Below are 57,671 nucleotides of genomic sequence, written 5' to 3' on the forward strand. Positions count from 1 at the left end.
GGCGCAGCTTACAAAAAGCTGCGCCTTTTTTGGAGTCCGAATCAGACCTCGAATTCGTAAAAACGGTCCGGCTGCAAGGTGGTAAAGATCACCTGCACCAATGTATAACCCAATTCAAAAGCGGTATCCCGCAGAATTGCTGCAACCTCTTCCCGTACCTCGTCCGCCCGGTCAAACCAGGATACTTCAATGATGGGGAATCCGGCAGTTTGCTGGCCACCCGCATAGAAGGTGGTGGGAACAAGCTCGAAAATCAGCCAGTCTTCCGGGCAGCCGATGGCGATGGAAAGCTTCTGGCTCAAAACAGGGGTAACGGTCTTCATCTGCTGGTCGGTAAAACCTTTCACGGTGATCTGCGGCATAATAGATTGCTCCTTTACTCGTTTTTTCCTATTTTATCATACCGAAGCCGACTCCGTACAGCGCTGGTTTTCTTTTGCTCGGAAAAAACGTCGGGTTTCCCGGAACACCTGCGGCGAAAGCCAGAGCACTGCCAGCAGATTCGGGGGCACCATCAGCCCATTGAAGGTGTCGCTGATCTGCCAAACGAGGTCCAAACGGGCTACGCAACCGATCACAATACAGGTCAGATACAGCAGCTTATAGGGCACAAGTGCCTTCGGACCGAACAGATATTCCACCGCTCGCTCGCCGTAGTAGCTCCAGCCCAGCAGGGTAGAGAAGGCAAATAGCATCAGGCTGACTGCGATCAGCGCCCCACCGCCCGAACCGAAAACCGAGCGAAAGGCATCGGCAGTGAGTGCGGCCCCGTTGGGCAGAGAGGAAAAAGCCTCTGTTCCAAGGGCGGTGGAGTAGCGGACGGGATCGTATACGCCGGAGCAAAGGATAGCCAATGCGGTGAGGGTGCACATGAGCAGTGTATCCACTGCCACCTCAAAAATGCCCCACATTCCCTGAATAACCGGCGGATTCCCGGCGGCAGAATTGGCCATAACCGATGAGCCCAGCCCAGCCTCATTGCTGCTCACTCCGCGGGCAACACCCACGCGCAGAGCCTGCTTCATGCCATAGCCGGCCAGTCCGCCCAGTCCGGCTTGAAGGTTGAAGGCCTGCTGCAGAATGCTGTGCAGCACTTCCGGTACGCTTTGCCAGTTTGCCAAAATCACGCACACGGCTGCCGACGTATACCCAATGGCCATGAAAGGGACCAGCCGTTCGGTGATTCGCCCCATGCGCTGGATGCCGCCCAGCATGGCAAAGCCCACTGCCCCTGCCACGGCCAGACCGGTAAGCAGCGGGGGAACGCCAAAGGCATCCTGCAGGCCGGTGGCAATGGAATTTGCCTGGGCCATATCGCCCATTCCCAGAGACCCTAAAATGCAGAAAAACGAGAACAGAAGTGCCAGCCACCGGCAGCCAAGACCCTGTTCAATATAAAACATTGCTCCTCCAATTGGCTCCCCCTTGGAATTTCTGCCCCGGTACAGGCCGGCCAGCAGGTTTTCCGCGTAGCCGGTCATGGTACCGAAAAAAGCAGAAATCCACATCCAGAATACCGCACCGGGTCCGCCAGCCGCGATGGCTGTGGCTACACCGGCAATGTTGCCGGTACCCAGCGTGGCAGCCAATGCAGTGCAGGCAGATTGAAACCCGGTAATGCTGCTTTTCCGCTTACAGAGCGGACCACTCTTGCTGCGGAACGTGGAACCAAGAGTGCTGAACCACCACAGCCGGATATGGCGCAGCTGAAAAAAGCCGGTTCCGAAACTGAACATGAGCCCGGAAACAGCCAGCAGGGTCAGGGTAGCCGGGCCCCAGGCAAACCGGTTCAGCAGGGTGTTGCACCAACGCAGCCAATCGGAAAAATATCCTGTGAGAAGATTCCCCATACAGCGCTCCTTTTTGCAGATTTTGCCACAATATATGCGCGACTTTGGGCAAAGAAGAACCCAAAACCGGCAAAAAGGCGGCGGGTGGATTGTAGCGGCGGCATTTTGGTGGTATAATAGATAAAATTGTGTTTAAGGATGGTGCAGTTGTGGCACGATATGACGCAGTATTGTTTGACGTGGATGGAACTTTGATCCATTCCAGTCCGGGAATTCTGGCAACAATGGAATACACCTTCCGGCAGATGGGCATCGACCCGGCCGGTGTTGATTTGACCCGCTATCTCGGCCCGCCTCTGCGGCGCAGTTTCGGGGAGCATTTCTCCGATGAGGCCATGGTGGAAAAAATGGTGGATATCTACCGCACCCGCTATGCAGAGGACGGCTGCCACCGCTGCCAGGTATTCGATGGGGTACGCCCGATGCTGGAACAGCTGAGAAGAGCCGGCATCCGGCTGTACACCGCCACATCCAAGCCCACGGTGGTGGTCACGCCGATCCTGGAAGAACAGGGTCTGGCCCAATATTTCGATTTTATCGGCGGTGCCAGCGAGGATAAAAGCGTGGATACCAAAACCGCAGTGATGCGCCTGGTGCTTGCCCGGCCGGAGCTGCAGGGCGCCCGGGTGCTGATGGTGGGTGACCGAAGCGACGATATGAAGGGCGCTGCAGACTGTGGCGTTCCCGCGGCAGCAGTGATGTACGGCTACGGCAGCGAACAGGAGCTTGCTCCCTTTGCGCCGGTACTGATGGCGAAGGATTGCCAGCAGCTGGCCGATTACATATTAAATGATTGATCAAAAGACCTTGTGACCAAAAAGGAGGCAGACCCATGGCTAAGAAAAGAAGAAATTCTTCTAATCTCAGCTTAACCCCCAAGCAGAAGCAGGCAGCTCTTGTGCTGGCCATTTGCGCACTGGTGCTGATTGTGACCATTGTGGCGGTGGTGATCATCGTGAACACCTCCCACAAATCGAAGGACTCTTCCAGTGGTTCTACCAGCTCTTCTCAGGCTGTGCTGGATTCCGGCTTTGATGCCACCGCCTACGGCGATACCGTTTTGGCTGAGACCGATGACGCAGGCCAGTCCTACATCGACGAAACCATCTTTGTGGGCGATTCCAACACCTACCGTTACTACCAGAACGGCCTTTTGTCGCTGGATCAGGTGATGGCTGTGGAGGGCCTGGGTATCCAGCAGCTCACTACCGACAAGTCCATCTACTTCAAGAACGATAGCACCGCCTATTCCATTCCCGAGGCGCTGGCAAAAATGAAGCCCCGCCGCATCATCGTGATGATGGGAACCAACAATGCAGACGGCAGCATGAGCGCTGACAGCTTTGCCAGCAGCTACGAATCGGCGTTGAACGAGATTGTCACAGCTTATCCCTACTGCGACGTGATCGTGGCCGCGGTTCCGCCCATCTCTCAGGACCACAGCAGTTACCCCAACATGAGCCAGGAGACTATCAATGAGTTCAATCTGGCTCTGGTGAAGATGTGCCAGAAGAACGGCTATAAGTTCTTGAACATCTCCGAGCTGCTGATGGATGAGAGCGGCTACGGTCAGGACCGGTACTATCAGCAGGGCGATATTCATCTGAAGAAGGATGCTCTCAACGGCATTTTGGACTACGCCCGCACTCATGCCTGGACCGATACTGAAGATCGCCGCCCCGATACGGATAACATTCCCACCCGGGTGCGCAATGGCGGTACCTCCGGTTCCAGCCAGGCAACCGCAACCCCCGATCCGAATGAGACCTTTACCGCCCAGTACAACGTGGACAAAAACGTTGGCGGCACCCTCACCAGCGGGGATATTTCCGGCAAGACCACTCTGAAATTTGAAGATCTGACCAAGAACGACAGTGTTACCGTGAAGGCGGTTGCTGCTGACGGTTACGAGTTTGTAAAGTGGAGCGACGGCAATACCAGCCCCACCCGAACCGACAAGAACTTCAAGCAGAATGTGAATGTAACCGCTATGTTCAGTGCCAAGCTGAGCATCTCCTTCCAGGAAGGCAGCTCTGCTACCATCAAGGAAGGTGAAAGCTACACCCTGCACATCAATGCGGTTGGCGGCGATGTGACCGATGACAACGTGCAGTGGACCGTGAACGGTGAGAAGGTCAAGACCGGTTACAGCTACGGCCAGAGCAGCTGGGCGGCCGGCACCTATGACATTACCGCTTCCATCAATGTGAACGGCAAGCTTTCTTCCGCAAGCTTCAAGCTGGTGGTAGAGGCTGCGCCCACTCCGACGCCTACTGCAGCCCCCACCCCGGCACCTACTGCTGCGCCCACTCCGGCACCGACTGCTTCTCCGGCACCGACCGCTTCTCCGGCGCCGACCGCTTCTCCGGCGCCGACTGCTTCTCCGGCACCTATTGATCCGCCCGCCCCCACTGATCCGCCGGCATCTACAGAATCGCCGGAGGGCTCTTCCGAAGCTACGGCACCTAACGAGGGGTAACCCGACTTCCATTCCGGCATCACAGTTGCCGGTTAATATGATCAAAGGACCCGCTCTGCCCGGCAGGGCGGGTCCTTTCTATGAAAAACAAAACGAAAGGACGCTCTGTTATGAAACTGACTGTATTGGGCTGCGGCCGCTGGGGCACCTTCCTGGCCTGCTATCACAGCGCACGCAATGAGGTGATGCTTTGGGGCCGCCCCGGCTCCCGGGCAATGGCACAGCTGAAGGCCGAGCGCAAAAACTCCTATATTGAACTGCCGGAACAGCTGCAGCTTACCGAAGATCTGGCTGGTGCACTGGAATTTGCTGAGGCAGTGATTATCTCCATCAGCGCTCAGCAGCTGCGGGATCTGGTCAAGAAGATTCAGGCGCTGCCGGTAGCCGGTAAAACCTTTATCCTTTGCATGAAGGGCATCGAGGTGGAAAGCGGCAAACGTCTGACTCAGGTGTTCCGGGAAGAGGTGACGCAGCCGGTTCGTCTGGCTGTGTGGGTTGGCCCTGGCCATGTGCAGGACTTCTCCGCCGGTATTCCCAACTGCATGGTGGTGGATTCGGATGAGCCGGAAACCACCGACTATGTGGTGGAAAATCTGAGCAGCGATCTGATCCGCCTGTACAAGGGTCGGGATCTGATTGGCACCGAGGTGGGCGCTGCGGCCAAAAACGTGATTGGCATCGCAGCCGGTATGCTGGATGGCATTGGTTACTCCAGCCTGAAAGGCGCTCTTATGGCCCGCGGCGCACGGGAGATTGCCCGCCTGATCCGCGCCATGGGCGGCAACGAGCTGTCCGCCTATGGCCTGTGCCATCTGGGCGACTACGAGGCCACCTTGTTTTCCGCCCACAGCCACAACCGCCAGTTTGGCGAAAGCTTTGTGAAGGGCGAGCATTTTGATCATCTGGCTGAAGGTGCGCCTACCGTAAAGGCCTTGGTGAAACTGGGGGAGGAGTATGGCGTAGACCTGCCCATCTGCAAGACCATCTACAGCATGCTGTATGAGGGCTGCAGCGCCAAAGAAGCGCTGCCTCGTTTGTTCCAGCGTACCGTAAAAGGCGAGTTCGACTACTGAGTTCCGTGCTCTGCACAGTCCCCGTATTTGCCGCATACAATGGCAAAAAAGGGGAGGTGCTTTATAGCATGGCCAGTTGTTTTGACATCAGCATCATCGACGCCTGGAATACCGGTGACGAAAACGTGACCAACGGCAGTGTGGACAATTACGATTTTGACTGGGGAAGCGGCAATTCGCCGGAAGAGAATCCCCCTTGCGGCTGCCGCAGGACCTGTTGTACCTGTCAAACGGAGAAACAACCGCCGGTAAACGAGTGCACGTGTGAGGCAGAGGAAGAGGCTGCCGAAGACGAAGAGGACTATCCGGTGGTTCAGCTGTAACAGAATGGTTCCAAAAGGGCAGAGCTTGGCTCTGCCCTTTTGGTGTGTATTGCTTGACGAAGCGGTTAGAATAAGGGATAATAAAAGGAACGATACATCGGCAGCCCGCCAAACCCCAGGCAGGGCAGCTGGCCGAATTTTATAAAGGGAGAAAAACGACCCATGGCACATTATTATTGTTTGTTATTGGATATGGACGGCACACTGCTGGATTTTGAGGCAGCGGAGCATAAGGCAATCCAGGAGACGCTGGAACACTTTGAGCTGCCCAGTGATCATGAGACGGAGATGCTCTATGTGGAGATCAACAAGGAGCTCTGGGCGGCTCTGGAAAAGGGCCAGATCAAGCGGGACAAGCTGGTGGTGGAGCGGTTTGCACGCCTTTTGAAGAAGCTGGAGCGAAAAGGTTCGGCCGCCGAGATGAGCGCTTATTATCTGGACCGGCTAGGCAGCCATCCGGATCTGATTCCCGGCGCTCTGGAGGCTGTGCGCGAGCTCTCTGAGGTGGCGACTCTGGCCATTGCCTCCAATGGCGTGGCAAAAGTACAGGCCAGCCGCCTGCGGGATTCCGGCCTGGAGCCCTATATAGATGAGGTATTCGTCTCCGAAAAGATGGGCGTGGAAAAGCCGAATCGCCGCTTCTTCGAACAGGCCATCCGCACCTTGGGCATTGAACATCGGGACCGGGTCCTGGTGGTGGGTGATAGCCTGAGCGCGGACATCAAGGGAGGCCAGAACGCCGGGCTTGCCACCTGCTGGTGCAATTTCCACCAGCAGCCCGAACCGGAGGAGGGCAATAAGCCCACCCATATCATTCACAATTGGCAGGAGCTGTATTCCATTGTGATGGAGGAGGATGAGCTGCAAAATGTCGGACTTAAAAACCGAAAGCATCAGTTTTAAATCCAGCAACGGCAAGGACACCATCGCCGGATACTTTTACACCATGCCGGATGTTACGCCCAAGGCAATCCTGCAGATCAGCCACGGTATGTGCGAACACATTGAGCGCTACCGGGAATTTGCAGAGTTTATGGCCCGGCATGGCTTTGTGGTATGCGGCAACGACCACCTGGGTCACGGAAAGACCAGCGGGAAAGAGGGCATCGACGGATATTTTGGCGAGAAGGATGGGCGCTTTTATGTGCTGCGGGACCTGCATACCATGAATCTGCTGGCCCGTAAGAAATATCCGGACCTGCCTTTGATTCTTTTAGGCCACAGCATGGGCAGCTTTTTTGCCCGCTGGTTTGCTGCCGAATACCCGGATGGAATGGACGCACTGATCATCAGCGGAACCGGCGGCCCCAACCCGCTTGTAAATGTAGGAATCCGGCTCAGCAGCTGGATTTCTTCTGTGAAGGGTTCTTCCTTTACATCAAAACTGGTGAACAAACTGGCCTTTGGAACCTATCTGAAAAAGGTGCCGAATCCCCGCACCCCCTATGACTGGATCAGCCGGGACGAACAGATTGTGGACCGCTACAGCGCGGACCCCAAATGCACCTTCATCTTCACTGTAAGTGCTTTTCATGAGCTGTTTTCTACCCTCAAGCAGGTGATCAGCCTGCAATGGGCGCAGAAAATCCGCCGGGATCTGCCCATCTGGCTTTTCTCCGGTGATATGGACCCGGTGGGCGATTACGGCAAAGGCGTGAAAAAAGTGGCGGAAATGCTGCGTCAGTCTGGTGTAAAGGATGTTCGCCTTACACTGTATCCGGGCGGCCGTCACGAGATGCTAAACGAAACGAATCGTCAGCAGGTCTATCAGGATCTGCTGGCCTGGGCGGAAAAGAGCCTGGAGCGTAAGGAATAAAGAAGAGTAATAAGGAATCATATGCTCATATCATTACAGAATTTAGGAAAAAGCTTTGGCGACACTGTGGTCCTGCATGATATCAACGCCACGGTGGAAAAGGGTGAGCGCATTGGTATCGTGGGTGAAAATGGTGCCGGCAAAACCACCCTGCTCAAGGTACTCTGTGGTGAGTACCAGCCCGATGAGGGTGAATACCAGATCAGCCGCGGGGTAACCCTGGGCTATCTGGAACAGAACAGCAAGTTGGACCCTACCCTGGATGTGTATGGTGAGATGCGCAGTGCCTTTGCGCCGGTGCTCAGCGCCATGGAACAGATGCAGGTGCTGGAGAACAAGCTGGAAAAGAATCCCGGTGACGAGCAGCTGCTGGCAAAGCATGCGGAGCTTTCGGCAGTAATCGACGCAGCGGATGGTTACCACATGGACATCCAGATCAAGAAGGTACTCAGCGGCATGGCTTTCGGGCCGGAAACCTATACCAAGGGAGTGGCGGTGCTTTCCGGCGGCGAGCACACCCGGCTGCGCCTGGCCAAACTATTGCTGCAGCGGCCGGATCTTCTGATCCTGGACGAGCCCACCAACCATTTGGATTTCGCCACAATGGAATGGCTGGAAGAATACCTAAAGAGCTATTCCGGTGCGGTGTTGGTCGTCAGCCATGACCGTTATTTCCTGGACTCGGTCTGCACCCGGATCTGGGAGGTGGAGGATCACCAGCTCACCAGCTACAAGGGGAACTATTCCGCTTACCTGCCCCAAAAGGAGGCAGCGGTGGCACTGCAGCAAAAGCAGCACGACGCGGATGTGGCCAAAGCCCAGAAACTGGAGGATTATATCGCCCGAAATATTGTGCGTGCCTCCACCACTAAAATGGCCCAGAGCCGCCGCAAGCAGCTGGAGAAAATGGAGATCACCGAAAAGCCTCACAGCGGGCCCCAGCAGCTGAACTTCAAGTTTGAGTTTGATGTCACACCTTATAAAGAACTGCTTACCATCAAGAACCTGAGTGTGAAAATCGGCGAACGGGTGTTGCTGCATCCCTTTGATCTGCAGGTGCTGCGTGGGGAGCGGCTGGTAATCGCCGGTCCCAACGGCGCGGGTAAATCTACCCTGATGCAGGTGCTGGACGGCAAACGCAAGCCCTCCGGCGGCATGGTGCGGCTGGGTGCGGGCGCAAAGGCAAGTATCTTCGAGCAGCAGCAGATGCGCCGGGGCGGCCGTGTGATCGATGCTATTTGGGACAAATGGCCCCGCTTCACCGAGCTGGAGGTGCGTAATCATCTGGCCCGCTTTGGGTTCCGGGGCGAAGAGGTGTTCAAAAGCTGCAGCGCTCTGTCCGGCGGTGAGCTGGCCCGGCTGCGCTTTGCGGAGATTGTTCTGGAGCGGCCCAATCTGCTGTTCCTGGACGAGCCCACCAACCATCTGGACATCTACACCCGCGAAAGCCTGACCCAGGCGCTGATGGCTTATGAGGGCACATTGCTGCTCATCACCCATGACCGCTATCTGATGAACAGCCTGGAATGCCCCATCCTGTATGTGGAGGACGGAAACGCGACCCTTTACCCCAGCTATGAGCGGATGATGCACCGGGAAGACCCGGCCGCAGCTGCTCCCAAGGAGGAAAAGGAGAAGGCGTCCGCGGGCAAAGCTGCCTATGGTAAGGAACAGCGCCGGCGCAAGGCGGAGCTTCGTACCCGCATCAAGGCGGTGGAGGACGAGATCGAAGCTCTGGGCGCCCACATTGTGGAGCTGGAAAACGAGATCGCCAGCCCGGAAGTGCTGCGGGACCATGTACTGTTGCGAGATAAATGCGACGAGCTGGAAGACAGCCGCTTCCATCAGCAGGAACTGTTCGACGAATGGGAAAAACTTCTGGAGGAACAGGAGCAGTACGAACAGGCGGAGTAACCCTTCTGTTTGCAGAACACTTATAACAAAAAATGCTCACGGCGGATACGCCGTGAGCATTTTTTATTGCATCTTTTAATGAAAAGTGGGCTCAGTCTGCCTGCTCCTGTCCGTGAATTTCCCGACCGGGAGGGAAGATCAGTCGGATACAAGTTCCCTTACCGGGGGCGCTTTCCAGTTCGATGCGGGCATTGTGGTAAGCCGCGCTGTGCTTTACAATGGAAAGTCCCAAACCGGTGCCGCCAATGGCCTTGGAATGGCTCTTATCCACGCGGTAGAACCGTTCAAATACGCGCTCGTGGTCTTCGGTGGGAATACCGATACCGTCATCCTTTACGGTAAGTGTTGGGCCGTCCGGGGTGTGCTTTACGCTGACCCACACATGGCCGCCGGGCTTATTGTATTTGATGGCGTTGTCACACAGGTTGAACAGCATCTCATCCAGCACCGGCAGCACACCCTCGATTACCACTGGTTCACCCTCCACCTGCAGCGTAACCTGCTGTTTGGCAGCAGGATTTTCCAGCTGGATACGGGTGTTCTGCGCCAACTCCAGCAGGTCCACCGGAGCGGCGGTGTAGGGGATGGAGTTTTCGTCCAGCTGGGACAGCTTGATGATATCGCCTACCAGATGGATCAGCCGCTGAGATTCATCATAGATTTTCCCGGCGAAATGAGGTACGTCGTTTGGATCAATCAGGCCGCTTTTCATGATTTCCGCAATACCGGAAATGGAGGTCAGGGGTGTTTTCAGCTCGTGGGAAACGTTGGCGCTGAACTCCCGGCGAAGCGTCTCGCGTTCCTGCTTTTCGGTCACATCCAGCAGTACAATTACCGTACCGGTAAGCTGGTCCTGCTGGTAGACCGGGTTGGCAAACAGCTGACACATCCGGCCGAACAGAGGAATCAGTGTTTCAGTGTGCTGACCCTCCAGAGCATCCCGAATGGCGCTGTTCAGCTCTTCAATAGGGCTATGGGTCATATCCCGGCCCATCAGAGGTGCTTCTGCATGAAGCAGCTGCCCAGCGCTGGTGTTATGGGAAAGCACCGTACCGGTGCGGTCCAGCACCAGAAACCCCTCTTTCATATTTTCAGTAATGGAGGCGAAGCGCTCCTGCTGTTCGCCCAGCTCCATCAGCTGTGCCTTGATCTGCCGGTTCTGATGGTTCAACCGCCGCAGAAGAGGAGTGAGTTCCTCGTAGTCCTCCGGTACCTGAGGGTGCTCCAGATCAATTTCGTTCAACGGGCGGGTCAGCCGGTGAGATACCTTGTAGGAGATCACTGCCGAAAGCACCGCGCCGAAGGTCAGAATCAAAAGGATGGGCTGGATCAGCAGCAGGAAAATGCCCATGCTGGAATAATGGGTACAGGCAATGCGCAGCACATCACCGCTGGGCAGCAACAGTGCCCGATAGAGTGTCTTTTCCTGCAGAGTGGTGGAATAACGCACGCTTTCGCCGCTGCCGGTCACAAGCGCCTGCTTTACCTCTTCCCGGTCTGCGTGATTTTCCAGCGTGGAAGCGTCCAGGGAACTGTCATACAAAACCGTACCGTCGGCGTCGATCAAGGTGATCCGACTGCTTCCCGGGTCGATGGTGGAAAGGAAATCTTCCCCATATTGGGATACCCCGCGGGAAAGATATCCCAGTTCAGTGGTAAGCTCAGTGGCCAACTGCTGCTCAAAATAGGGCATCAGAATGGCGATCAGGATGATCATGCCCACCAGAAGGGTGGAGAGGGTAACAGTAAGGATGGCGCTGAAAAGCCGTTTTGTCATACGCCATTCTCCCGAATCCGATATCCGGTCCCGCGCACGGTCTCAATATAGCTGCCGCATTCGCCCAGCTTCTGGCGCAGAGTCCGGATATGTACGTCCACTGTGCGGCTTTCCGCCTCGAAGGTGTAGCCCCAGATCTGATTGAGCAGCTTTTCCCGGGTGAATACAATGCCGGGCTGCTGCATCAGAACGCTGAGCAGTTCAAACTCCTTGTGAGTCAGCGAGATTTCTTCTTTGTTCACAAGCACCTGATGGCGGGCAGGGAAGAGCTGAATTTCACCCACTTGATACTCGTCCGGAGCGGTCTGAGGCTTGGCACGGCGCAGCAGAGCGTTCACCCGGGCCACCAGCTCCATCATGCCGAAAGGCTTCGGAATATAGTCGTCGGCACCGCTGTCCAGGCCGGTCACCCGGTCGTACTCACTGCCCTTGGCCGTGAGCATAATCACCGGCAGTTGGCTTGTGGTGGAGTTGGCTCGCAGACGCTTCAGAATATGAATGCCGTCCTCTTCCGGCAGCATGATATCCAGCAACAGCAGATCCGGCATCTGTTTTTCCATCTCGGCCCAGAACAGCGAGGGCAGGTCAAAGCCTTTCGCTTCGTAGCCGGAACGATTCAGGGTATAGGTAACCAGCTCTCGGATGCTGTTGTCGTCTTCCAGAATATAAATCATAGGTTTCAAGGCCTCCTCAAAATCGTTGCTCATTTTAAGTATAAAACATCTGAAAGCGCTTTTCACTAGTTCAATGTAAAAACTACGTAAAAACGGAGGGGCGTTTTGCCCCTCCGCTCATAAGATGATACAGCTTTGTCAGTTGGTAATGTTCAGGCAGCTCAGGAAGGTGCTTTCCTTGAAGGACTGGAAGTTGAACAGCAGCAGCACCTCATCGTAGCCTTCCTGCTGGGCAAAGTCCGCCACACTCAGGCCAAAACCGCGGGGGTCAATGACGCCGATGCGGGCATAATTTGCGGTCAGATAGGGAATGAAGCTGTTGGCATAGCTGTCCTTCACCACCAGAATGCTGCCTTCACCGTCGCCTTCAATGGTGGAGTAGCCGTTGTTGCCATACAGGAACATGGCATACTTATCGCCTGTCTCCAGCTTGGACTTATCATACATGGTGGCGGTGAAATTTTCGGTCAGCTCAAAGGTAGGAGAAACATTCCATACGGTCATGGCATTGGGCAGGTCCAGATACGCGATGGTATCCGGCTTGCTCTTCCAGTACAGCGCCTTGGAATAGGTGGTGCCATAGAAGCCGGGCACGGTGGTGTAGTCGTTCTCGCTTACCTCCATGGGGGTCAGACCACGCATCTGGCAGAACTGCTGATAGGCAAGATAGGCGCCGTAGCTGGTCCAGTGATGGTCGGTGTCGTAATACAGCTGCACATCGTCCTTGGCCGCGGTAAAAGGCTCCCGCAGATCAAGACTGTTGGCCTCACCCACGGTGGAGAAGATTGTATCCAAGCGGGCGTTTTCGTCCAGCATGGGGGTGTTGGCAGGCAGCTCCTCAGCGTTGATTACACTGGAGGAAGGAGCCAGCAGGAACGTGACCTGACCGGGGAATTTTTCGATGAACTGCTGCACCAGCGTGGTGTTCTTCTGTAACAGCTTTTCCTCGGTGGGAGTCAGGGCGAACATCTTGGTGAACAGCGCATCATTTTTGCCGATCATCGCGCCGCCGATCTCTTCCTTCCGGAACAGCAGGCTTTCGCACAGGCTCTGAGCCTTCAGCCAGCTGTCGCGCCCGATCACCTGATCCTTGGTGTACTCGCCGTATTTGGCGGTCCACTCGTTTTTTACCAGACTGGAGAAGCTGAACTTCGGAAACTGAGCCAGATCCCGACGCTCCAGATCGGATTCAGCGCGCTTGGGCCAGAGCCCGTCAGCAATCATAAAGCAGAAAATAAACAGGAAAAACAGCACCAGAAGGGGATACTGCTTCAGCTCTTTCAATTTTTCTTTCATGCGATCCCCTCCCTTAGAAACGGAAATACAGGAACGGGCTGTTGGTGGATGCCACAATGTAGGCGATGCACATCAGCAGCAGGGCGAACACCACGATGATCTTGAGCACCGTGTGCTTTTTCAGCCAGTCGTAGATACGCAGGGGCACCGGAGTGCAGCAGATAATCGCCACCACCAGCAGTACACCGTAGTTGCGCAGGAAGTACAGGCAGGAAACGCCGCCGGAGGGAATGAACAGCTTCTGCATCAACAGAGCCAGACCCACGCCGTCCTCGTTGCCCACAAACAGCGCCCAGCCCACGGCTACCAGCAGCAGGGTGTAGATGTGAGGCCAGATACGGGCGGTCTGTAGCTTTTTGAGCAGGAAGATTTTCTCAATGGCAAGCAGAATGAAGTAGTAGATGCCCCAGAAGATGAAGTTCCAGTCGGCACCATGCCAGATGCCGGTCAGGGTCCAGACCACGAACATGTTGAAGATCTGGCGCTTCAGGCCCCGGCGGTTGCCGCCCAGGGGAATGTACACATATTCCCGGAACCAGCCGGACAGCGTCATATGCCAGCGCCGCCAGAAATCAGTGATGCTGCGGGCGATGTAGGGCATATTAAAGTTCATGGGGAAATCAAAGCCCAGCATCTTACCCATGCCGATGCCCATCAGCGAATAACCGGAAAAGTCAAAATACAGCTGCAGGGAATAGGCCAGCAGACCCAGCCAGACCAGCGGCGTGCTGGCGTTTGCCAGCCCAACACCAGCAGAGGTGAGAATATGCTGGTCGTTGTAGGTGCCGATAATGTCGTACCACAGCTTGCTTACGGTGTCCGCAATCAGGACCTTTTTTGCCAGGCCGAATACAAACAGGCAGATGCCTTCTTCAATCTGCTTGAGGCGGTAGCGGTCCTTGTACACGTGAAGCTGCGCAGCCACATCCCGGTATTTCACGATGGGACCGGCAATCAGCTGGGGGAACATAACCACATATGCGCCGAAATCGATGATGTTGTGCTCAGTCTTCACATCCCGACGGTATACGTCAATGGAGTAGCTCATGGTCTGGAAGGTATAGAAGCTGATGCCTAGGGGCAGCACGGTGGCTGCTTCCACCATGCCGATGGAAAGTCCCGTGATTGCATTGATGGTGCTGATGATGAAGTTGGTGTATTTGAAAAACACCAACATGGACAGGCTGCCCACAATGGAAATGATCAAAAAGACCCGGCGCATTTTGTCCGAATGATCGAACCGTTCAATGGCAAGGCCGGAGAAATAGTTGATGAGAATCAGCACGACCATCACCGGGAAGAACCGCACCTCACCCCAGGAATAGAACACCAGGCTGCAGATAAACAGAGCCAGGTTTTTCAGCTTGTAGGGGGCAATGTAATACAGTGCCAGTGTGATCGGCAAAAAGCGGAACAAAAACAGAATGGTACTGAACAGCAAGCTTGCGACACTCCTTTACAAAAAAGGCCGGTACCGCCGTCTGGTGATACCGACCAAAAGCATTGTCTTTGTGGGGAATTATTTCAGCGCTTCGTCCAGAGCGGTGTCGATGGCACTGTAATCCGCACCGTTGGTATTGGCAACCACCATTACAACGTAGTCGCCCTGCTGAACGATGCGAGCGTCCTTAGCGGCAGCTTCCTTGTCGGCAAATTCCGCATACAGGCCGCCGGTGGAAATACTGGTCTTGTAGGCCTCCATCTCGGTCTTGACCGCGTCGCCCTTGCCTTCCACAGCCTTCACGGCAACAATCAAAGCGCTGTCGGCCTGATCGTTGGAAACCTTACCGGCGTACTCTTCGATGTTGTCCTTGGTGAGCAGCATGTCCAGAGTGATGAAGTTGTCATCCACGTCGCGAGGATTGGCGATGGGGTTCGCGCTCTCCACGGCAGTAACGATGTCGTTCAGATTATATGCTTTGCTGCTTTCCTGGCCGCCACAGCCAACCAGCCCAAGAGCGAGAACAGCGGCAGACAGAGCAATCGCGATAAGTTTTTTCATTGATTCTTCTTCCTTTCCTGGAAAGTTATGTAATTGATTTTATACTATATTAAGTAGAATTGCAAGCTGTACCGGTAGCATTGACAGAAAATTTACACTTTATTCACCGGGGCCATGAGGGGATGCGCTTGACAGAAGCGCCCGGGCATTTTACAATCAAACTGGATTGTTATCGCCTCAAACAGGCACTATATTATAAGGAGAGTTTGAATTCATGCGTTCTTCGCAAAACAAAACAAGACAGATTGCGCTGTCCGGCCTTCTGTTCGCTTTGGCGATGGCGCTTTCCTTTGCGGAATCCGCCATTGCACCCATGCTGGGCCTTATGCCCGGCGTAAAGATCGGCCTGGCCAACATTGTGGTCATGTATGCGCTGTTTTTCATGGGGGCAAAGCAGGCATTGAGCCTGGCGCTGCTGAAGTCCTTTTTCGTTATGCTTACCCGTGGAGTGGTCGCCGGTTTTTTGTCACTGTGTGGGGGATTGCTGTCGCTGCTGGTCATGTGGGTGCTGTTCTGTTTGTTCGGCAAGCACATCACCTATTTTATTTTGTCCGTCTGCGGCGCTCTGGCTCACAACATCGGGCAGCTCATCGGTGCCAGCATCGTGCTCAGCAGCACGCTGGCGCTGACCTACGCCCCTGTGCTCATCGTTTCCGGTCTTGCCATGGGCATGGTGACCAGCTCCAGTCTGTCTGCTTTGCTGCCTGCGCTGGGCCGGATGGGCTTTAATATTAAGAAATTGTAATTTTTTCAAAATAATCTGAAAATAGTGCTTGACGAAACTATACTTTGATGCTATACTTTAGCTATAACAAAGAACGGTTCCTATTTACGAGCCGCTTCCGAGTCAATGAGCTGAAATTTAAAATATTGGAGGATGAATACTATGTCCAAGTTTGTTTGCACCGTATGTGGTTACATCGCCGAGGGCGCTGCTCCCGATTTCTGCCCCGTTTGCAAGGCTCCCAAGGATAAGTTCGTTGAGAAGACCGAGAACACCTACGTGACCGAGCACGTGGTTGGCATCGCCAAGGAGGGCGTTCCCGAGGAGATTATCGAGGGCCTGCGCATGAACTTCAACGGTGAGTGCAGCGAGGTTGGCATGTACTTGGCTATGAGCCGCGTTGCTGATCGTGAGGGCTACCCCGAGATCGCTGAGGCCTGGAAGCGCTACGCTTTCGAAGAGGCTGAGCATGCTGCCAAGTTCGCCGAGCTGCTGGGCGAGGTTCTGACCGACAGCACCCAGAAGAACCTGCAGATGCGTGTTGACGCCGAGTGCGGCGCTTGCTCCGGCAAGATGGACCTGGCCAAGAAGGCTAAGGAGCTGGGCCTGGATGCTATCCACGACACCGTTCACGAGATGGCTAAGGACGAGGCTCGTCACGGCCGCGGCATGCAGGGCCTGCTGAACCGTTACTTCAAGTAATTGGTTCCCGGTTACTGACTGAATACACAAAGGAGCGTGCAGCGTTTGCTGTACGCTCCTTTTTCATTCAAACCAATCCCGTTCCGGGCGGCATTGCCGAGGATAGAGTTTCAGCTGCCCTTGCGGGCCGTACATGGCCAGAAATACCTCCTTCGGGCTTTTATAGCCGCGGGCCGTCAGCTGCTCCTGCAGCCAGGCGGGGTTATGCCCGATGGCCTCCAGATTGTCTGCAAGAGGGGAGCCGTCCAGAACCAGCGCGCACCAAAGCCCTTCCGGCTGAGGGGAAAGCTGAAGATCCGATGGCGTGGCCGGGCGGTATTGTGCAGCGGGGAGAAAGCTGATCTGTCCGTTGGTTTCCAGCACCGCAGATTCCAGTTGGCTCAAATCAAAATAGCCGGCTACCCGGCATTGGCTCAAAAATTCGTTCAAGTCCAACCGGGCACACAGCAGATTTTTGGGATAAAGTCTCCCATTTTGATAAAGCACTACCGGGCGGCCATTGAAAAAGCGTCGCAGTGCGATGGATTTACAGGTAAACCAGTCAATGCACAAAGCAGCAATTCCGTAGACCACCGTGGCCGTGAGCGGCTGCCACCAGGCCTCCAGATCGGTGGCCAGCTCCGCGGCAATGGACCCGATGGTGATGCTGGTTACATAATCAAACAGACTCATCTGGCCGATCTGACGCTGGCCCACCAGCTTACACAGGCCAAACAGGACTACGATGGAAACCAGGCTAGTGATGGCGATTTTTCCAACTTCGCTATAGATCTGCATAATATCCGGCCTTTCTTGCGGCAAGACGGCCGCGGTATCCTGCTGTGAGTATGTACAAAGGAACGGCGGATTATTCATGAAAACCAAGACTTGGCGAATATGGCGGAATTATGTATAATAGGTCCATCATATCAAAGTGCGCGGCAGCGCGCTGACAGGAGGGCATGGCCGTTGCGGCATGTTTTTATTGTAAATCCCGTTTCCGGTAAAGCGGATGCCAGCGGGTCACTGGTTCCCAAGATCACTCAAGCGGCAGCCCGGCAGGGAGTGGACTACGAGATCCTTCTGACCGAGCGGCCTGGCCACGGAGTGGAGCTGGCACAGCAGCAGGCAGCAGCAGGCGAGCCCGTTCGCTTGTATGCCTGTGGAGGTGACGGCACTCTGAATGAGGTGCTGCAGGGCGTCTACGGCTGCAAAAATGCCCAGGTAGCCTGTGTGCCCTGCGGCAGCGGCAACGATTTTGTGCGCAATTTCGGAGGCAGCGCGCCGTTTCTGGACCTGGAAAACCTGATTCAGGGCGAGGCGGTCTCCATGGATCTGATCGAGACCGATCAGGGCCTGGCAGCCGCCATCTGCTCCGCCGGTCTGGACGCCCAGGTTGCCTATGGTATCCCGAAGTTCCGAAGGATTCCGCTGTGCGGTGGCTCCATGGCCTATAAGCTCTCCATATTGCAGGCGGTCAGCGGGCCTCTGGGTCACCGGCTGCGGATCTGCGCGGATGACGAAACCATTACCGGCGACTTTTTGATGCTGGCACTCTGCAACGGCTCCACCTACGGCGGTGGCTTTATGGCTGCACCGCAGGCCTGCATGAACGACGGCCTGCTGGAGCTTGTGCTGGTCCGGAAGATCAGCCGGCTTCAAATTGCCCGCCTGATCGGTGACTACCAGAAAGGGCTGCACATGCAGGGCGACCAGGTAGCTCCGGCCTATCGTGATATTATTCTGGCCAGAAAGGTGCGCAGCCTGCGGCTGGACACCCTGGACGGCCGTCCTATCGTGGTAACGAGAGACGGGGAGTGCGCTCCTTACAGCAGTCTGCGGGCACATGTACTTCCCGCTGCTGCGCAGATTGTGCTGCCTCGTTCTGTCCTGAATACAGAACTTCCCGCATTGCGGAAAGACACTATCCTCAACAGATAAAACAAAAACGGCAACGTGACAGGATTCACTCCTTCACGCTGCCGTTTTTCTTTGTAAAAAGCTGTTACAGCTCGTTGACTGTTTCGGTTACGGACATCCGCTGAATCCGCCGGGCAGGTGCCCAGACGGCGGCTCCGGCTGCAAACAGCACGAACACAAAAACCACTGTCAGACGTCCGGCCGGGAATTGCCATACCGCATAAGGGAAGTGCTCCAGAATCAGAAAGCCGTAGAGCAAGCGGCTCAGCGGCAGTCCGACTGCACAGCCTGCAGCACAGCCGGTCAGGGCATAGGTGAATGCCTGGGCGGTAATCATTCTGGTAATCTGCCGCTCATCCATACCCACTGCCCGCATTGCACCGTATTGCCGGATTCTGGCGGTCACGCTCATAGAAATGCAGTTGACAATGTTGAGAACGGCAACCAATGCAATAATGCTCAAAAAGCCATACACGCAAGCTGTAAAGGCCAGATAGGTTCCACGGGTGCTTTGTTCTCGCCGATCAGTCATAGCCCATCCGTTTTCTTCCGCCAGCTGGCGAATAGTATCCAGCGTTTCGTCCGGCACATCCGAAGAAGTTTGGATCATCAGCAGGGCATAATCGGTTATGCCGGTCAAACGCGCAAAAGTTTCCCCGGAAACAATCAGGGTAAGCTGCCCTCCGGTCAACCCATCGGAACGAAAAGGATCGTATTTCAGAAGCCCTGCAATTTCCAGGCGTTCTGTTCCCAGAATCACGGCATCGCCATTTTTCCAGCCGCAAGCCGGGTCCCAGGCTGCCAGAGCAAAGCTGCTGTCACCACATACCCGGGCAAGATCACTGCCTCGGCGAAGCGAGCCGTCTTTTTTCAGTGCATTCAGATCAAACGCATCAAATGCGACCAGATCCACGGCGGAAAGACTATTGCTTCCATCCTCCCATCGGGCGGGCAGAGCAAAACTGCTTCGCCTGCCATAAACTCGTTCGACTCCATCCATGCTTTCCAGTGTTTTGGTCAATGCGGAATCAATGGAATTGCCACCGTCAAGGCTGGAAAGCTCCAGGTCTGCCGCTGCGGCAGATTGGGGCATCAGGTGGTCTACAAAATCAATCAGAACCGAAAAACTCAGAAACAGCACGATGCTGAGCGCAAACGAGCCGGTGATCAACGCCAGGTTCTTTTTGGAAGCGGCTGCCTGCTGAATTCCAAGGGTGATCTCAATGGGGAAAATACCGGTTCGGGAAGAGTGATGAATTTGCGGCCGGTTTTCCGTGCCGGCTGAAACAGCAGCGGCAGGGGAAACACTGGCTGCACGGCGGGCAGGAGCCTGGGCCGCCAGCAGTACCGTCACGATGCCCACCAGAATGCCGCTGACAATGCCGATGCCGCTGATGCCAAACAGGGGAATGGAGGAAAACTCCTCTCCAACCCAAAAGCGCAGTATGGCGCATAATCCCCAGGAAACTGCAATACCCAGAACCAGCCCCGCGGGAATGGCGCTTTCGCACCAGTTCAGCGCCTCCAGCCGTACAAATCGGGCAATCTGCTGCCTGCTCATACCGATGCACCGCATCATTCCGAAAAACTGAGTCCTTTGAACCACACTGCTATGGAGGCTGCCGGAAATCATCAGAACTCCGGCAACCAGCACCAGAAGAAAGAGCACTGCCGCCGCAAGCAGAAGAGTTTGTCCCATGGTGCTCCCGAACAACTCCCACAGAGAAAAGGCACCATGCTTTTCAGCCAGCCGCGCCTGCTCCATTCGCGTGCCCATCTCGGCCATACTGAAGATTGCGGTCACCATAAACACAGCAAAAACAATGCACAGACGTGTCATACGGTTCTGGCGGCGGTGCACTTTTGCTGAGATCGGGATCAGGCTCAGATAGCTTTTCATTCCCGGCACCTCCCGAAATCGGTAACCACACCGTCGGAAACCTGCAGGATACGGTCTGCCGATTGTGCCACGGTCCGGCTGTGAGTAATCATAACCACAGTCTGCTCATACAGCCGGGAGGCCCTCTTGAGCAGGGCAATCACTTCACTGGTGTTCTGGCTGTCCAGGTTCCCGGTAGGTTCGTCCGCCAGAATCAGGGCGGGCCGGGTGATCAGCGCACGTCCGATGGCAACCCGTTGTTGCTGACCGCCGGAAAGCTGGCAGGGCAGATGATTCCGCCGGTCTTTTAGATTCAGCACAGCGAGCAGCTCTTCCAGCCGCTTTTGGTTGGGCTTCTGATAATCCAGCAGCACCGGAAAAACGATGTTCTGTTCCACCGTCAATTCCGGAATCAGATGAAAGCTCTGAAAGATAAACCCGATGTTCCGGCGTCGGAAGACGGTGAGGTTGCGTTCTTTCATGGAGAAAATATCCTTGCCGTCCAGAAAAATCTTTCCCGCAGTGGGGGTATCCAGTGCGCCGATCAGATTCAGCAGAGTACTTTTGCCGGAGCCGGATTCTCCTACAATAGCCACAAACTCTCCTTTCGGAACAGAAAAGCACGCTTCTTTCAAAGCATGCACAGCAGTTTCACCCTGTCCGTAGGTTTTGGAAACATGGTCCACATACAACAAATCCATTTTGGTCCCTCTCTTTCATTTGGCATGGAAAAAGAGTACCATGGGAACCCTACTGCTCCATGACATACGGCCTACAATTTTGTAGGAATCAAAAAATTTATAGTGAACACCGTGCCGTAACCAGGTTGACTGTCCACCTCAATGGTTCCGCCGTGCGCCTCAACAATGGATTTGGCCAGCGCCAGGCCGAGCCCCACGCCCTGCGTATCCTTGGAAAAGCGGCTGCGGTAGAAGCGCTTGAAAATGTGGGGCAGGTCTTCCGGATGAATCCCGCAACCGGTATCCCGCACCCTGATCTGCACCACCGACGCAAAGGTGCGCCACTCGATTTGAATGGAATCGCCTGTCCGTGTGTGATCCAGTGCATTTTTGATCAGGTTGCTCAAAGCCTCACTCATCCAGTGAGCATCACAGAAGAGAACCACGTATTCGTCGCCCGAAAAGCGGAGCTGCTTGCCCTGTTGTTCTGCCTGAACAGAAAACCGCTGTTCCAGCGCCTGCATCAAATCCGTCAGATTCTGCTCCGACTTTTCCATTAAAACGGTTCCGGCATCCAGTTTTGTAATCTTAAGCAGATTCTGCACCAGTGTTTCGATCCGGTTCAGCTCCTGCTCTGAAAGGGCGGTAAACTGGCGCACCACTTCCGGGTCTTCCTGCTCCTGCTGCAGAATACCATTGTAAATGGAAAGAGCCGCCAGCGGGGTTTTCAGTTGATGGGAGATGTCGGAAATGGATTCCTTCAGGAATTGACGGGAACGCTGCTGGTTTTCCACATGGGCATTCAGGATGGCCGCCAGGGAATTGACCTCATGGAACAGCCGGTTCCGTTCGCCCTCATCGTCGCATTCGATACGGGCGGATAGGTCCCCCTCCAGATAGTCCTCGATTCGCTGCACCGCCTGCTCCATCGTGTGGCACTCAACGCGAAAATAGCGAAGGAGCAGAGACAGAATCAATGCCGTCATACAGATGGCGGCAAACCATATCCATCCCGCTGCACTTTGCGGAATAGCCCAAAATAAGAGTGCGGCCACTGCCGTAAATCCCGCGGCACAGGCAAGGATCTGTATAAAAAGTGTTTTGATTCTTCGATCCGAAAGAATTTTCATAAATGCCTCACTCCGCACTGCTCCATTTATACCCCATACCACGAATGGTTACGATGCGCCGGGGATTCGCAGGCTCATCCTCAATTTTTGCACGCAGCCTGCGGATATAAACCGTCAGGGTGCTGTTGTCGATGTAGTCGCCTTCGTGGTCCCACAGGCGGCCTAAAATCTGCTCCGGTGAGAGCACCGTATCCGGGTTTTGCATGAACAGACACAGCAGTTTGAACTCCCCGGCGGTCAGATCCACCGGTGTACCATTTTTATAAGCGTTTCGTTCCAGCAAGCGCAGGATGATCCCGTGCGATGAAATTTCTGTGCCGCGATCACAAGCACTCCTGCTCCTGCGAAGCAGGGCATTGACCCGGGAGAGAAAGATGGCCAGCTTGAAGGGTTTGGTGATGTAATCATCTCCGCCGATGTCCAGCCCCATGATCACGTCGGTCTCTTCGTCCGCAGCGGTCAGGAATAAGATCGGCACCTGCGAGGTCTGCCGGATTATCCGGCACAGGTCATAACCGGAGCCATCCGGGAGGGCGACGTCCAGAATGATTAGATCATAGGGCCTTTCCCTCCAGCCACTCTGTGCTTCGGCGAAGGTGCGGGCCACCTGCACCGCATAGCCCTGCCGTTCCAGTGCAAAGGTCAGCCCACTGATCGGGCTGCGGTCGTCTTCCACAAAAAATATCTGCTTCATTGATTCTTCCTCACTTTACCGCCCTGTCTTTCGGCGATGGATGCCCTTATTATAATGCGGCCTGCCATGGAATACAAACCTGCGGCTGGCCCGGAAGGACGGCCCGCAGCTTTCCTGTTTTAGTGTTCTTAATCAAAAAGAGATCAGCAAAGCAAAGGCAGGTATTGCTAAAAAGGAAAGAGAAGCACAGTGAAAAGGGCGTACCGAACGGTATAATGGAATTTTGCAGGGAAAAATCATGGTTTGTTCACAAAAATTTTTTTATTTATCCACTTGATTTTTCCTGGAAGAGCGACTAAAATATACATTAGCACTCGGGGAGAATGAGTGCTAAACAAATTTTTGTTATCATTAAATTTATTTTTGAATAGGAGGATATCTTCCATGAAAATCAAGCCTCTTGCAGATCGCGTTGTGATCAAGACCGTTGAAGCTGAAGAAACCACTAAGAGTGGCATCATCCTGGCCGGTTCCGCCAAGGAGAAGCCCCAGGTGGCCGAGGTGCTGGCAGTTGGCCCCGGCGGCATGGTAGACGGTAAGGAAGTGGAGATGATCGTCAAGGTAGGCGATAAGGTCCTCACCAGCAAGTACTCCGGCACTGAAGTAAAGGTGGACGGCGAGGAATGCACCATCGTTCGTCAGAGTGATATCCTGGCCATCGTTGAGGAGTAACTTCCATTTCCGCTTTTCACAAATGACTGATCGAATGCGCGCTGCGCATCCTGCAATAAAAGGAGAGATTCATTATGGCAAAACAAATTCTGCATGGCGAGGCTGCCCGCAAGGCCCTTTCCGCTGGTATTGATACCCTGGCTGACACCGTCCGCATCACCATGGGCCCCAAGGGACGCAACGTGGTGCTGGGCAAGAAGTTCGGCAGCCCCGTGATCACCAATGACGGTGTAACCATCGCCAAGGAGATCGAGCTGAAGGACGTGTTCGAGAACATGGGCGCTCAGCTGGTTCGTGAAGTTGCCACCAAGACCAACGACATCGCTGGCGACGGCACCACCACCGCCACTGTTCTGGCTCAGGCTCTGGTACACGAGGGTATGAAGAATGTTGCCGCCGGCGCCAACCCCATGGATGTGAAGCGCGGCATGCAGAAGGCTGTGAAGGCTGCTGTTTCCGCTTTTGCTGCCAACAGCAAGAAGGTGGACGGCTCCAAGGACATCGCCCGTGTTGCCACTGTTTCCGCTGACGACGCCACCGTTGGTGAGCTGATCGCCGAGGCTATGGAGAAGGTAACCGCCGATGGCGTGATCACCATCGAAGAGAGCAAGACCGCCGAGACCTACTCCGAGGTCGTGGAAGGCATGCAGTTCGACCGTGGCTACATCACCCCCTACATGGTGACCGACACCGAGAAGATGGAGGCCGTGATCGATGATGCCTACATCCTGATCACCGACAAAAAGATCAGCGTGATCCAGGACCTGCTGCCTCTGCTGGAGCAGATCGTGCAGAGCGGCAAGAAGCTGGTTATCATTGCTGAGGACATCGAGGGCGAGGCTCTGTCCACCCTGATCGTGAACCGTCTGCGCGGCACTTTCACCTGCGTGGCTGTTAAGGCTCCCGGCTTTGGCGACCGCCGCAAGGAGATGCTGCAGGATATCGCCATCCTGACTGGCGGCCAGGTTATCAGCGAAGAGCTGGGCTACGACCTGAAGGAGACCACCGTTGACATGCTGGGCCGTGCCCGTCAGGTCAAGGTCACCAAGGAGACCACCACCATCGTGGACGGCGCTGGCGCCAAGGAGCTGATCAAGGAGCGCGTAAACCAGATCCGTGCTCAGATGGAAAGCTCCACCAGCGATTTCGACCGCGAGAAGCTGCAGGAGCGTCTGGCCAAGCTGGCCGGCGGTGTTGCCGTGATCCGCGTGGGTGCTGCCACCGAAGTGGAAATGAAGGACAAGAAGCTGCGCATTGAGGACGCTCTGAATGCCACTAAGGCTGCCGTGGAAGAGGGCATCGTGGCTGGCGGCGGCACTGCTGCCATCAACGCTATCCCCGCTGTTCAGAAGGTATGCGACGAGCTGGAAGGCGACGAGCGCACCGGTGCCCGCATCGTTCTGAAGGCTCTGGAAGCTCCTCTGCGTCAGATCGCTCAGAACGCCGGTCTGGAGGGCAGCGTTATCATCGACAAGATCCTGAGCTCCGGCAAGTCCAACTACGGCTTCGATGCTCAGAAGGAGCAGTACTGCGACATGATCGAGGCTGGTATCGTTGATCCCACCAAGGTGACCCGTTCCGCTCTGGAGAATGCTGCCAGCGTTGCTTCCATGGTGCTGACCACCGAAAGCCTGGTTGCCGATGAGCCCGAGCAGCCCGCTGCTGCTCCCGCTGCACCCGACATGGGCGGCATGGGCGGCATGTACTAAGCCAAATCACACCCCTATAACCCAAACAGCAAAGGCCTGCATGCGTTTTGCATGCAGGCCTTTTTGCGTCTCAATCCCCCTTATGCCATCCGGATCAAATCTGTACGTTTTTGGCATCCCTATGGTATGACACTCTCTCCGCCTGCCCAGACTGAAAAGGGAGGTGAATAGCATGACACAGAAACGTCTGGCCGCGCTGTTCGGCGCTGTGCTTCTTGCATTTTCGGTGGTCATGGGCAGGCTGTATCTGTTGGCACAGAATCAGGAATATGCCCAAACGGCGCAGGCACAAACGGTGACCACGCTCACTCTCGAAAACAGCCGCGGCAACTTGTACGACTGTAACGGAACGCCTATGACCGGATATGGCCAACAGTATTACGCACTGTCCATTCCGGGAGAAAGCAGCTATGCGGAGCTGTTTCAATATGTTCCCTACAGCGAGCAGGCCTATCTTTACGAAAAGCGAAACGCACTGGCTCCTTTTCTGATTCAGGTGGACCGGGATCTTACCGATCAGGGGATTTATACCTATTCGGTGCCTAACCGTTATTGTCCGCTTCCCCTGGCGGAGCATCTGATCGGTTATCTGAATGGGGACGGCACCGGTGTGGCCGGTTTGGAGCAGGCGTTTGATGAGCTGCTCACCAGCGGCCGGTCTGCCCGTGAGGTTCAGTGCGTAACCACAGCGCAGGGTTCATTGCTGGCAGGCAGCGAACCGCAGCTTCTGGAGGAGCAAGCGGAAGGCCAGGGAGTAATGCTTACCCTGGATACCGCCACCCAGCGGGTGTGCGAAGCGATTGCGCAAGCTTCTATGGACACCGGCTGCATTCTGGTGCTGGATGTGGCTACCGCAAAGGTCCGCGCCAGTGTGAGTATGCCGGAATTTGACCCGGATAACATTCAGTGCAGCCTGCAAAATGAAGACTCACCGTTTTTGAACCGGGCGCTCTGCCAATATAATGTGGGTTCCGTGTTCAAGCCGGTTCTGGCTGCCGCCGCCTTGGAGCGGGGCATCGGCTGGTACAGCATGGAGTGCGAAGGTGTGATTACCATCAACGACCACGACTACCACTGCGCCCTGGATCGCGCACATGGTTTGATGAGTATTCGCGGGGCGCTGGAAAAGAGCTGTAACTGCTTTTTTATTGATCTGGGCATGCAGCTGGGCGGCAACCGGGTGGCGGAACTTGCCCGTCAGTTTGGCTTCGGGCAAACGGTCTATCTGGCGGGCGGATTGAAAAGTGCCGAGGGTGTGGTACCGGATGGGGAGACGCTGGAAGATCTGGGCCAGCTGGCAAATTTCAGCTTTGGCCAGGGTCAGCTGATGGCGGCTCCGGTTCAGCTGGCCGCTGCATACAATACTCTTGCCGCCGGCGGTGTCTACCGCAGCCCAAGCTTTCTGGAAGCGGTGATCGACGAGACAACCGGCGAGGCAGTCCGGCAGCTTTATCAGCCGGATACCCGTCAGGTGGTGAGCGCATCCACTGCCGAGACCCTGTGCGACATGCTGGCCGGAGTGGTGAACGAGGGCATCGGTTCACAGGCTGCCCCTCAAAACGGCACAGCCGCAGGCAAAACCGGCACCGCCCAGACTGCTGTGTTCAACCAAGAGGGCAGGGAAGAGATGAACTACTGGTTTGCGGGCTTTTATCCCGCCGAAGATCCGATCTACACCATTGTTGTGCTGCAGGATGGCACCCCCGAGCCGGAAACGAGCTCCGCGGCTATTTTCGCACAGGTATGCGATGGGCTGTTCTGGCTGCAAAGTGAGGAGACCCGGGCACAGATCCTGGAACAGCAGGAAAAGCTGGAAGAGGAGCAGGCAAAATCCGCGGCCAGCAGTTGACAATCAAAGCGGTACGCGTTATACTGTTAAAGTAATTGATCATGATAATGGCTGTGATAGGGCCAATGGCGAGCAGACAGCTTCAGAGAGGGAACCGTTTCGGTGCAAGGTTCCTGCTTGTTTTTCCGCCGCATGCCACCCTTGAGCCCCCGGCGATGAGTCGGGCGTAACGCGGCGTTAACGCGCAAAAAGCGGCGGTTTTGATGTTTTAAAACCGCAATCTGGGTGGTACCACGGAGATTTTTGTAGCCTTCGTCCCTGTTTGGGGGCGTGGGCTATTCTTTTTTCTGGGGCACTTCGGCAATTATCCGATCAGGCGTTTTGCACACAACACATGTAGAGGAGTTATGAACGATGCAATGGACCGGTTTGAATGAACTGCGTGAAAAGTATCTTTCGTTTTTCGAGAGCAAGGGCCACCTGCGGCTGGACAGCTTCCCCCTGGTGCCGAAAAACGACAACAGCCTGCTGCTGATCAACAGCGGCATGGCCCCCATGAAGAAATGGTTCCTGGGCCAGGAAGAGCCCCCCTGCCATCGGGTGACCACCTGCCAGAAGTGCATCCGTACCCCGGATATCGAGCGCGTTGGTATCACTGCCCGTCACGGCACCTACTTTGAGATGCTGGGCAACTTCAGCTTCCAGGATTACTTCAAGAAGGAAGCCACTGCCTGGGCCTGGGAGTTCCTGACCAAGGTGCTGGAGATCCCCGCCGAGCTGCTGTACATCTCGGTTTACGAAGATGACGACGAGGCCTGGGACATCTGGACCAAGGACATCGGCATTGCTGAGGATCACATGGTCCGTTTCGGCAAGGAAGACAACTTCTGGGAGCACGGCTCCGGCCCCTGCGGCCCCTGCAGCGAGATCTACTTTGACCGCGGCCCCGAGCATGGCTGCGGCAAGCCCGACTGCAAGGTTGGCTGCGACTGCGACCGCTACATGGAGGTATGGAACCTGGTGTTCAGCCAGTTCGACTCCGACGGCAAGGGCAACTACACCCGCCTGGAGCGCCCCAACATTGATACCGGCATGGGCCTGGAGCGTCTGGCCTGTGTGATGCAGGGCGTGGGCAACCTGTTCGAGGTTGACACCGTTCGCGCCATCCTGAACCATGTGGAGAAGATCAGCGGCAAGACCTACGGTGAGGATGCCAAGACCGACATCTCCATCCGTGTGATCACCGACCACATCCGTTCCACCACCTTCATGGTGAGCGACGGCATTATGCCCTCCAACGAGGGCCGCGGCTACGTGCTGCGCCGCCTGCTGCGCCGCGCCGCCCGTCATGGCCGGATGCTGGGCATCACCCGCCCCTTCCTGACCGAGCTGGTGGACACTGTAATCCGCGAGAACAAGGCCGGTTATCCCGAGCTGGAAGAGCATGCTGACTACATCAAGAAGGTTATCGGCACCGAGGAAGAGCGCTTCTACAAGACTATCGACCAGGGCATGACCATCCTGAACGGTCTGATCGACAACATCACCAAGGCTGCTGTGGCCGGCAAGGAGAAGATTCTCTCCGGTATCGATGCCTTCAAGCTGAATGATACCTTCGGTTTCCCCCTGGATCTGACTCGCGAGATCGCCGCTGAAGCTGGCATCACCGTGGATGAGGAGAACTTCCACTCCGAGATGAAGAAGCAGAAGGAGAAGGCCCGCAAGGACCGTCTGTCCCGTGGCATCTCCGGATGGGATTCCGATCTGTTCAGTGAGCTGACCGTACCTGCCACCGTGTTCACCGGCTACGAGAAGTTGGAGGACAAGGGCCAGGTTATGGCTCTGTCCGATGGTGAAGAGCTGGAGGATGCCATCTCCACCGACGAGGGCGCCAAGGAAGGCGTTCTGGTTGTTCTGGATCAGACTCCCTTCTACGCGGAGAGCGGCGGACAGGTGGCCGACACCGGTTCCATCGTGACCACTGATGGTGCCCGTCTGGAAGTGAAGGATGTGAAGAAGACCGGTAAGGGCTACTTCGTGCACACCTGCACCCTGATGGAGGGCACCGTAAAGGTGGGCGACAGCGTAACTGCCGCTGTGTCCAAGGGCCGCCGGATGTCCATTGCCCGTAACCACACCAGTGCTCACCTGCTGCAGAAGGCTCTGCGCGAGGTGCTGGGCAGCCACGTGCATCAGGCCGGTTCCTATGAGGACGACGAGCGCGTGCGCTTCGACTTCACTCATTTCAGCGCTGTGACTCCCGAAGAGCTGGCTCTGGTGGAGCACATCGTGAACCAGAAAATCTTCGAGGCTCTGGACGTGAACATCCAGAACCTGCCCATCGCTGAGGCCAAGAAGATGGGTGCCATGGCCCTGTTCGGCGAGAAGTACGGCGACGTGGTTCGCGTTGTGGACGTGAACGGCTGGTCCACCGAGTTCTGCGGCGGTACTCATGTGAAGAACACCGCTCAGCTGGGCTGCTTCAAGATTCTCAGCGAGTCCAGCGTAGCCGCCGGTATCCGCCGTATCGAAGGCACCACCGGCTACGGCGTGCTGAACCTGCTGGACGAGCGCACCGAGATGCTGCACAAGGTTGCCGATGCGCTGAAGGTCAACAACATGAAGGATCTGCCCCTGCGCGCTGTGGCTGTGGCCAGCGAGGTGAAGGCTCTGAGCAAGGAGCTGGATGCTGCCAAGGCTGCTGCTGCTGCCAGCAAGATCGACGGCCTGTTTGAGGCTGCCGAGGACGTGAACGGCATCAAGATCCTGACCGCGTACTTCTCCGGTACCGCTCCTGAGGCGCTGCGCAGCATGGCGGAAAAGGTGCGCGATAAGGCTCCCAACACCGTGGCTGCTCTGGTGGGCTCCACCGATGGCAAGATCACCCTGGCAGTTGCCTGCGGCAAGGGTGCTCTGGATGCGGGCCTGAAGGCTGGTGTTCTGGTTAAGCAGATCGCTGCCATCGCCGGCGGTAACGGCGGCGGCAAGCCTGATTTCGCCATGGCCGGTCTGAAGGATGAGAACAAGATCGACGAGGCACTGAATGCCGTAGCCGGTATTGTGAAGAACGTTCTGGAAGGCTGATTTCATTCTGTTATTCACTGCGAACACCGGGAAAGCTCTCCCGGTGTTCGCAGCCTGTTTTGCAGCATTGTTGAATTCTGGAAAGGAGATGTTTTAATGGATTGCTTGTTCTGCAAGATCGCCCAGGGACAGATTCCCTCGAATAAGCTGTTCGAGGACGACAAGATCCTTGCGTTCTATGACATTGATCCCCAGGCGCCGGTTCACTTTCTGGTGATTCCCAAGCAGCATGTGGATTCCGCTGCCGCACTCGGCGAGCAGGATGGCGAGCTGCTGGCCCATGTATTTGCCACCATCGCCCGCCTGTGCAAGGAGCTGGGCTGCGACAACGGCTATCGTGTGGTAACCAATGTGGGTGAGGACGGCGGTCAGAGTGTAAAGCATTTGCACTTTCATGTGCTGGCGAAGCGCAGCCTTGCCTGGCCTCCGGGCTGATGCGCGGCCGTTTAGTGCTGTTTGACCGAGAAAAAGGAGATATCTGATTATGAGCGAGACCTATACCCTGCATGTGGCGGGCCTGACCCGGGAGCTGCCCATCTGTGCCATTAACGAGCATCTTTCCATCGCCGCGTTCATTATGTTCAGCGATGTGGAGCTGACCGTTGCCTGCGCCAAAGCGCTGCTTGAGAAGTGCCCGGAGTTCGATGTGATCGTTACTGCCGAGGCAAAGGGCATTCCTCTGGCCTATGAGATGAGCCGCCAGAGCGGAAAATTGTATATTCCTGCGCGTAAAGGCGAAAAGCTTTACATGCAGAATCCGGTGGTTGTGGAGGATCAGTCCATCACCACCAGCGCCCGCCAGAAGCTGGTAATCGACCATAAGGATCTGGAAGCCATGGATGGCAAGCGGATTCTGATCGTGGATGATGTGATCAGCACCGGCGGCTCCCTGCATGCGCTGGAGACCCTGGTGGAAAAGAGTACTGGTACGGTTGTGGGCCGTGCGGCAGCACTGGCAGAAGGTGACGCTGCCGACCGCACCGATATCATTTTCCTGGAAAAACTGCCTCTGTTCACCCATTGATCCCCGCGCACGAATGAGACGGGTACTGGCAGCTTGCTGTTTTGTTTGGTTTTCCGCCAAACTCATCGCTGTGTATCTGCCGCCTGCAGCCCTTGGGCTGCTCGCGGCAGTTTTTGTATGCGTATTCTGGTGCGCACTTGCACTGGGAAAACGCAACTACAGTTTTCTTCTTCCACTGGTGGGGCTGACTGCGATTTTCCTTCACTCGTTGATGTACGACACAGTAGTAGCCCCTGCCTTTGCGCTTGCAGGGCAAGAGGTGGAAGCAGTCGTGCTGGCCGAACAGGTGGACCCCGGCTTTCAGGATGGGACGGTACGCGGTGAGTTCACCGTGCTGGAGCTGAACGGCAAATCGCTTCCCGTCTGGAAACGGTTTCGCATTTCGGCGGTGGCAATGCCGGAATGCGAACGAGCCGATCTGCTTCGCGGGACCTTTTCTGTGGAACTTTTGGAAGAGGACGAATACTACTACGGCAATCTGGCGGACGGCGTGTTGCTGCAAGCGACAACCGCAGAGGATGTGACACTGGAAGGGCAGAGCCGGGCGCCACGCTTTGTCCTGCGTCAACTGCAGGAAACCCTTGCCCGCAATTGCCGCCGCTATCTCGCACCGGAGCTGGGCAGTGTGCTCGCCGCTATGGCAGTGGGGGATAAAAGCCGCCTGACCGATGAGATCACCGATGCCTATCGCGCAGCAGGTGTTTCGCATCTGCTGGTGGTATCCGGCCTTCACCTGACGCTTTTGTGCGGCGCATTTCTGGGCAATCGCCCCTGCAGCGGCCGATTCCGGCGTCAGAAAGCACTGGCTGCTATGGTTTTGGTGGTGGGCATGATGGCTCTGGTAGGCTTCACACCGTCAGTAACCCGTGCCGGAATTGGTGCGCTGATTTTTTACGCCGGTGCGCTGTTTCTCCAGCCGGCCGACTCCTTTACCTCACTGGGAGTTGCTGCGGTGCTGCTCTCGCTGCAAAATTGCTATGCGGTGTGCGATCTTGGGCTTCAGCTTTCCTTCGCGGCCACGCTCGGCGTACTCTGTGCCGCCCGCCTCTTTCCGCCCATGCGGCTGAGTGAACAGGAGGAACATCCCTGGCGCTGTCGGATACGGCAAGGATGTACGGTGCTGTTGGTTCCGCTTCTGGCAGCAGTATTTACGCTGCCGCTCCAACTGCTGCACGGCCTTTCGGTCAGCGGCGTTTCCGTACTGACCAACTTGCTGGTAATGCCCCTGGTTGGGCCTATTGTCTGTCTGGGCCTGATCTGTGCGGTGACCGGACTTGTTCCGGCCTTGTACCACATCACCCGCGCAGTGATGCTTCTGGCGGCACTTCTGGTAAAGCTGCAGAACTCCATTGTGTTTTACACTTCGTCGCTTCCGGCTGCGCAGCTGGTGCTGCCCAAGGCATTCACGGTGTTTGCTGTGCTTGTCTGCGGGGCGGCTCTTTGGTATGCCTGGAAAAAGCGGCGCCTTCGCTGGGCGCTTCCGGTTCTGTGCGTAGGGCTGGTGGCGTCCTTCGGGCTTTTCAACCATCTGGGACGGGACGTGATCACAATCCGTCTGGTAGGGAGTACATCCAATCCCTGCGCGGTGATAACAGTACAGCAGCATGCAATGGTGCTGTTTCGGGGCGGAGAAAGCAACCGTCAGCAGGCACAATCGGCGCTGGAAGCGCAGGGCTTGGACGGGGCGGAACTCTGGGTGGACCTGCGCCAGAATTCAGGGAGCCTGAATGTTTCCGGAAGACAGCTTTCCGCAGAAGAGCTCCCGGAAAACGAACAATGGACCGAGAGTTTTTACGGGATAAGACTTTCACTGGTCAATCAGAGTGGTGCCAATCTGGCTCTTATGGAGATTGAGGGCTACCGTGTGGCAATGATCACCGGCCAGCTGGAAGCAGGTACGCCTTTGCAAACGGACCTGCTGCTGGCAGGCTCCTCCAATCCGGGACTGGTGGAACCGGTGCAGGTACTTACCGCCAAAGTCTATGACTGGCATTCCGGTAAAACGGGAGTTCATTGGCGCTATGCGCCTCTGGGCGGCACCGTGTACATTCGCCCCGGCAGGGCAATCACATTCGAGGGGGTAACCAATGCTGCATTCTGAACAAAAACAGCAGGCTGCGCTGAAAAAGGGCGTGCCGGTTTTCTATTATTATTCTTCCGATCCGTTCCTGGCCCGGTCGGCCGCAGAAAAAACAGCGGCCGCCCTGCTGCAGGAGGATGGAGAAAGCACACGGCTGGACGGTCCCGCCCCCACGGTGGAGGAACTGGTTATGGCGGCGGGCACCATCTCGTTTTTCGGTACCCGCCGGATCGTAGAGCTGCCTATGCTGCAGCCTTCGGCCTATTCGGAAAAGGATATGGCTGAATTCTGCGATGTGCTGGCCAGCACCGAAAATGCGGTGTTTGTTATTCACAGCGTCTTCAGTGAGGAACGGGGCAAGCTGAAGCTGCCCAAGCAGGCCAAAAAGCTGATCGAGACTTGTGAGGAACTGGGCTACGCTGCCGAGGTAGCCCATCCCGGGGTGCAGGAGCTTCGTCTCATGCTGCGACAGCGGGCGCAGAGCATGGACACCGTCATGAGCGAAAGCGCGGCGGGCCTTCTGCTGGAGCGCTGCGGACAGGACCTGTTTCTGCTGGAAAATGAAGTGGACAAATTGGCCGCCGCCAGTGGCTATACCGAGATCACCCCGGGTCTGATTGTGGAGATGAGCACGCAGAATCTGGAGGCGGATGTCTTTGATATGGTCCGCCTGATTACCGGTAAAAACGCCGCCAAGGCCTGCGAAAAGCTGAACACACTGCTTCGGCTGCAGAACGATCCCATCGCCATCACTGCCGCCATGATCGGCAGCTATGTGGACCTGTACCGGGTCAAGGCTGGCCTTTCCATCAAGAAGAGCTACAGTCAGGTGCACAAGGATCTGGGTTATAAGGGCAGCGATTACCGGCTGAAAAAGTCCGCTGAAACCGCTGCCCGGTACACCTTACCTCAGCTGGAGCAATGCCTGGAGATTCTGCTGGAGCTGGATCAGGGGCTGAAGGGCTCCCCGGTGGACAGTGCTGTTTTGCTGCAAACCACACTTTGCCGTCTGGCAGCTGCGGGGGTGAGCCGATGAACGAAAAGCTTCGTATTCAGCAGGTGATTGTGGTGGAGGGCCGATACGATGCGGCCGCACTCAGTGCGGTTGTGGATGGTCTGATCCTCACCACCGACGGCTTCGCCATCTACAAGGACAAACAAACCCAGGCCCTGCTTAAAGAGCTGGGCCGCCAGAGGGGCGTGATTCTGCTCACTGACCCGGACGCGGCAGGCTTCCGCATCCGGAACTTCTTGTCCAACCTGATTGGACAGGAGTACGTACGGCAGGCCTATGTACCCGCTATTCCGGGCAAGGAGTCCCGCAAAGCGGTTCCTGGGAAAGAAGGCCTGCTGGGTGTGGAGGGTCTGCCGCCTGAGGCGCTGAAAAAGGCGCTGCTGGACGCGGGCGCCAGCGAAACCGCTGCCCGCAGCGGCCGGGCCATCACCTATACCGATCTGTACCAGTGGGGGCTTTCCGGCACCGCAGGCAGTCAGGAGCAGCGTTTTGCGTTTCTGCGCAGGTTGGGCCTGCCGCCCCGCCTTTCCAAGAAGGCACTTTGCCAGGTGCTCAATCAGCTTTATACCTACGAGGAAGCCCAGGCGCTGGCCGAGCAGACTGAAGAGTAATCAAAAAGGCCCGAGGCCGTGCGAAGAGCGATTTGCTCTGTTCACGGTCTCGGACCTTTTTGTTTTATTTCAGTTTACCTTCCAGCAGCTGCTGGTGCCACCAGGGCTTTTCCGCCTGAAAGCTGCGTCCGCTCACACCCTGCAGCAGCGGATCGGTCAGGGTGGGGAAGGTGAGCTGCCAGGCACAAAGAGCCTGGTATTTCAGCTTCAGTTCCCGGTTAGCAGCATTGTTGCCGTATTTGCTGTCGCCCAGAATGGGGCAACCAATGCTGGCCAGATGCGCCCGGATCTGATGGGTTCGACCGGTAATCAGCTCCACCTGCAGCAGAGCAAGACGGCCGCTGACCGCCAACGTTTTGTAGCGAGTCTCAATTTCCTTGCCGCCGGGCGTGGGGTGTTCACTCACCCGCACCAAACCCTTTCCCGCGTCCTTGGTCAGGTATCCGCCCAGGGTGGCCTGCTCCGGCCGGGGCCGTCCGAAGGTCACACAGAGATATTCCTTGCGGATTGCCCGCTCCCGGATCAGGCTGGTAAGCAGCTGCTCGGTCTGCGGGTCCTTGGCAATCAGCACCAGACCGCTGGTGCCGGTGTCCAGCCGGTGACACAGGGCAGGTGCAGGACCTTTGCTCGGCTCCCAACCGTGCTTCTGATGCAGATACAGCATGGCCCGGTGAATCAGGGTATCCGGCTCGGTGTCGTGGATGACCGGCAGACCGGCGGGCTTATCCACCAGCAGGATGTGCTCGTCCTCATAAACCGGCTTTGCGGCAAAGCGGGCGCGCAGAAACGCAGGACCTTTCGCCTCCATCGGAGTCAGCTGATCGTCCGGCAGAAACAGTCGAATCTCGTCACCGGTCTGCACCCGGGTGGAGAGGGGCTGCTTTTTTCCGTTCAGCTTGATCTTATTCTCCCGCAGCGCCTTGTTCAGCTTGCCGAAGGTCAGGGCAGGGAATTGCTCGGTGAGGTATTTGTCCAGCCTTACCGGGGTAAGACTTTTCACGGGAATGATCTTCATGAAAGGGCCTCCAGATCCTTGCACAGGCCATCTTCACGGTACAGCCGGTGTGCATCGTCAATTTCCAGGGTGACCATCAGCCATCCGGCATCCTGATCACTTACTTCAAGAATGGGATAAACGCCGCCCTCCCCGTCGGAAAGAGCAGTTGCACCCTCCAGCTTCTGTCGGGCAAAGGGGGTATCATAGAAGAGAATCACCTTGTTCGCGTCCTCCTGCCGGCCGATGCTTTCCAGGTTCAGACTTAAAATACCGTGATCCCAGAAATCGTCGGAATAATCCGCCAGGTGCAGCGGGTAATCCTCGCTGAACTCCTGAGCCAGCGGATGAGAAAATTCCTCCAGACCGGGGGCAATCACATAAATCAGCGGGGTTCGATCGCCATCAGCGGTTTGCTGGTACAGCACCCCACACCAAGCACCTTGCTCCTGAGCTGTCTGCGCCACGCTCAGGAAGGTCTCCTCCTGTTCGGTGAAAAAGATGCTGTCCGCAGGCAGCTCGCCGCTGGTGATGGCCTGCAGAAACTCTTCCCGCCGCTGCTGAGCCTGGGCCTCATCATAGCGAGCGGTGAAAGAGGTATCGCTGCTGGTCATTCCCGCATCGGCGGTATACAGCGCCAGACTCAGGCCGCTGGTTTTCAGCGGGTCCAGCGCCACCAGATGCTGATATTTGCCTTCTGTTGCATTAAGCAAAGCGGCAAGGCTGCTGTCCTCCTGGTTCAGCAGGTTAAAACCCGCGTCGGAATAGGGCCGGAAGGAGCGGGCTTTCTCCAGCAATGCCGGGCTCAGGTCCACCAACTGCACCAGACAAAGCGCACCGATTACAGCGGTTTGTACCCACTGTTTTCGGTACTGTGTCAGCCGAATCAGTCCGGCCACGCAGCACAGGAAGATCAGGTAATATACCGGCCAGAACAGCCGCCCGCTGGAACGCAGGGTGGTTGCCAGCTGAACAACAAAGCCGGGCAGAGGCAGGCGAGCGAGTATGGCTCCATTGGCGGTGATCACATTGCTGACCGCGAACACTGTCAGGCAGGCCACAACGAACAGCAGTCCGAAACGTTTTTTCAGCCGCTCCAGCAGCCCATCCCGGCGCCAGCGCAGCATTGCCAGCACCACTGCCACACTGCACAGGAGCATGCCAAGGCCCAGGTAATTAAAACCGTCGTAGTTGCCCAGTGTCTGGTTCTGTGCGGGAAGGAACAGACTCCAACGGTCCATGCCTCGGCTGACCGGGTTCCAAAGCGCGTTCAGGTTCATGCAAAAATGCCCATACTGTACGCCGCTTCCGCCGGAGGAAGACCCACCGCTGAACAGACCGAACAACCAGCCCACCAGGGCAGTGCAGCCCAGGTTAGCCGCCAGCAGTGCGGCCGGTTTCGCAATCTGTTTCTGGAATACCGCATGCTCCGCCAGCAGTGCAAAGGTGAGCGCGTAGGTCATGGGGGCAAAGTACGGATGGATTGCCAGCGTCACACAGTTTACAAGGAATAATCCGGGGTAGAAGAAACGTTTCTCTCTGCGGCCGCGGATGTAGTAGTACAGTGCGGCCAGTATCAAGAACTGTGCGGCAAGCGCGGTATGGCGGAACGCCCGCTCCAGCAGAATGGGGCTGAACACAAAGGGCACCGCGCCCAGCAGCACGGCGGGCAGACGGCGGGTAAACAAGCCTACCAGCAGGCAGGCAAAGCCACCCTGCAGCACAAAGCAGAGCAGAGTGAACAGCCCGAAATACTGAAACGTGGCAGGCAGCAGCGGCTCCAGCAGGCGGAACAGCGCCGCAAACAGGGGAATGGAGTCGGTGAAGGCCACGCTCAAGCCAAAGGGCCAGTTGATCTGCTCGGAAAAGCAAAAGGGCAGCGACAGCTCCGACTGCCGGTAAAACAGCCAGCCTGCGTAATGCTGCTGGATATCCGCTTCGATATATCCACCGCGCAGCCATGCGTCATTGGTCATATCCAGTGGGGCAAAGCCGTAAAGCAAAAAGAAGACTGCCGCCCCCAGCAGGCAGCCCAGAATAAACAGCTTCCGGCGTTCGATTTTTTCACAACTAGGCATCTGAATCAAAGCCACGTCCTTTCCGTTCGCGCAAAAGCCCGGCACAGGTCAGAAGTTGCGCGGGTGTGGTTGCTCTGTTTATTATAAACGATTGCTCGTCATCCTACAATTCCCTTGTTTTGTTCCCCGAACCATTCACGGGGAAAACGTTGACAAATTGGCATATTTGATGTATTATAATTAGGCTTGCCGCTGTGGCGGAACTGGCAGACGCAAGGGACTTAAAATCCCTCGCCCTAATAAGGCGTACCGGTTCGATCCCGGTCAGCGGCACCAAGCCGAAGCAAAGTTCGCTTTGCTTCGGCCTTTTTTGTATCAAAACAATCAAAAGCTCCCTGTCGTTCTTTCCGGCAGGGAGCTTTACTTATGTGTTCCGCGATGTATTGAATGACTTTTGGTTTCCGCCATATAAGCAGTATTGTATCAGTTGTTCTGCAGCTGCTTGATCTGGTGAAGCCGCTGTTGATCGGTGTGATTCTCGCTCTGATTTTTAATGTGCCAATGAGCTTTTTTTGAGCGCTATCTGCGTACGAAACCGCGGCTGCGGAATAGGGCCAGACCGCTGGCAATCTGCCTGGCACTCATTCTGGTGTTTGGCATTTTCCTCGGTGTAACCGTGCTGGTTGTGCCTGAGGTAGTAAAAGCGGTAAAACTTATTGTTCAGATCACCGGCGGTGGACTGGAGCAGCTGGCTCAGATGGAAACTGATTCCGCGCTGGCCAATACCACTGCCGGGCAATATCTTGAACGAATCGATATTGATTGGCTCGGACTGAAAACTCAGATGGAGGAATGGGTCAAGGCCCGGAGCGGCGCTCTGGTAAATCAGGTAGTGGGTGCAGCAGGTTCGCTGGCCGGAGGCGTAATCTCGTTTTCGATCGGCCTGATTTTTGCAATTTACATTCTTTCGGGGAAAGAGCGCTTGAAACGCCAGGCAAGTAGGGTGCTGCATGCATGGCTGCCGAGAAAGTTCGGCGACTCTCTGATCCATGTGGCCTCTGTTTGCAGCAGAACCTTCCGTCTGTTCATTGCCGGTCAGGCCACAGAAGCCATCATTCTGGGAACGCTGTGCATGATCGGAATGCTGATTCTACGCATTCCCTACGCGCCGATGATCGGGGCGCTGGTCGGTGTTACTGCTCTCATTCCGATTGTGGGCGCTTTCATCGGCACAATCGTGGGGGCCATTATGATATTGACCGTTAACCCGTTCAAAGCGTTTGTGTTTGTGGTGTTTCTGCTGATTTTGCAGCAAATCGAGGGAAATATGATCTATCCCAAGGTGGTTGGCTCTAAAATCAATCTGCCCGCCATATGGGTTCTGGCGGCAGTTACCATTGGCGGGAACCTGGGCGGTCCCATCGGTATGCTGCTGGGCGTCTCGGCGGCATCGGCCGCCTATGCGCTGCTGAAGGAAGCAACTGCCGAACGGGAAAAATCAAATTTTCATTCATGATAATGCCGGGGCAAGGAAGAGCTTGCCCCGGCGTTTGTGTCTCTCTGCAAAAATAAAAGTGTCTTATCGCTCAGAGGCGTTTTCCCGGATAAAACTTCCGGTTTCGGGTTGTGCGCAGCCCGGATTTATACTATAATAAGTTCGAAAATCAGGAGTCATTCCACCCCGTGCCGGGTGCAGAATTGCGCCGGGTGCGCCGCTGGGAAGCTGCAAAAGAGGAGCGTTTGCAATGAAAGAATACCAGAGCATGACCAAACAGGAACTGCAGGAGGAATACCAGGCAGTCCTGGCACAGTATCGGGACTACCAGGCAAAGGGACTGAAGCTGGATATGTCCCGCGGCAAGCCCTGCACCGAACAGCTGGAGCTGTCCAACGGGCTGCTCAGCCAGAATCAATACATCGGAGAAAACGGTGAGGACTCCCGTAACTACGGCCTGCTGGCAGGCATGCCCCAGGCCCGCCGCTTTTTTGCTGAACTGATGGGCGTGGAGGAGAACGAGGTCATCGTGGGCGGCAATTCCTCTCTCACACTGATGTACTATATGATTGACATGGGCTGGCGGGTCGGCTTTGCAGACAGCGACCATCCTTGGCGCACGGAAGAAAAGCTGAAATTTTTGTGCCCGGTGCCCGGCTACGACCGGCATTTTGCCATTACCGAGTATTTCGGCTTCGAGATGATTCCGGTGCCGATGCATGAGGATGGCCCCGACATGAACCTGGTGGAGCAGCTTGCTGCCGATCCCAGTGTAAAAGGCATCTGGTGCGTGCCTCTGTACTCCAACCCGGACGGCTATATCTACAGCGCCGAGACCGTACGTCGCCTGGCCAGCATGAAAACCGGCGCGCCGGATTTCAAGATCATCTGGGACGACGCCTACTGTGTACATCACCTCACCGATGAACTGTGCTCGGTTCCCGGTATTCTGGCCGAGTGCAAAAAGTACGGCACCCAGGACCGGCCCCTGCTGGTATGCTCCACCAGCAAGGTGACTTTCCCGGGTGCGGGCGTTGCAGCGCTGGCTGCCAGCGAAGCCAACATCCGGCATATTCTTGCCCAGATGGCTCCCATGGCCATCAGCTTTGACAAGATGAACCAGATGCGCCATGTAAGCTTTTTGAAGAATAAGGCGGGTGTACTGGAACACATGAAAAAGCACCGGGCAATCCTGGAGCCTAAATTTGAGCTCATCAAAAAGGCGTTTGCTCAGCAGCTGTCTCCCTGTGGCTCCATTGCCCGCTGGACCGATCCCAAGGGCGGATATTTTATCAGCCTGTATGTGATGGACGGCTGTGCCAAGCGTGTGGTTCAGCTGTGCAAGGAGGCCGGTGTAGTGCTTACCCCGGCAGGCTCCGCCTATCCCTACGGCAACGACCCGCAGGACCACCACCTGCGCATCGCCCCCTCGTATCCCACGGTGGCTGAGCTGGAGCAGGCGAGTCAGCTGCTCTGCGTCAGCGTTCGTCTGGCCTGCCTGGAAAAGCTGCTGCAGGCTTGAAAAACCGGATTGCAACAGCAGGCGCATCTGTGTTATAATAACGGAATCTTAAACTGCGGCAAGGGAACGAATGCAGCCCGGCCGTCATCAAAGGAGGACCCCATATGAAGTGCCCTTACTGCGGCGAACTGGAATCCAAGGTGATTGATTCCCGCCCCACGGAGGACGGTGAAAAGATTCGCCGCCGCCGGGAATGCCTGCGCTGCGGCAAGCGGTTTACCACCTATGAGATCGTGGAAACCGTACCTTTGATGGTCATTAAAAAAGACCGTTCCCGCCAGGTGTTCGACCGCCAGAAGCTTCTGGGTGGTATGCTGCGCGCCTGCGAAAAGCGCCCGGTCAGCTATGAAATGCTGGAACGCGCGGTGGATAACATCGAGCAGTCCCTTCTGAACAGCTATGAACGTGAGGTCACTTCCATCCACATCGGCGAGCTGGCAATGGAAGAGCTGAAAAAAATCGATGAGGTCGCCTATGTGCGTTTTGCGTCGGTTTACCGTCAGTTCTCCGACCTGAACACCTTTATGAATGAGCTGAAAGAGATGCTCAGTAAGCGCTCAGGGCAGTCCGAAGAATAACCGGCGCATGCCGTTCAGCTGTGCCTTCAGCTTTCCGATCTCGCAGAAGAGGTCCTGCCGGTAGTCCGGATGCACATAGGCATTCAGACCGTACAACGCGGTTTCCAGCTCATTGAGCTTGTCCCGGCGAATAAACAGTGCCAAAACAGCCTGCTTTTTCTGGTAGGTCTGTGTCATATTGCTGATCTGCTGTTTGGCAGCCTGATATGCCCCACCGGCACACAGACTTTCCACCTGGGTAAGTCCGGCTTCAAGTGCATTCAGCGAATCGGACACCAGGCGCCGGCCGGTCAGTGTGAGCAGAATCAACGCCGCCAGAATTACTGCGGCTACGCGTACCCGCCTCATAAATGTCCTTCCCACAGCCCCTTGTTCCGCTTTTGCGGTGAGGGGCTGTTTTCTTTTTTGATCAATTGATATTTACCGTCTGCGCGCGCCAGAAGCAGCATGACCTGTGCCTGGGAGCAGCTTTCCTTTCTCAGAACCTGCGAAAGCCATTGGCAGTCCTTTCCGCACAGCCGCAATGCATCTTTCAGCAGCTGTCCGTCTGCAATGACCGGAATAAACGGTTCCTCTTCGTCCATCGTGCAGATGCTGATGCTGCCATTCGTTTCCACCACAGCCCATCGCACCTGAGCCGGATCAAACACTTCTTTGCCGCGCAGCGCTTCCAACAAATCCCCGGTTCCAAACCGCAATGTCCGAAGGGTATCGCGGCAGATTTTTCCGTTGCGAATCACGGTAACAGGGGAGCCAAACAACAGTCTTGCCGCCCCAGGCCAGCAGAAGCACAGCCCGGACAGCAGCAGCTCCAGTGCCGCGATCAGAAATACCGGCACAAGGCTTGCAGTGAGCGGCAGTTCCGGTGATTCAATGGAGATAGAAGCAAGGTTGGAAATCAGAATTGTAGAAACAAGCTCGGCGGGCTGCAGTTCGCCCAACTGACGTTTTCCCATCAGCCGCATGGCCAGCAGAATGAGCAGATAGACCAGCAATGTGCGCAGCATAAGAATCAACATATCCGGTCCGCCTTTCTCTCAAAAGTCGTTTGCAGGTTTGACGCGCCGGTTTTCCGGGCATACTAATGGCCGGAGGTGACGCCGATGCAACCAGAGGAATCGTTATTGCCGCAGCTGCAGCAAAACATTCAGCTGCTGAAACAAAGATTTGGCAATTCAATCGACCTGTATACAAAGCCGGTGCAGATTCTGGGCATTCCATGCTGTCTGTGCATGTTTGAAGGCCTTTCCACCATCGAGCGGCTGTGGGTGGTGGTATTGGATATGCTGAGCAAAAGTGAATTCCATCCCCAAGACGGAGAAGCGCTTTTTGACTACCTGCAAACGCAGACCGATCTGCCGTTGGAAAATTCTTATGTGGAAACCATGGATCAGCTGCGCACTCAACTGACCGCAGGCACCACCGTGATTCTGATTGAAGGCTGCTGCAAAGGCGTGGTGCTTTCCACCCAGAACATGCAGTTTCGCTCGATTCAGGAGCCCTCAGGGGAGGGAAATGTCCGCGGTTCCCGTGAGGGCTTCAGCGATCTTTTGCGAATCAACATCAGTCTGCTGCGCCGTTTGATCCGAACCGAGACTCTCACGGTGGAGACACTGATCTGCGGGGAGCGTACTGCCACCGAGGTTGCCCTGCTCTATGACCGCGATCTGGCCCCGCCGGAGCTGGTGCGCCGGGTGCGCGACCGCCTCAACCAGGTGCAAATTCCGGTTTTGTTCGATTCCAGCTATCTGGCCCCATTTTTGCAACGGGGCGGATTCAGCTTTTTTCAGCAGGCAGGTTATACCGAACGTCCGGCCACAGCCTGTGCCAAACTGTGCGAAGGTAAGCTTGTGATCTTGGTAAACGGCAGCCCCTTTGCCATGGTGATTCCGTATTTTTTCAGCGAGCACTTTCAGAGCCTGGATGACTATTCCACCAAGGCCTATTTTGCAAGCTTCATTCGGGTGATCAAATATGGTGCATTTTTTCTGGCCGTACTGCTGCCTGGAGTATTTGTTTCCATTGCAGAATATACGCCCGAGTTATTTCCGCCTCAGTTGCTTTATAAAATTGCAGCGGCGGAAGCAGCCACACCGCTTCCGTTGTTTTTGGAAATGGTACTGGTCATCGTTTTGCTGGAGATTGTGCGGGAAGCAGGCCTGCGCCTGCCCCGGCCCATTGGACACAGCGTAAGCCTTGTGGCCGCGATTATCGTGGGTGACGCGGCGGTGAAAGCAGGAATCCTGAGCACACCCATTGTGATTACGGCGGCGCTCACCACTATTTCCATGTTCGTGATCCCGTCGCTGTATGAACCGGCCACCGTGCTCCGTATCCTGTTCGTGTTCGCCGGAGGCCTGTTCGGACCATTTGGGATTCTCGCGCTTTTGTTTATTATGCTCACCAGCATTTGTGGCATGGAGTCCTTCGGCCTGCCCTATACAGCGCCCCTCATACCCTGGACAAACGGCGCAGTGCGCGACGGTGTGCTGCGTACCAATTGGAAACAGCTGGCCCAGCGGCCCTTTTCTGTCAACGATCTGCCGGGAGGAGATACGCATGACACAAAATGAATCAGCCTTCCTTGCACCTGCCCAGCTGGCTGCGCTTATGGCCGCAGCTTTGCTGGCAGATGTATTTCTGCAGCCCTTTGGCCGTAAAGCACCGCTTTTAACTGCGCAGCACGGGATTTTATGTGTGGCCGGGCAGATGGCCGTATTTGCATTGCTGTTGGCTTTACTTCGAAAAGACGCCGGACGTGCGCTGAACAATAAAGCCTTCTGCGGCTTGTTGAGCGCTGCGATGCTGGTTTCTGCCGCTCTGGAAATCATTCAGGGCGAACGATTTTACAGCCAGGCCATGCGCACCGGCCTGCCGGTGGAGCTTTTCCTTGTCCTTCTGTTTGTGGCGGTATTCTACGGAGTCTATTCCGGGTTGAATGCCCTGGCACGTACAGCTGTAGCCGTGCTCGCACTTACTGCCGTCTCTATGGGATTGCTTCTGCTTTCGGTTCTGCCGCAGCTGCGATTTGTCAATCTTCAGCCTGCAGCGATAAATGGTGCCGAGGTGGGCGGCGATTTCGTAAGTCAATTCTACCTGGCTCCGGAATTGATCCTGTGGGCGATTTTATGGAGGCCGGAGCATTCCGAACAAGCTGATCACCGGCCTGCGGTGGTGTTTGTCTGGCTTTTCGCCGCACAGGCCCTGTTCTGCCTGTTGGGCGAAATGACTCTGGGATCTGCCTACCAGCAGGAGGAGCAGCCACTGTTCACCATTGCCCGGCTGGGTGGTATTTCGGTATTTCGCCGGCTGGATGCATTGCATGCCTGTGTGTGGCTGCTGCTCTTTTTTGTAAAAATCACGCTGTATTTTTCGGCGTTTACCCAGAGCATCCGCAAAGTGTTCCCCGCGCTGCGCGGCCATAGTGCCTATTTCCTGGCGGTCATTGGCGTGATCGGGGTCTTTTTGGCAGCCTGGGGGCAGGCTGAACAAACTGCATACCTGATTCAGCAAATGGTCTGCCTTGCACTGCTGCTCTGGCTGGGCATCGTTCGAATCACCGTAGGGAGGAAACAAGGATGAAGCTGTTAAAACTGGCCACCTCTCTTTTGATTACGGCAGCATTGTGCGGGTGTTCTTCCACCGGGCTCGGCGATAAAGTGATTGTAAAGGCCCTTCTGCTGGATTATCAGAAAGAATACCTGGCTCAGGTGCTGGTTCTGGAGCCGCAGCCCAGTGCAGACGCAGGGGAGGCTGCCGAAACCATTCGTTTGATTGAAGGCAGCGGAAGCACTCTGGCCGAGGCAATTCATGATGTGGAGTCTGCCCGCGCAGAGGAACTGTTTTATGGACAGAACGAACTGCTTCTGCTCGGGCCCGGACTGCAGCGGACGGGAATAGCAGAGTGTTGCCGCTTTCTCTATGAAAATTCCGCCGGGCGGCCAAACATGGCGGTATGGGGGATCAACCGGCCCGCAAATGAGCAGCCGCTCAACGAAGAAAATGCCGGACCTGTGCTGGACTCGATCCGCAGACTGGGGGAGCGGGGGGAATACCGCACCTATCTGTATCAGCTCGCGGCAGCACAGAATGGCGTTTTTTTGCCGCTGGTGTATTTGTCCGAAGAGAGCGATGTGCAGATGGAGGGGCTCACTTTGTACCAAAACGGCGTTCCGGCAGTCCGATTTACCGGAAGCGAAATTGAGCTGGCTGCCCTGCTCAGCGGGCAAACCGGTACCGGGCAGCTTCAGGTACAAGGGGAAAGCAGCCCGGTTACCTTGAGCATTCGCTCTCCGAAGCTGATTTATGACTGTGTGGAGCAGGAAGGCTCCCTGCAGCTAACGATTCGGTTTTCCGGTCACGTGGAACAGATGACCGGGGAACACCTGCCCGCTTCCCGGGAGCAGCGCCGGGAGCTTTTGAAGCAATTCAACACCCAGCTGGAACAAACAGCGGAGAAGGTGATCCGGCAAAGCTTCACCCCGGAGGCTGACCCGTTTTGCTTTCTGAGCCGCTTTTGCAACCGAAACACACAGCTGACAAACAGTCTGGCCGAGACCGGAGCTCTTTACCGCCCCGGCACCGTGCAATTCTCCAGCGCGCTGCAGCTGCTTTAAGAGATATGGCAAAACGCCCGATGATGGGATTGCTCCCTTCGCCGGGCGTTTTTCTGCATTCTTTCATCAAAATGCGGATTCATCGTTGTATCTGGCCATCTGCGGGGCCGGCAGGCAAGCTGCTTTGCCGGAGCATTTGCAGTTTGTGCATCTGCTTTGGCTTTTCTTGCAAATCAAATTGATAATCTTTCCGCAATCATGTATAATAAAAACAACTCTGAAATTTCATCAAAAAGGAAGGGTGTTCTTTATGCCGGCATTTTCCGTACCTCTGAGCAAAGTAGCGGAACAGCTGAATCTTGAAACGGTCTACGCACCGAAGGAATTGAACGAGATCCCCATCTATACGGCGGATGTTAACCGTCCGGGTATTGTGCTTGCGGGCTATTACCAATACTTCGATGCCAATCGTATTCAGATCTTCGGCATGGTTGAGATGTCTTATCTGCAGGAGCTGCCTGCCGCCACCCGGCGCGCTCATCTGGAGCGTCTGTTTGAGCTTACGCCCCCGGCGGTGCTCATCAGCCGCAGCCTGGAACCCCTGCCGGAAATGATCGATTTTGCCCGGACGTATTCCGTCCCGGTGTTGTCCTCCGCGGAATCCACCTCCACGCTGATGAGTGCATTGATCAGCCTGCTGAATGTGGAGCTGGCTCCCCGTGTTACCCGTCACGGTGTTTTCATTGAGGTATATGGTGAGGGCATCCTGATTCTGGGCGACAGCGGCGTCGGCAAGAGCGAAACTGCAGTCGAGCTGGTAAAGCGTGGCCATCGCCTGATCGCCGATGACGCGGTGGAGTTGCGCCGCACTTCCAGCCGCACCATCGTTGGTACCGCCCCGGAGAATATCCGCCACTTCATCGAGCTGCGCGGCATCGGCATTGTAAACGTAGCCCGTATCTTTGGTATCGGCTCGGTTAAGGTGAGCGAGAAGGTGGATCTGGTGGTGGATCTGGAGCCCTGGGATAAGACCAAGAACTACAGCCGCACCGGCCTGGAAACTGATTTTTACGATATTCTGGGCGTGCAGATTCCCAAAACGGTGATCCCGGTAATGCCCGGCCGTAACCTGGCGGTAATTCTGGAAACGGCCGCCATCAACAACCGTCAGAAGAAGATGGGCTACAACGCCGCCAAAGAGCTGCTGGCCCGCCTTGGTCTGGACGAGGATGTTGGCATCTGACGCAGAAAGGGAGCATATACTTTGTACCAAATTGCAGCGGATCTGCATACACATACGCTGGTATCCAACCATGCATTCAATACCATCACAGAAATGGCCACAAAGGCGGCATCCATGGGCTATAAAGCGATTGCAGTCACCGATCATGGCTGCGCAATGCCGGACTCGCCTCATATCTGGTATTTCAACAATCTTGTTCGTCTGCCGGATGTGCTGGAGGGTATCCCTGTGTTAAAGGGGGTTGAGGCAAATGTGATGGACCTGGACGGCACGCTGGATTTTTCGCAGCAGCAGCTGGCGCAGTTCGACTGGGTGATTGCATCCATTCATGGCGATTGCCTGCCCGGCAAGCTTACCGTGGAACAGGCCACCGAGTTATGGCTCAGGGTGGCAGAAAATCCATACGTGGACATGATCGGCCATTCCGAGCAGGCCAACCACGTGTATGATTACGAGCGGGTCACCCGGGAATTTGCAGCCCGGAACAAGGTGGTTGAACTGAATGGTAATTCCTTTGCGGTGCGCCCGGAAGGAGCCCCAAACATGAAGGCGCTTGCGCTGGCCTGCAAAAAAAGCGGTTGCAAGATCGCGCTGAACAGCGATGCGCACTCCATTTACCATCTGGAGCGAGGCGTTTCGCATCTGTATGGGCTTCTGGAGGAGATTGAGTTTCCTCCAGAGCTGATTGTCAATGGTTCCGGCGAGAATCTTCGCCGCGAACTGGAAATACATAACAAAAAAATCGTGGATCGGATCGGAGAGTTGTTAAGATGAAGAAGTATACGATTGGTGTGGATCTGGGCGGTACTACCATTACCGCCGGTATTGTGGACGAAGAATTCAAGGTGCTGCACAAATGCACTTGCGATACCGATCTGCCTCAGCCCGAGGAAGTGATTGAAGAAAAGATCGCCAACCTGTGCCGTCAGGTCCTGGTGGAGAGCAATCTGACCCTGGACGATCTGCTGTGGGTTGGCATTGGCACCCCGGGCAGCGTAAACAGCAAGACCGGTGTAGTAGACTTTAACGCCAATTTCGGTTATTATGATTGGGAGCTGCGCGATCACATGGAGAAGCGCCTGGGCTGCAAGGTCTACATTGAAAACGATGCAAACGCGGCCGCTTACGGCGAATTCATCGCTGGCGGCGCTCGTGGCGCCAAGTATGCGGTGGTTATCACCCTGGGCACCGGCATCGGCGGCGGTATCATTATCGACGGCAAGATTTTCGCCGGTTTCAACTATGCAGGCGCCGAGCTGGGCCATATGGTGATTCAGAAGGACGGCCGTCCCTGCATGTGCGGCCGTAACGGCTGCTGGGAGAAGTATGCTTCTGCCCGCGCCCTGGCCGAGGATACCAAGGCTGCAATGCTGTCCCATCCCAAGAACATGATGTGGCAGTTGGTGGATGGAGACATCACCAAGGTTGGCGCAAAGACCGCTTTTGACGGCATGGCCGCCGGTGATGAGCTGGCTACCCAGCTGATCAACAAATTCGTAGAGTATGTGGCCTGCGGCCTGACCAATGTGGTCAACATCTTCCAGCCGGAGATCATCTGCATCGGCGGCGGCGTTTCCAAGCAGGGCGAGGTTCTGCTGGCTCCCGTGCGCAAGCTGGTTAACTGGGAAGATTATGCCCGTGACGGCAAGCGCCGCGTAACCATCAAGCCCGCCGAGCTGTTCAACGACGCCGGTGTTGTGGGCGCTGCCTGGCTGGGCAACCAGGAAAAACTTTAATTTTTAGGAGGCCGTTTTATGGCGTGCATGGAGCATTTGAAGCAGAAACTGGAGGAAGCAGCGATCCCTTATTCCTGCGGCGAGCCCCTTGCACGCCATACGAGCTTCCAGATCGGCGGCCCCGCCGCCTTGTTCTGTACCCCTCACACCACCCAGCAGCTGATTCAGGCGCTGGAGCTTTGCCGTGCGGAGAGTGTTCGGACTTATATTCTGGGCAATGGTTCCAACCTTCTGTTCAGCGACGAAGGCTTTGACGGCGTGGTTCTCTGTACCCGGCTGATCCAACCGGAGATCCGGGTGGAAGGAGACCGCATGATTGCCGGGGCAGGCGTATCGCTGAAGCAAGTTTGTGAAGAGGCTGCCCGCCAGGGACTCACCGGCCTGGAGTTTGCTTACGGTATTCCGGGCAGTCTGGGCGGAGCGGTTTATATGAACGCAGGTGCCTATGGCGGTGAAACCCGCGATGTTCTTCTGGAAGTGGAGTTCGTGGACGAAGCCGGTCAGGTGCGCTCATTGCCGGTGGACCAGCTGGAGCTTGGGTACCGCACCAGCGTGTTTGCGCGTACCGGCTGGTGCGTGCTGCGGGCCACTCTGCAGCTGGCCAAAGGCGACCGGGAACAGATCCAGGCCAAAATGGATGACCTGATGAACCGCCGTCGGGAAAAGCAGCCGCTGGAATATCCCAGTGCAGGCAGCGCATTTAAACGGCCGGAAGGTGCATTTGCCGGCAGTCTGATCGAACAGTGCGGCCTGCGCGGATATCGCGTGGGCGATGCTGCAATCAGTGAAAAACACTGTGGTTTCATCGTGAATCTCGGTCATGCCAGCTGTGCGGACGTGTTGGAACTGGCCCGTCAGGTGAGTGACCGGGTGCGTCAGCAAACTGGCTTTGTACTGGAAAAAGAGATCCGTGTAGTGGAATAATTGCGTGCATGACCGGCTGCTGGCAATCGGCAGCCGGTCATGCAGGTTATGATGGATGAACAAAATCAGAAGGAAAAGGAGAGACGCGTCATGGAGCTGCTGGTTGTAACCGGCCTTTCCGGAGCGGGAAAATCCCTTGCGGTAAACGCATTGGAAGACATCGGTTATTTTTGCATCGACAACATTCCGGCCGGGCTGATGCCCCGTCTGTTGGATTTTGCTCTGCAGGGTGAAACAATGCTGGAAAAGGTGGCAGTAGTGGTGGACATCCGTGGCTGCCGTACCAAAAGCGACGTGCAGGAGGCGCTGACCAGTATGGACAGCCGCCAGGTCCCGTATCGCGTGCTGTTTCTGGATGCCTCCGACGATGTGCTTGCCCGCCGTTACAAAGAGACGCGGCGTATCCATCCCCTTTGCGTGCAGGAAGGCGTTTCCATGACCGATGCTATTGAGCAGGAACGGAAAATCCTGCAGCCTTTCTTTGAGCGGGCTGACTTTGTAGTGGATACCTCGCTGTTGTCGGCTGCCCAGAACAAGGAGCGGATCTGCAAGCTGTTTTTGCACCAGAATCAGCAACCGATGGTGCTGACCATCCTTTCCTTTGGCTTCAAATATGGTCTGCCAAAGGAGGCAGATGTGGTGTTCGACGTACGCTGCCTTCCCAATCCTTTCTATATCCCGGAACTGAAGGAAAAAACCGGTCTGGACAGCGATGTGGTGGATTATGTGATGAAGTTTGAGCAGTCTCAGGAACTGCTGCATCGTATTCTGGAGCTTCTGGATTATTCGCTGCCGCTTTACATCAAAGAAGGCAAAAGCCAGCTGACCATTGCGGTAGGCTGCACCGGCGGCAAGCACCGCTCCATCACCTTCGCGCGCAAGATCGCAGAGCATTGCCAGAACCTTGGCTATGGTCCCATTCTCTATCATCGCGATCAGAAACGCGTACTTTAACGAAAGGGCATCGGAAAACGAATGAGCTTTTCACAGGACGTTAAAACCGAGATCACCCAAAAGAAAATCACGCGGCCCTGCTGTCTGCTGGCTGCCAGCTATGGTGCAGCCTGTTTCAGCCGTTATTTCGACAGTCGTGGCGTGGTATTCCAAACGGAGCTGGGAACCGCAGCCCATTATGTAAAACGCATTTTTCATTTGTGTGGCATTGAGGGCAGCGTAACCAGCAAGCCGAGGCCCAACGGCATGGTCTATGAATTCAAGGTGGCCGAGCCGGAACAGGTCCGACTGATGCTGGAAAAGTTCCACTGTGACCCGGAACAGGTCAGCCTGCGTATCGATCCCACACTGTTGCGCTGTCCCCAATGCAGCGCAGCCTTCCTGGCTGCTGCGTTTGTCTGCTGCGGCACTATGACCGACCCCAAAAAGGAGTACAATCTGGAGTTTCTTTCCAACCGGCACAACCTGGCGCGGGACCTGGAGGGGATTCTGGCGGAACATGAATTCCGTCCGCATCGCACTCTGCGAAAGGGCGTAAATGTGGTGTACATCAAAGCCAGCGAGCAGATCGAAGAGCTTCTGGCCTTCATGGGCGCAGGCAATGCCGCCATGGAGATTATGAATCACAAGGTGATCAAGGAGCTGCGCAACAAAACCAACCGCCTGACCAACTGCGAAACCGCTAATATGGACAAAACCGCAACGGCCAACGTCCAGGTGACACGGGCCATCGAATATCTGAAGCAAAATCACATGTTTGACGGTCTGAGTCAGCCTTTGCGGGAAGCGGCAGAGCTGCGGCTGGCCTGGCCGGATCTTTCGCTTTCCCAATTGGCCGAAAAAAGCCCTCAGCCCATCAGCAAATCGGGGCTTAGCCACCGGCTGAAAAAGCTGGAGCGTCTGGCATCCGAACTTCAGCAAAGGAGAACCAATGGCTGATTCCAACAAGCAATTTACCCATCTGCACGTGCATACCGAGTACAGTCTTCTGGACGGTGCCTGCCGGATCGACCGGATTTTTGAGCGGGTCAAGGAATTGGGGCAGACCTCCATCGCCATCACCGACCACGGCGTAATGTACGGCTGTGTGGATTTTTACAAAGCAGCCAAAAAGGCGGGCATCAAGCCTATCATCGGCTGCGAGGTCTATGTGGCCAACCGCTCCCGCTTTGATAAGGTTAACCGAATCGACGGTTCCAATCATCTGGTCCTGCTGTGTAAAAACGAAACCGGCTACAAAAATCTGATTAAGCTGGTTTCTGCCGGGTTTATCGAGGGCTTTTATTCCAAGCCCCGGGTGGACAAGGAACTGCTGGAGCAGCACCACGAAGGATTGATCTGTCTTTCCGCCTGTCTGGCAGGCGAGGTGCCGCAAGCACTTCTGGCCGGCGATTACGAAAAGGCTCGCCAGGTTGCACTGTATTACAACAACCTGTTCGGGCAGGAGAACTACTACATCGAAATCCAGGATCACGGCATCGAGGAGCAGCAGCAGGTCCTGCCGCTGCTGATTCGCCTTGCCCGGGAGACCGGCATTCCGCTGGTGGCGACCAATGACGCGCACTACCTGCGCCGGGAAGACAGTAAGATGCAGAGCATTCTGATCTGCATCCAGACAGGCAAAACCATCCAGGATGACGACAAGCTGGAATTTGAGACCGACGAATTCTACCTGAAAAGCACCGACGAGATGTACGATCTGTTCGCCATTGCGCCGGATGCCTGCGAAAACACCAACCGCATCGCGGAGCAGTGCAATTTCGATTTTGAATTCGGCGTGACCAAGCTGCCTTATTTCGAGGCTCCGGACGGCATGGAGAACCAGGCCTACTTTGAAAAGCTGTGCTACGAGGGTCTTACCCGCCGTTACGGAAATGATCCGGCGCCGGAAATTCGTGAGCGTCTGGATTATGAAATCGACGTCATCCGCCGCATGGGCTACACCAACTACTATCTGATCGTTTTCGATTTTATCAACTATGCAAAGACCCAGGGCATTCCGGTGGGCCCTGGCCGAGGAAGCGGTGCAGGCAGCCTGGCGGCTTATTGTGTGGGCATCACCAACATTGACCCCATTCGATACAACCTGCTGTTCGAACGCTTTTTGAACCCCGAACGCGTGAGCATGCCCGACTTTGATGTGGACTTTTGCTACGAACGCCGGCAGGAAGTGATCGATTATGTGAACAACAAGTACGGCCATGATCATGTGGCTCAGATCATCACTTTTGGAACCATGGCCGCCCGCGCCGCTCTGCGAGACGTTGGTCGTGTGATGGACATGCCTTATGCTGCGGTAGATGCTGTGGCCAAGCTGGTCCCCATGGAGTTGAAAATGACCCTGCACCGGGCCTTGGAGGTATCGCCGGAGCTGAAAGCCCGCTACGATTCCGACGAGCAGGTGAGGGAACTGGTGGACACTGCCATCAAGATTGAAGGTATGCCACGTCATGCCTCCACCCATGCGGCGGGCGTGGTGATTACCCGGGAGGCGGCCAACGAATACGTTCCGCTTGCCTGCAACGACGGCGTCCCCGTAACCCAGTTCACCATGACCACCATCGAGGAGCTGGGCCTTCTGAAGATGGACTTTCTGGGCCTGCGCACCCTCACGGTGATCCGAGATGCAGAGCGAATGATCCAGCGCCGGGTACCGGAGTTCTCGGTGGAGAAGATGCCTTACGATGACCCGGCTACCTATGAGATGCTGGGCCAAAGTGAGACGGAAGGCGTGTTCCAGCTGGAAAGCACCGGCATGAAGCAGGTGCTTTTGGGCCTTCGCCCACAGAACCTGGAAGATATCATCGCCCTGATCTCACTGTATCGCCCGGGTCCCATGGACTCGATTCCCACCTATCTGCGCAACCGCCATGAGCCGGGGAAGATCCACTACAAGGTTCCTCAGCTGGCACACATTCTGGATGTGACCAACGGCTGTATTGTATATCAGGAACAGGTTATGCAGATCTGCCGGGAGCTGGCAGGCTTCTCGCTGGGCCAAGCCGACCTGGTGCGCCGCGCCATGAGCAAGAAAAAGCACGATGTCATGGAACGGGAGCGACAGAACTTCGTTTACGGCAGCAAGGAACCCGGTTCCGAATGTGTAGGCTGCATTGCCAACGGCATTGACGAAAAGACCGCCAACGAAATTTTCGACGATATGTCCAGCTTTGCTTCCTACGCCTTCAACAAATCTCACGCGGCCTGTTATGCCTATGTGGCGTATCAGACGGCCTACCTGAAGTGTCATTATCCCAACGAATTTATGGCCGCGCTGCTCACCAGTGTGCTGGACAATACCGACAAGGTGATCGAGTATTCCGGTGAGTGTCAGCGACTGGGGATCAAGGTACTGCCGCCCAACATCAACGTGAGTGATGGCGGTTTTACTGTGGACGGTGCGAACATTCGCTTCGGTCTGAATGCGGTCAAAAATGTGGGGCGGAATCTGATCGCCGCAGTAGTCCGCGAGCGTCAGGATCAGCCCTTCCGCTCACTGTATGACTTCTGCCGCCGGATGTACGGCTGTGAAATCAACCGCCGGGCGGTGGAAAGCCTCATCAAGAGCGGTGCCTTCGATGGCCTGGGTTCCACCCGCCGGGCCATGCTTCAGTGCATTGAGGGGATTCTGAAGAGCGTGGAAACCGACAGCCGCAAAAACCTGGAGGGGCAGCTTGATCTGTTCAGCCAGAGCGGTGAACAGGAATCGGTAAACGATTATGTGATTCCTGCACTGGAGGAATTCCCCACAGGAGAACTTCTGCAGATGGAAAAAGAGGTGAGCGGTCTGTATCTGAGCGGTCATCCGCTGGACGCTTACCGGGAAATCATCAAAAATATATCCAGCTGCAAGATTAGTGAATTGACAGGGGAAGGCGCAAAAGCTTACGATAATAAAGTAGTCAACATTGTTTGCGCGGTGATCAAAAGCAAATTTATGACGACTCGTTCCAACACCATGATGGCATTTACCAACGTGGAGGATCTGAGCGGCACCATGGAAATTCTGGTGTTTCCGAAGATTCTGCTCAACTGCAGAGATGCGCTGCAGGAAAATGCCGTAGTGGTTATCACCGGCCGCGTTTCTGTAAAAGAAGACGAAGCGGCCAAACTGGTGGCGGAAGCCATCGTTCCCATTGAGCAGTACGAGGCACGCCGTTCGGAAAAACCGGCGGCAGGCAGCACAACTGACAGGAAACCTCAGGCTCCCAAGAAAGGGCTTTATCTGAAGCTTCCCAGCCAGAACTGCGAGCAGTTCCGCAAGGTGACAAACCTGCTCAGCGGCATCTTTGACGGCAGCATGCCGGTCTATATGTATTTTGAAGACCGTAAGCAGCTGACTCTGGCGCCGCGCAGCCTGTGGGCATTGGACCATGAGCTGCTTTATCCGGAATTGCGCCGTATTTTGGGCGACAGGAATGTTGTTACAAAATAGTTGGTCAATTGGGCAAACCTTTTGGCGACAAATTGCGCAGAAAGTTTTGCATTTATGTTGCCAGGATGTTATAATTATACCAATGTCAAATTTCGATTTGATTTAGGAGGGGCATTACTATGTACAAGGAAATTAAAACCATCGGTGTATTGACCAGCGGCGGCGACGCGCCCGGCATGAATGCTGCGGTTCGCGCGGTTGTTCGTACCGCTCTGAGCAAGGGCATCAAGGTTATTGGCATTCAGCGTGGCTACAACGGCCTGCTGAACGGCGAAGTACGCGAGATGGACCTGCGCAGCGTATCCGAGATCATCCACCGGGGCGGTACCGTCCTTTACACTGCCCGCTGCCTTGAGTTCGTAACCGCTGAAGGCCAGAAGAAGGGCGCTGAGAAGTGCAAAGAGCTGGGCATCGATGCGATGGTTGTAATCGGCGGCGACGGTTCCTTCAAGGGTGCTCGCGCTCTGGCCAACCTGGGCATTCCCTGCATCGGCATTCCCGGCACCATCGACAACGACATCGCCTGCAGCGAGTACACCATCGGCTATGACACTGCCATGAACACCGCTGTGGAAATGATCGATAAGCTGCGTGACACCACCCAGAGCCATGACCGCTGCAGTGTGGTTGAGGTTATGGGCCGCAACGCCGGCTACATTGCTCTGAACGTGGGCATCGCTACCGGCGCTCTGGCAATTCTGATTCCCGAGCGTCCCTACGATCTGGATCACGACATCATCTCTCGTATGAACCAGACCCAGAAGACCGGCAAGAAGCACTTCATCGTGATCGTGGCCGAGGGCGTGGGTCATGCTCAGGAGCTGGCCAACGAGATTCAGGCCCGCACCGGCATCGATTCCCGTGCCACCGTTCTGGGCCACGTACAGCGTGGTGGTTCTCCCACCCTGCGTGACCGCGTGACCGCTTCTCAGATGGGTTACCATGCTGTTAACCTGCTGGAGAAGGGCATCTATAACCGCGTGGTTGCTGTTTCTGCCGACAAGATCGTTGACTACGATATCAACGTTGCTCTGTCCATGCACAAGACCATCGACACCATGATGCTGGATGTGGCCAACACCATCTCCATCTGATTTTCCCTGAGCATTTCAAAAGGCATGCTGCAAATTGCAGCATGCCTTTTTTGTTTGAAAAAGCTATCACTGCCTCACAATTTCTTCTTTTTGCGAATATACTGAATCAAAAAACACCAACAATGGAGGAAGAAGCAATGCGCCATATTTCGCACTCTGCCCGGCAGCGTGTTGCCAAACGAAGAAAGAAAAGACTTTGTCTGGCCATTGGTCTGGCACTGGTTTTGTTTGCGCTGCAGCAGATTGATCAGGCCATCCGACCACTCACCAGACAGGTTGTCCAATATCGGTGCCGGGCACAGGCGGTACAAACCATTCAAACTGCCTGCAACTCCATTTTGGAGCAAAACAGCAGTCTTTACGAAGACCTTTACACCGTCCAGCGCGACGACACAGGCCGGGTACAAAGTGTGGCGGTAAACTCTGCCCGGATCAACACTTTGGAGGACGCCCTGGTGGAGCAGGTCAACCAATCTCTGTACCAGCTGCAGCAGCTTCCACTGCACATTCCTCTGGGCACACTGACCGGTATCCAGCTATTCAGCAACCTGGGGCCGAAAATTGCCATACATGTACAGCCGCTTTCTTTGGTAACCAGTCAGGTACAAAGCGATTTTTCTCAGGCCGGTGTGAATCAGACTCGGCTGGAGGTTACAGTCTGCTTTTCGGTACAGATCGGCGCACTTCTGGCAGGCGAAGTGATTCCGGTGGATGCCCAGACAGAAGTGCTTGCCGCTCAGATTCTGATTGTGGGCGAAGTACCGCAGCTTTACGCGCAATCTGTTGGAAGCGCTGAAAAAGCCTAGCCGCCGGATGGACCAATGTGGTATAATTAAAAACCAGAGCAAGGGAAGCTCTCTGGCTTCCCAGTTGGATTTTCAAGAGGTGATTATTTTGACATTGGAACAGGCCCAGCAGCGCGTTCTCGAACTGCGCCGGGTGATCGAATATAACAACCGCCTTTACTACGATCAGGATGCTCCGGAACTGGAGGATTTTGAGTACGACGCGCTGAATCGTGAGCTCAAGGATCTGGAGGCCCAGTTCCCTCAGCTGGTTACGCCCGATTCTCCCACCCAGCATGTGGGTGGTACCCCCTCGGGGAAATTTGCCAAGGTAACCCATACGGTGAAAATGGAAAGCCTTCAGGATGCATTCTCTTATGAGGAACTTCGGGATTTTGACCGGCGGGTTCGTGGCGAGGGCGTAGAGCCCCGTTACGTGGT

General features: G+C 55.7%; 51 protein-coding genes and 1 tRNA gene (1 of these 52 running past the window's edge). 36 read left to right on the forward strand and 16 right to left on the reverse strand.

Translation table 11 applies throughout. The annotated features are described in order from the left end of the window. Positions 1-41: 41 nt before the first annotated feature. A complete protein-coding gene (locus PH256_RS04005) occupies positions 42-362 on the reverse strand; it encodes a DUF1904 family protein (protein WP_270913089.1) in 321 nt (106 codons plus the stop codon). Between the two features lie 36 nt (positions 363-398). Then, on the reverse strand, positions 399-1,850 hold the full coding sequence (locus PH256_RS04010; protein WP_270913090.1) for an alanine/glycine:cation symporter family protein: 1,452 nt from the start codon (positions 1,848-1,850) through the stop codon (positions 399-401). A 149-nt stretch (positions 1,851-1,999) separates the two neighbouring features. On the opposite strand from PH256_RS04010, the gene PH256_RS04015 reads away from it, so the two are divergent. The 7 genes from PH256_RS04015 (at position 2,000) to PH256_RS04045 (ending at position 9,455) form a co-directional block, all read left to right on the forward strand. Continuing rightward, positions 2,000-2,647, forward strand: coding sequence for an HAD-IA family hydrolase (locus PH256_RS04015; RefSeq protein ID WP_270913091.1), 648 nt, complete (start codon positions 2,000-2,002; stop codon positions 2,645-2,647). A 35-nt stretch (positions 2,648-2,682) separates the two neighbouring features. Beyond that, positions 2,683-4,329, forward strand: a complete 1,647-nt coding sequence (locus PH256_RS04020; RefSeq protein WP_270913092.1) for an SGNH/GDSL hydrolase family protein — start codon at positions 2,683-2,685, stop codon at positions 4,327-4,329. 110 nt (positions 4,330-4,439) lie between these two features. Next, complete coding sequence (locus PH256_RS04025) at positions 4,440-5,402, forward strand: NAD(P)H-dependent glycerol-3-phosphate dehydrogenase (protein WP_270913093.1); 963 nt, start codon at positions 4,440-4,442, stop codon at positions 5,400-5,402. 68 nt (positions 5,403-5,470) lie between these two features. Beyond that, entirely contained in the window at positions 5,471-5,725 is a 255-nt protein-coding gene (locus PH256_RS04030) for a hypothetical protein (protein ID WP_087184397.1), read from the forward strand. A gap of 162 nt (positions 5,726-5,887) precedes the next feature. Then, positions 5,888-6,628 (forward strand): YjjG family noncanonical pyrimidine nucleotidase, encoded by a 741-nt coding sequence (locus PH256_RS04035; protein ID WP_270913094.1) that lies wholly within the window; start codon positions 5,888-5,890, stop codon positions 6,626-6,628. Then, complete coding sequence (locus PH256_RS04040; protein ID WP_270913095.1) at positions 6,594-7,541, forward strand: alpha/beta hydrolase; 948 nt, start codon at positions 6,594-6,596, stop codon at positions 7,539-7,541. Before PH256_RS04035 ends, PH256_RS04040 begins: the two co-directional genes overlap by 35 nt. Positions 7,542-7,562: 21 nt before the next feature. Further along, positions 7,563-9,455 carry an ABC-F family ATP-binding cassette domain-containing protein gene (locus PH256_RS04045; RefSeq protein WP_270913096.1) on the forward strand — a complete coding sequence of 631 codons (1,893 nt, stop codon included), beginning with the start codon at positions 7,563-7,565 and terminating at the stop codon, positions 9,453-9,455. Between the two features lie 91 nt (positions 9,456-9,546). On the opposite strand, the gene PH256_RS04050 is transcribed toward PH256_RS04045, so the two are convergent. The 5 genes from PH256_RS04050 to PH256_RS04070 all read right to left on the reverse strand — a co-directional run bounded on the left by PH256_RS04050 (position 9,547) and on the right by PH256_RS04070 (position 15,204). Further along, the gene (locus tag PH256_RS04050) at positions 9,547-11,232 is read right to left on the reverse strand and encodes an ATP-binding protein (RefSeq protein WP_087184393.1); all 1,686 of its coding nucleotides are present in this window, start codon (positions 11,230-11,232) and stop codon (positions 9,547-9,549) included. Then, positions 11,229-11,906 carry a winged helix-turn-helix domain-containing protein gene (locus tag PH256_RS04055; protein WP_087184392.1) on the reverse strand — a complete coding sequence of 226 codons (678 nt, stop codon included), beginning with the start codon at positions 11,904-11,906 and terminating at the stop codon, positions 11,229-11,231. The genes PH256_RS04050 and PH256_RS04055 overlap by 4 nt, the downstream gene beginning before the upstream one ends. A 138-nt stretch (positions 11,907-12,044) precedes the next feature. Beyond that, positions 12,045-13,202, reverse strand: a complete 1,158-nt coding sequence (locus tag PH256_RS04060; RefSeq protein ID WP_270913097.1) for a DHHW family protein — start codon at positions 13,200-13,202, stop codon at positions 12,045-12,047. Between the two features lie 13 nt (positions 13,203-13,215). Continuing rightward, a complete protein-coding gene (locus PH256_RS04065; protein ID WP_270913098.1) occupies positions 13,216-14,643 on the reverse strand; it encodes an MBOAT family O-acyltransferase in 1,428 nt (475 codons plus the stop codon). A 78-nt stretch (positions 14,644-14,721) separates the two neighbouring features. Further along, positions 14,722-15,204: a DUF4358 domain-containing protein gene (locus PH256_RS04070; protein WP_058963039.1), complete on the reverse strand. Its 483-nt coding sequence runs from the start codon at positions 15,202-15,204 to the stop codon at positions 14,722-14,724. Between the two features lie 214 nt (positions 15,205-15,418). Here PH256_RS04070 and PH256_RS04075 point away from each other — a divergent pair, with 214 nt between their 5' ends. Further along, positions 15,419-15,949, forward strand: coding sequence for a Gx transporter family protein (locus tag PH256_RS04075; RefSeq protein ID WP_270913099.1), 531 nt, complete (start codon positions 15,419-15,421; stop codon positions 15,947-15,949). 141 nt (positions 15,950-16,090) lie between these two features. After that, on the forward strand, positions 16,091-16,630 hold the full coding sequence (locus PH256_RS04080; protein WP_058963037.1) for an NADH peroxidase: 540 nt from the start codon (positions 16,091-16,093) through the stop codon (positions 16,628-16,630). Positions 16,631-16,693: 63 nt separating this feature from the next. Here the strand turns inward: PH256_RS04080 and PH256_RS04085 are convergent, their stop codons facing one another. After that, the gene (locus PH256_RS04085; RefSeq protein WP_270913100.1) at positions 16,694-17,407 is read right to left on the reverse strand and encodes a DUF421 domain-containing protein; all 714 of its coding nucleotides are present in this window, start codon (positions 17,405-17,407) and stop codon (positions 16,694-16,696) included. Positions 17,408-17,578: 171 nt separating this feature from the next. Here PH256_RS04085 and PH256_RS04090 point away from each other — a divergent pair, with 171 nt between their 5' ends. Then, entirely contained in the window at positions 17,579-18,550 is a 972-nt protein-coding gene (locus tag PH256_RS04090; protein WP_270913101.1) for a diacylglycerol/lipid kinase family protein, read from the forward strand. 64 nt (positions 18,551-18,614) lie between these two features. On the opposite strand, the gene PH256_RS04095 is transcribed toward PH256_RS04090, so the two are convergent. From PH256_RS04095 to PH256_RS04110, 4 genes are all read right to left on the reverse strand, one after another. Further along, complete coding sequence (locus PH256_RS04095; RefSeq protein ID WP_270913102.1) at positions 18,615-20,429, reverse strand: ABC transporter permease; 1,815 nt, start codon at positions 20,427-20,429, stop codon at positions 18,615-18,617. Next, the gene (locus PH256_RS04100; protein WP_087184384.1) at positions 20,426-21,109 is read right to left on the reverse strand and encodes an ABC transporter ATP-binding protein; all 684 of its coding nucleotides are present in this window, start codon (positions 21,107-21,109) and stop codon (positions 20,426-20,428) included. Before PH256_RS04100 ends, PH256_RS04095 begins: the two co-directional genes overlap by 4 nt. A gap of 71 nt (positions 21,110-21,180) precedes the next feature. Continuing rightward, entirely contained in the window at positions 21,181-22,218 is a 1,038-nt protein-coding gene (locus PH256_RS04105) for a sensor histidine kinase (RefSeq protein WP_270913103.1), read from the reverse strand. A gap of 7 nt (positions 22,219-22,225) precedes the next feature. Beyond that, complete coding sequence (locus PH256_RS04110) at positions 22,226-22,912, reverse strand: response regulator transcription factor (protein ID WP_270913104.1); 687 nt, start codon at positions 22,910-22,912, stop codon at positions 22,226-22,228. Positions 22,913-23,296: 384 nt separating this feature from the next. Between PH256_RS04110 and PH256_RS04115 the strand changes: the two genes are divergently transcribed. The 9 genes from PH256_RS04115 (at position 23,297) to PH256_RS04155 (ending at position 34,896) form a co-directional block, all read left to right on the forward strand. Then, positions 23,297-23,584 (forward strand): co-chaperone GroES, encoded by a 288-nt coding sequence (locus tag PH256_RS04115; protein ID WP_058963032.1) that lies wholly within the window; start codon positions 23,297-23,299, stop codon positions 23,582-23,584. A 74-nt stretch (positions 23,585-23,658) separates the two neighbouring features. Beyond that, a complete protein-coding gene (gene groL / locus PH256_RS04120) occupies positions 23,659-25,293 on the forward strand; it encodes a chaperonin GroEL (RefSeq protein ID WP_087184381.1) in 1,635 nt (544 codons plus the stop codon). A gap of 172 nt (positions 25,294-25,465) precedes the next feature. Continuing rightward, complete coding sequence (locus PH256_RS04125; protein ID WP_270913105.1) at positions 25,466-27,142, forward strand: peptidoglycan D,D-transpeptidase FtsI family protein; 1,677 nt, start codon at positions 25,466-25,468, stop codon at positions 27,140-27,142. Positions 27,143-27,496: 354 nt separating this feature from the next. Further along, the gene (alaS, locus tag PH256_RS04130; protein WP_270913106.1) at positions 27,497-30,166 is read left to right on the forward strand and encodes an alanine--tRNA ligase; all 2,670 of its coding nucleotides are present in this window, start codon (positions 27,497-27,499) and stop codon (positions 30,164-30,166) included. Positions 30,167-30,262: 96 nt separating this feature from the next. Then, the gene (locus tag PH256_RS04135; protein WP_087184378.1) at positions 30,263-30,601 is read left to right on the forward strand and encodes a histidine triad nucleotide-binding protein; all 339 of its coding nucleotides are present in this window, start codon (positions 30,263-30,265) and stop codon (positions 30,599-30,601) included. 49 nt (positions 30,602-30,650) lie between these two features. Continuing rightward, positions 30,651-31,190, forward strand: coding sequence for a phosphoribosyltransferase family protein (locus PH256_RS04140; protein ID WP_270913107.1), 540 nt, complete (start codon positions 30,651-30,653; stop codon positions 31,188-31,190). Positions 31,191-31,203: 13 nt separating this feature from the next. Then, complete coding sequence (locus PH256_RS04145; RefSeq protein WP_270913108.1) at positions 31,204-33,291, forward strand: ComEC/Rec2 family competence protein; 2,088 nt, start codon at positions 31,204-31,206, stop codon at positions 33,289-33,291. After that, positions 33,278-34,306 (forward strand): DNA polymerase III subunit delta, encoded by a 1,029-nt coding sequence (gene holA / locus PH256_RS04150; RefSeq protein WP_270913109.1) that lies wholly within the window; start codon positions 33,278-33,280, stop codon positions 34,304-34,306. Before PH256_RS04145 ends, holA begins: the two co-directional genes overlap by 14 nt. Further along, the gene (locus PH256_RS04155; RefSeq protein WP_270913110.1) at positions 34,303-34,896 is read left to right on the forward strand and encodes a toprim domain-containing protein; all 594 of its coding nucleotides are present in this window, start codon (positions 34,303-34,305) and stop codon (positions 34,894-34,896) included. The genes holA and PH256_RS04155 overlap by 4 nt, the downstream gene beginning before the upstream one ends. A gap of 64 nt (positions 34,897-34,960) precedes the next feature. Here PH256_RS04155 and PH256_RS04160 read toward each other — a convergent pair whose 3' ends face one another. Next, entirely contained in the window at positions 34,961-35,911 is a 951-nt protein-coding gene (locus PH256_RS04160) for an RluA family pseudouridine synthase (protein WP_270913111.1), read from the reverse strand. Next, complete coding sequence (locus tag PH256_RS04165) at positions 35,908-37,968, reverse strand: DUF6311 domain-containing protein (protein ID WP_270913112.1); 2,061 nt, start codon at positions 37,966-37,968, stop codon at positions 35,908-35,910. Before PH256_RS04165 ends, PH256_RS04160 begins: the two co-directional genes overlap by 4 nt. A 188-nt stretch (positions 37,969-38,156) precedes the next feature. On the opposite strand from PH256_RS04165, the gene PH256_RS04170 reads away from it, so the two are divergent. The 4 genes from PH256_RS04170 (at position 38,157) to nrdR (ending at position 41,503) form a co-directional block, all read left to right on the forward strand. After that, positions 38,157-38,244, forward strand: a tRNA-Leu gene (locus PH256_RS04170). A 265-nt stretch (positions 38,245-38,509) separates the two neighbouring features. Continuing rightward, positions 38,510-39,424, forward strand: a complete 915-nt coding sequence (locus tag PH256_RS04175; protein WP_270913240.1) for an AI-2E family transporter — start codon at positions 38,510-38,512, stop codon at positions 39,422-39,424. Positions 39,425-39,653: 229 nt separating this feature from the next. Further along, a complete protein-coding gene (locus PH256_RS04180; RefSeq protein ID WP_270913113.1) occupies positions 39,654-40,925 on the forward strand; it encodes an aminotransferase class I/II-fold pyridoxal phosphate-dependent enzyme in 1,272 nt (423 codons plus the stop codon). Positions 40,926-41,029: 104 nt separating this feature from the next. Next, on the forward strand, positions 41,030-41,503 hold the full coding sequence (gene nrdR, locus PH256_RS04185) for a transcriptional regulator NrdR (protein WP_270913114.1): 474 nt from the start codon (positions 41,030-41,032) through the stop codon (positions 41,501-41,503). On the opposite strand, the gene PH256_RS04190 is transcribed toward nrdR, so the two are convergent. Both PH256_RS04190 and PH256_RS04195 read right to left on the reverse strand, forming a co-directional pair. Beyond that, positions 41,483-41,851, reverse strand: coding sequence for a DUF4363 family protein (locus tag PH256_RS04190; RefSeq protein WP_270913115.1), 369 nt, complete (start codon positions 41,849-41,851; stop codon positions 41,483-41,485). The two genes, nrdR and PH256_RS04190, sit on opposite strands and share 21 nt — an antisense overlap. After that, entirely contained in the window at positions 41,848-42,522 is a 675-nt protein-coding gene (locus PH256_RS04195; protein ID WP_270913116.1) for a DUF421 domain-containing protein, read from the reverse strand. Before PH256_RS04195 ends, PH256_RS04190 begins: the two co-directional genes overlap by 4 nt. A gap of 84 nt (positions 42,523-42,606) precedes the next feature. Here PH256_RS04195 and PH256_RS04200 point away from each other — a divergent pair, with 84 nt between their 5' ends. From PH256_RS04200 to ligA, 13 genes are all read left to right on the forward strand, one after another. After that, positions 42,607-44,076 carry a spore germination protein gene (locus PH256_RS04200; protein WP_270913117.1) on the forward strand — a complete coding sequence of 490 codons (1,470 nt, stop codon included), beginning with the start codon at positions 42,607-42,609 and terminating at the stop codon, positions 44,074-44,076. Next, the gene (locus PH256_RS04205; protein WP_270913118.1) at positions 44,063-45,085 is read left to right on the forward strand and encodes a GerAB/ArcD/ProY family transporter; all 1,023 of its coding nucleotides are present in this window, start codon (positions 44,063-44,065) and stop codon (positions 45,083-45,085) included. The genes PH256_RS04200 and PH256_RS04205 overlap by 14 nt, the downstream gene beginning before the upstream one ends. Continuing rightward, the gene (locus tag PH256_RS04210) at positions 45,082-46,119 is read left to right on the forward strand and encodes a Ger(x)C family spore germination protein (protein WP_270913119.1); all 1,038 of its coding nucleotides are present in this window, start codon (positions 45,082-45,084) and stop codon (positions 46,117-46,119) included. The genes PH256_RS04205 and PH256_RS04210 overlap by 4 nt, the downstream gene beginning before the upstream one ends. A 250-nt stretch (positions 46,120-46,369) precedes the next feature. After that, positions 46,370-47,302: an HPr(Ser) kinase/phosphatase gene (gene hprK, locus PH256_RS04215; protein WP_087184365.1), complete on the forward strand. Its 933-nt coding sequence runs from the start codon at positions 46,370-46,372 to the stop codon at positions 47,300-47,302. Between the two features lie 21 nt (positions 47,303-47,323). After that, the gene (locus PH256_RS04220; protein WP_270913121.1) at positions 47,324-48,076 is read left to right on the forward strand and encodes a phosphatase; all 753 of its coding nucleotides are present in this window, start codon (positions 47,324-47,326) and stop codon (positions 48,074-48,076) included. Further along, positions 48,073-49,038, forward strand: coding sequence for an ROK family protein (locus PH256_RS04225; RefSeq protein WP_087184363.1), 966 nt, complete (start codon positions 48,073-48,075; stop codon positions 49,036-49,038). The genes PH256_RS04220 and PH256_RS04225 overlap by 4 nt, the downstream gene beginning before the upstream one ends. A gap of 18 nt (positions 49,039-49,056) precedes the next feature. Further along, entirely contained in the window at positions 49,057-49,962 is a 906-nt protein-coding gene (gene murB / locus PH256_RS04230; RefSeq protein WP_333766266.1) for a UDP-N-acetylmuramate dehydrogenase, read from the forward strand. Positions 49,963-50,052: 90 nt separating this feature from the next. After that, positions 50,053-50,916, forward strand: coding sequence for an RNase adapter RapZ (gene rapZ / locus PH256_RS04235; RefSeq protein ID WP_087184362.1), 864 nt, complete (start codon positions 50,053-50,055; stop codon positions 50,914-50,916). A gap of 21 nt (positions 50,917-50,937) precedes the next feature. Next, positions 50,938-51,855 carry a DNA-binding protein WhiA gene (gene whiA, locus PH256_RS04240; RefSeq protein WP_270913122.1) on the forward strand — a complete coding sequence of 306 codons (918 nt, stop codon included), beginning with the start codon at positions 50,938-50,940 and terminating at the stop codon, positions 51,853-51,855. Further along, a complete protein-coding gene (locus tag PH256_RS04245) occupies positions 51,848-55,351 on the forward strand; it encodes a DNA polymerase III subunit alpha (RefSeq protein ID WP_270913123.1) in 3,504 nt (1,167 codons plus the stop codon). The genes whiA and PH256_RS04245 overlap by 8 nt, the downstream gene beginning before the upstream one ends. 119 nt (positions 55,352-55,470) lie before the next feature. Beyond that, positions 55,471-56,445 (forward strand): 6-phosphofructokinase, encoded by a 975-nt coding sequence (gene pfkA / locus PH256_RS04250; RefSeq protein WP_270913124.1) that lies wholly within the window; start codon positions 55,471-55,473, stop codon positions 56,443-56,445. Positions 56,446-56,486: 41 nt separating this feature from the next. Then, a complete protein-coding gene (gene yunB / locus PH256_RS04255) occupies positions 56,487-57,251 on the forward strand; it encodes a sporulation protein YunB (RefSeq protein ID WP_270913125.1) in 765 nt (254 codons plus the stop codon). Between the two features lie 88 nt (positions 57,252-57,339). Next, positions 57,340-57,671, forward strand: partial view of an NAD-dependent DNA ligase LigA gene (gene ligA, locus PH256_RS04260; protein WP_270913126.1) — the 5' end (the start) only. Its footprint extends 1,648 nt past the window's final position; only the first 332 of its 1,980 coding nucleotides appear in the window; its start codon is at positions 57,340-57,342; the stop codon falls past the right edge of the window.

This window comes from Allofournierella sp. CML151 (genome assembly GCF_027853465.1).
Classification (GTDB): Bacteria; Bacillota; Clostridia; order Oscillospirales; family Ruminococcaceae; genus Allofournierella.

What these genes read in the sequence shown, in the direction of transcription:
- PH256_RS04005 (WP_270913089.1), bottom strand. Translation starts at nt 362, where the DNA reads ATGCCGCAGATCACCGTGAAAGGTTTTACCGACCAGCAGATGAAGACC.
- PH256_RS04010 (WP_270913090.1), bottom strand. Translation starts at nt 1,850, where the DNA reads ATGGGGAATCTTCTCACAGGATATTTTTCCGATTGGCTGCGTTGGTGC.
- PH256_RS04020 (WP_270913092.1), top strand. Translation starts at nt 2,683, where the DNA reads ATGGCTAAGAAAAGAAGAAATTCTTCTAATCTCAGCTTAACCCCCAAG.
- PH256_RS04025 (WP_270913093.1), top strand. Translation starts at nt 4,440, where the DNA reads ATGAAACTGACTGTATTGGGCTGCGGCCGCTGGGGCACCTTCCTGGCC.
- PH256_RS04030 (WP_087184397.1), top strand. Translation starts at nt 5,471, where the DNA reads ATGGCCAGTTGTTTTGACATCAGCATCATCGACGCCTGGAATACCGGT.
- PH256_RS04035 (WP_270913094.1), top strand. Translation starts at nt 5,888, where the DNA reads ATGGCACATTATTATTGTTTGTTATTGGATATGGACGGCACACTGCTG.
- PH256_RS04040 (WP_270913095.1), top strand. Translation starts at nt 6,594, where the DNA reads ATGTCGGACTTAAAAACCGAAAGCATCAGTTTTAAATCCAGCAACGGC.
- PH256_RS04045 (WP_270913096.1), top strand. Translation starts at nt 7,563, where the DNA reads ATGCTCATATCATTACAGAATTTAGGAAAAAGCTTTGGCGACACTGTG.
- PH256_RS04050 (WP_087184393.1), bottom strand. Translation starts at nt 11,232, where the DNA reads ATGACAAAACGGCTTTTCAGCGCCATCCTTACTGTTACCCTCTCCACC.
- PH256_RS04055 (WP_087184392.1), bottom strand. Translation starts at nt 11,906, where the DNA reads ATGATTTATATTCTGGAAGACGACAACAGCATCCGAGAGCTGGTTACC.
- PH256_RS04060 (WP_270913097.1), bottom strand. Translation starts at nt 13,202, where the DNA reads ATGAAAGAAAAATTGAAAGAGCTGAAGCAGTATCCCCTTCTGGTGCTG.
- PH256_RS04070 (WP_058963039.1), bottom strand. Translation starts at nt 15,204, where the DNA reads ATGAAAAAACTTATCGCGATTGCTCTGTCTGCCGCTGTTCTCGCTCTT.
- PH256_RS04075 (WP_270913099.1), top strand. Translation starts at nt 15,419, where the DNA reads ATGCGTTCTTCGCAAAACAAAACAAGACAGATTGCGCTGTCCGGCCTT.
- PH256_RS04080 (WP_058963037.1), top strand. Translation starts at nt 16,091, where the DNA reads ATGTCCAAGTTTGTTTGCACCGTATGTGGTTACATCGCCGAGGGCGCT.
- PH256_RS04085 (WP_270913100.1), bottom strand. Translation starts at nt 17,407, where the DNA reads ATGCAGATCTATAGCGAAGTTGGAAAAATCGCCATCACTAGCCTGGTT.
- PH256_RS04095 (WP_270913102.1), bottom strand. Translation starts at nt 20,429, where the DNA reads ATGAAAAGCTATCTGAGCCTGATCCCGATCTCAGCAAAAGTGCACCGC.
- PH256_RS04100 (WP_087184384.1), bottom strand. Translation starts at nt 21,109, where the DNA reads ATGGATTTGTTGTATGTGGACCATGTTTCCAAAACCTACGGACAGGGT.
- PH256_RS04105 (WP_270913103.1), bottom strand. Translation starts at nt 22,218, where the DNA reads ATGAAAATTCTTTCGGATCGAAGAATCAAAACACTTTTTATACAGATC.
- PH256_RS04110 (WP_270913104.1), bottom strand. Translation starts at nt 22,912, where the DNA reads ATGAAGCAGATATTTTTTGTGGAAGACGACCGCAGCCCGATCAGTGGG.
- PH256_RS04115 (WP_058963032.1), top strand. Translation starts at nt 23,297, where the DNA reads ATGAAAATCAAGCCTCTTGCAGATCGCGTTGTGATCAAGACCGTTGAA.
- groL (WP_087184381.1), top strand. Translation starts at nt 23,659, where the DNA reads ATGGCAAAACAAATTCTGCATGGCGAGGCTGCCCGCAAGGCCCTTTCC.
- PH256_RS04125 (WP_270913105.1), top strand. Translation starts at nt 25,466, where the DNA reads ATGACACAGAAACGTCTGGCCGCGCTGTTCGGCGCTGTGCTTCTTGCA.
- alaS (WP_270913106.1), top strand. Translation starts at nt 27,497, where the DNA reads ATGCAATGGACCGGTTTGAATGAACTGCGTGAAAAGTATCTTTCGTTT.
- PH256_RS04135 (WP_087184378.1), top strand. Translation starts at nt 30,263, where the DNA reads ATGGATTGCTTGTTCTGCAAGATCGCCCAGGGACAGATTCCCTCGAAT.
- PH256_RS04140 (WP_270913107.1), top strand. Translation starts at nt 30,651, where the DNA reads ATGAGCGAGACCTATACCCTGCATGTGGCGGGCCTGACCCGGGAGCTG.
- PH256_RS04145 (WP_270913108.1), top strand. Translation starts at nt 31,204, where the DNA reads ATGAGACGGGTACTGGCAGCTTGCTGTTTTGTTTGGTTTTCCGCCAAA.
- holA (WP_270913109.1), top strand. Translation starts at nt 33,278, where the DNA reads ATGCTGCATTCTGAACAAAAACAGCAGGCTGCGCTGAAAAAGGGCGTG.
- PH256_RS04155 (WP_270913110.1), top strand. Translation starts at nt 34,303, where the DNA reads ATGAACGAAAAGCTTCGTATTCAGCAGGTGATTGTGGTGGAGGGCCGA.
- PH256_RS04160 (WP_270913111.1), bottom strand. Translation starts at nt 35,911, where the DNA reads ATGAAGATCATTCCCGTGAAAAGTCTTACCCCGGTAAGGCTGGACAAA.
- PH256_RS04165 (WP_270913112.1), bottom strand. Translation starts at nt 37,968, where the DNA reads ATGCCTAGTTGTGAAAAAATCGAACGCCGGAAGCTGTTTATTCTGGGC.
- PH256_RS04180 (WP_270913113.1), top strand. Translation starts at nt 39,654, where the DNA reads ATGAAAGAATACCAGAGCATGACCAAACAGGAACTGCAGGAGGAATAC.
- nrdR (WP_270913114.1), top strand. Translation starts at nt 41,030, where the DNA reads ATGAAGTGCCCTTACTGCGGCGAACTGGAATCCAAGGTGATTGATTCC.
- PH256_RS04190 (WP_270913115.1), bottom strand. Translation starts at nt 41,851, where the DNA reads ATGAGGCGGGTACGCGTAGCCGCAGTAATTCTGGCGGCGTTGATTCTG.
- PH256_RS04195 (WP_270913116.1), bottom strand. Translation starts at nt 42,522, where the DNA reads ATGTTGATTCTTATGCTGCGCACATTGCTGGTCTATCTGCTCATTCTG.
- PH256_RS04200 (WP_270913117.1), top strand. Translation starts at nt 42,607, where the DNA reads ATGCAACCAGAGGAATCGTTATTGCCGCAGCTGCAGCAAAACATTCAG.
- PH256_RS04205 (WP_270913118.1), top strand. Translation starts at nt 44,063, where the DNA reads ATGACACAAAATGAATCAGCCTTCCTTGCACCTGCCCAGCTGGCTGCG.
- PH256_RS04210 (WP_270913119.1), top strand. Translation starts at nt 45,082, where the DNA reads ATGAAGCTGTTAAAACTGGCCACCTCTCTTTTGATTACGGCAGCATTG.
- hprK (WP_087184365.1), top strand. Translation starts at nt 46,370, where the DNA reads ATGCCGGCATTTTCCGTACCTCTGAGCAAAGTAGCGGAACAGCTGAAT.
- PH256_RS04225 (WP_087184363.1), top strand. Translation starts at nt 48,073, where the DNA reads ATGAAGAAGTATACGATTGGTGTGGATCTGGGCGGTACTACCATTACC.
- murB (WP_333766266.1), top strand. Translation starts at nt 49,057, where the DNA reads ATGGCGTGCATGGAGCATTTGAAGCAGAAACTGGAGGAAGCAGCGATC.
- rapZ (WP_087184362.1), top strand. Translation starts at nt 50,053, where the DNA reads ATGGAGCTGCTGGTTGTAACCGGCCTTTCCGGAGCGGGAAAATCCCTT.
- whiA (WP_270913122.1), top strand. Translation starts at nt 50,938, where the DNA reads ATGAGCTTTTCACAGGACGTTAAAACCGAGATCACCCAAAAGAAAATC.
- PH256_RS04245 (WP_270913123.1), top strand. Translation starts at nt 51,848, where the DNA reads ATGGCTGATTCCAACAAGCAATTTACCCATCTGCACGTGCATACCGAG.
- pfkA (WP_270913124.1), top strand. Translation starts at nt 55,471, where the DNA reads ATGTACAAGGAAATTAAAACCATCGGTGTATTGACCAGCGGCGGCGAC.
- yunB (WP_270913125.1), top strand. Translation starts at nt 56,487, where the DNA reads ATGCCTTTTTTGTTTGAAAAAGCTATCACTGCCTCACAATTTCTTCTT.